The organism is Caulobacter sp. LjRoot300 (assembly GCF_964253875.1).
In the GTDB taxonomy this organism is placed as follows: Bacteria; Pseudomonadota; Alphaproteobacteria; order Caulobacterales; family Caulobacteraceae; genus Caulobacter.
In genome coordinates, this window is the sequence record NZ_CAXUSA020000001.1 from 221,688 (window position 1) to 279,358 (window position 57,671).

Consider the following 57,671-nt stretch of genomic DNA (forward strand, 5'->3'; position numbering starts at 1 on the left):
CGGCCACGATGGCTTCGTAGACCCGCTTGTGCGCTTCGTGGGTCGCCCGCACGTGATCGACGTTCAGCCGTCCGCTATAGCTGTAGGTCTTCACGGCCTTGCTCTGGATGCTGTCGATGATCGCCTTGCTCAGGCGGTCGCCGGACATCCGCATGATGATGTCGTGGAACAGGACGTCCTCGTGGACATAGGCCGCCGGCGTGTCGATCAGCCCTTCCAGCTTCTCGATTTGCCGGCCCAGCTGGGCGGCGGCTTCGGGGGTGATGTTGCGCGCGGCCTTGCCGGCCATGCTGGCCTCCAGCGAAGCGCGGATCTCCGACAGGTTGTCCAGATAGCTCAGCCCGTCCTCGCGCCGGAAAAGCGCGCTGAGGATCATCGGGTCCAGCAGGTTCCAGGACGACGGATCCTGGATGATCGTACCCCGCCCCTGCTGCGACACCACCAGACCCTTCTCCGTCAGGGCCGTCGTCGCCTCGCGCACCACCGTGCGGCTGACCTCGTACATGTCGCACAGGACGTTTTCCGGCGGCAGGGCCGAACCGGACGGATAGATTTCGGTGACGATCGCGTTGACCAGGTCCTCGACCACCGCGGCGGCCAGCCGAGGGCGACGCGCGGTTCTCGGGCCCGGAACGTTCGTCGAAACTGTCATGACCACCGCTTATCCCGCTGCCCTGTCCTAGGTCGCTATCGTATCACAAGACGAGATTCGAGACGCGCCCCCGCCTCTCGTGAGCCCGCCGCGAACCCTCAGTCAAGGGTTGCAATGCGAGAATTCATCATACATATTATGTGATCAAGGGGCCCAGGCCCAGACCGATGGGCCAAGAGACCACCCCATGAAGATTACCGGCCACCGCAGCCTGACGACGATCCACGATTGGGGGCGGCCCGTGGGCGACGTCAACGGCGTGGTCGAAGCCGGCGTGACGGAAGTGCCGATCCTGCTGCTCGAGACCGACGGCGGCCTGACCGGGGTGGGCCTGGGACAGCACGCCGACATCGACCGCGTCTTCCCCGCCGTGGAGGGCGAGGATCCGCGCGCGGTAACCGCCCTCTACGACCGCATGCTGGCCCATGTGTTCAAGAGCGGCCACGCCGGATCGACCTACGGGGCCATCGCCGCGGTGGACATGGCGCTGTGGGACCTGAAGGCCAAGATGGCCGACGAGCCGCTGTGGCGTACGCTGGGCGCGCGCAGCCGCTTCGTTCCCGGCTACGCCTCGGGCCTGTGCTACGGCCTGGAGGACGACGCGTTCCAGGCGCACTACGCCCTGTGGGCCGAGCGCGGCTTCACCGGCGCCAAGATCAAGGGCGGCCGCGACGTCGAGCGCGACGTTCGCCGCCTGACGATGGCCCGCGACATCCTCCGCCGCAACACCGAGCGCCCGGCCATGATGCTGGACGTCAACGAGTGCTGGAGCCGCAAGCAGGCCGTGCGCCACATCAGCGAAATCGAGGCGCGCGTCGACCTGACCTGGGTGGAGGAGCCCCTGCGCCGCTGGGACGCGGAAGGCCACGCCATCGTCAGCCGGGCGGTCAGGGCGGCCATCGCGACCGGCGAGAACCTGACGGGCCTCGACCAGTTCACGCCCCTGTTCGAGGCCAGGGCGGTCGACATCGTCCAGACGGGCAGCGTCTGGGGCGTCACCCATTTCAATCGCGTCGCCATGGCGGCCCACGCCCACAACCTGCCGGTCTCGCCGGTCGGCTACGACGCCAATCCGATCGCCCATGCGGCGGCGGCGGCGCCGAACATGGTCGGCATCGAGATCCAGGACTTCAACTTCCCTCTCGGCCTGGACGTGGACCAGCAGATCATGGACGGCGGCCTGGTCCTGGGCGACCGCCCGGGCCTGGGCGTGGAGGTGGACGAAGCGGCCATCGCCGCCAACCGCCTGAGCGGGACATGGTCCAGGCCGGGAGGCCCCCATGTCCGGCCCAGACGCGCCGGCCTGGGCCTGGTGCCCAACGGCCGCGCCGCCACAGAACGATAAGACGTCGCAAGACGCGATCGAGGAACGAACGGGATGATCAGCAACAGGCTCGGCGCGGAAGGGCCGCGCGTCTCGGTCCTGGCCCTGGGCGGGGCCTCGCTGGGCGGCGTCTATCACGCGGTGTCCCAGGCCCAGGCGAACCTGGTGGTGGCCGCGGCGCTGGAGGCCGGGGTCAACCTGATCGACGTGGCGCCCTATTACGGGGCGACGCGGGCCGAGACCGCGCTGGGCGCGGCCCTGCGCGGCGTCCCGCGCGACGACTTCGTGCTGATGACCAAGGTCGGTCGCCAGGGCGACAAGTCATGGGACTTCTCGCGCGAGGCCGTCCTGCGCGGCCTGGACGAAAGCCGCCGGCGGCTGGGCGTGGACCGGATCGACGTCCTGCAATGCCATGACATCGAATACGGCGACCACCGGCAATTGCTGGACGAGGCCCTGCCCGCCCTTCGCGAGCTCAAGGCCCAGGGCGTGATCGGGCGGATCGGCGTCACCGGCTACGACCTGGCCCTGCTGGAAGAGATTGCTCTCGCCGAGGCGGTCGACACGGTGATGGCCTATTGCACCTACACCCTTCAGGACCAGCGCCTGGCGCCGGTCGCCCGACGCCTGGCGGCGCGGGGCGTGGCGGTGTTCAACGCCTCGCCGCTGGGCATGGGGCTGCTGACAGCCGACGGACCGCCCGACTGGCACCCGGCCCACGACCGCGTCCGGGACGCGGCGATGGCGGCGGCGCGGCGCTGCCGGGCGCTGGGCGCGGACCTGTCGTTCGTCGCCCTGCAGTTCGCGCTGCGGACGGCGGCGGAAGCCGGCGTCGTCTCGACCGTGGTCGGCATGTCCAGGCCCGAGAACCTCCGCCAGAACATCGCCGCCCTGACGACGCCGATCGACCCCGAGGCCCTGGCCGCCGTCCAGGACGTCCTGGCGCCGGTGCAGGATCTCGGCTGGGATCTACTGCCCGGCCATGGCGGCAAGGCGGGCGCATGATCGACGCCCATCTGCATCTGTGGGATCCCGTCCTCCTGGACTACGGCTGGCTGCAACACGTCCCCTCCATCGCGGGCCCGCGAGGCCCGCGGGACTGGGCGGCGCAACGAACCGGCGTGCGCCAGGCCGTCTTCGTCCAGGCCGACTGCGCGCCCGGCCAGGCGCTGGACGAGATCGACTGGGTCGCGGGCCTGGCCCATCCCGACCTGGAAATCCTCGGCATCGTCGCCTTCGCGCCGCTCGAGCTGGGCGAGGCGGTCGCGCCGCATCTCGGCGCCTTGCGCCAGCGCCCGAAGGTTCGCGGCGTGCGGCGCTCGGTGCAGAACGAGACCGACGCCTTCATCGCTGATCGGCGCCACCTCGACGGCCTGATCGCCGCCGCCCGCCAGGGCCTGACGATCGACCTCTGCGCCCGCGACCGTCAGCTGCCGCTGCTGGTCGACCTGCTCGGGAGACTGTTTGAGCGCCAGCCCGACGCCCGCGTGGCGCTCGACCATCTGGGCAAGCCCGACATCGCCGCTCACGCCGGCGATATCGACGGCGCTGGTTGGGCCGACAGCCTGCGGGTCCTGGCCGGCTTTCCGAACCTGTCGGCCAAGATCTCGGGCCTGACGACCCAGGACCATTGGTCCGGCGGGCGGGACGAGACCCTGCGCCCCTATATCGACCACGCCCTGGCCTGTTTCGGCCCTGAGCGCCTGATGTTCGGCGGCGACTGGCCGGTCGTCGACCTGGCCGGCGGCTACGCCCGCTGGCGCGCCGTTTTCGAGGCGGCGACCGCCGCCCTTTCCCCGTGCGACCGGCTTCGGATCGACTCCGAAACCGCCTCCGCCTTCTATGCCCTGGCGCCGGAGCGCCCGCAGGAGACGCTCCCATGACCCTCGACACCGCCGTACCCGTCGCGACCAAGGCCGGCGTCGGCCGCAGGCGCCTGCAGCTGTCGCTGATGGTCAACTTCTTCCTGCTGATGGCGCTCTACAGCGGCGTGCTGGGGGTGCTGCTGCCCAACCAGATCGCCGCCCTGAACCCCGGCCAGAAGGCCAACAACCTGGCCCTGATGTTCGCCGTCACCTCGGTGTTCTCGACCCTGACCACGCCGATCGCCGGGGCCTTGTCGGACCGCACTCGCACCCGCTGGGGCCGGCGTTCGCCCTGGATCGCGATCGCCTCCCTGGTCGGATCGCTGTGCCTGTTCGGCGTCTCGTGGCAGACCAGCTTCTGGTCGCTGATGGTCCTGTGGGTGATGGCGACCGTGGCCTACAATTCGATGCAGCCGGCCATGACAACGGTGATCGCCGACCGCTTCGCCCCGGAGACGCGCGGCGTGGTGTCGGGCGTCGTCGGCGCGGGCATGACCGCGGGCCTGACCGCCGGCACGGTGGTCGCCGGCTACCTGGCCGGGGCGCGGGTGCTGGCCTATGGACTGTTCGCCGTGGCCATCGCCGTGTCGTGCCTGGCCTTCGTGCTGATCAACCGCGAGCCCTCCAGCGCCGGCGCCCCCGCCCGCCCGTTCTCCTGGAAAGCCTTCGCCGCCAGCTTCTGGATCAGCCCCAAGGACCATCCGGACTTCGCCTGGGCCTTCGCCGGACGCTTCACGGTCTATATGGGCTACCAGGCGGTGGCGGCCTATCTGCTGTACATCCTGCGCGACTATATCGGCCTGTCGGACGCCGGCTCCAACATAGCCATCGCCAACCTGGCGATCCTGACCCTGGTCTGCCTGATCGTCTCGTCCCTGGCCTCGGGCTTCCTTTCCGACCGTCTGCAGCGGCGCAAGCCGTTCGTCGTGGCCGCGAGCCTGATCATGGGCTGCGCCATGGTCGCGCCGCTGGCGCTGCCGACCATGACCGGCATGTGGATCTACGCCGGCGCGATCGGCGTGGGCTACGGCATGTTCATGTCGATCGACATGGCCCTGATGACCCAGGTGCTGCCCAAGTCCGCGGTCGGCGACGAGGGCAAGGACCTGGGGGTGCTGACCACGGCGGTGAATATCCCGCAGATCATCAGCCCGGTGATGGCCGCCGTGCTGCTGCACCTGTTCAACAACAACTACGCCGCCATCTTCATCGCCGCGATCCTGTTCGTCTTCAGCTCGGCCTTCCTGGTTGCCCCGATCAAGTCGGTGCGCTGATCTGAAAATTCATAAGATGTATGATGATAATTTGACATACGTCTTATCCAGAATTAGCGTCGAGATAAGGCCGGTAAACCGGCCATCGGGGTAGAAACGACAGGATCCGAGGATGTCCACCAAGACCACCATGCTGGCCGCCACCGCGCTGGGCCTGATCGGCGCCTGGGCGCTTCCCGCGACGGCCGGGGCGCAGGACGCCCCGCCCGGTTCCGCCCCGAGCGCCGACACCGTGGAGGCGGTCGTCGTCACCGGCATCCGCGCCAGTCAGCAGCAATCGATCGACATCAAGCGCCAGGCCGTCGGGGTCGTGGACTCCATCGCCTCGGAGGACCTGGGCAAGCTGCCCGACCAGAACGTCGCCGAGTCGCTGCAGCGCATCGCCGGCGTGACCATCGAGCGCAATCGGGGCGAAGGCCGCTACGTCTCGGTGCGCGGCTTCGGCCCGAAGTTCAACGCCGTCACCGTCAACGGCCGCACCCTGGCCACCGACAACAACGGCCGCGAGTTCTCGTTCGACGTGCTGCCGTCCGAGATCATCTCCGGCGCCGACGTCTACAAGTCACCGCAGGCCAACATCAACGGCGCCTCGATCGGCGCGACCATCGACGTGCGCACCCTGCGCCCGCTCGAACAGCGCAAGCCCTTCAGCCTCGCCGGCTCGGTCGGCTCGACTTGGGCCGAACTGCGCGACACCAACAATCCCGAGGCCTCGGGCGTGGTCAGCTGGCGCAACGCGGATCGCACCCTGGGCGCGGCCCTGTCGGTCTCCTATTCGAAACAGAAGGTGCGCGACGACGAATTCACGATCGGCGCGGGCCACGTGCATCGCTCGAGCACGGACTCCTACTACAATCTGGCCGGCGTTCCCGGCGGCCGCCTCGGCCCGGGCGTCGCGCCGTTCAGCAACGTCTCGATGCCGTCCAACCTGTCGCCGTTCTTCTTCGAGCGCGACAAGAAGATGACCGGCCTGAACGGCGTGGTGCAATACAAGCCGACCGACCGCCTGACCGTCAGCCTCGACGCCCTGTACGCCAAGGCCGACATCATCGAACAGCAGACCGGCCTGGCCTACGACTTCGCCGGCGGATCGCTGGTCGAGCAGGACGTCCAGGGCGGCGAAGCGGTCTTCCAGCGCTACCAGGGCGGCTTCGTCGACCAGATCATCCAGTACGACCACCGCAAGGTCACCACCGACCAGCTGGGCCTGAACGTCAAGTGGCAGGCCACCGACGACCTGACGATCGCGTTCGACGCCTCGACCTCCAAGGCCGAACGGCGCGGCAAGGAAGACAGCGACTTCACCACCATCCGGCGCAAGAACGTCGACACCTGGTTCGACCGCCGCGGCGGCAGCCCGATGTATTCCTACGGCTTCACCAGCCCGACCTACGCCGACGCGGCGACCAACCCGCAGGGCGTCACGGCCCACTACTACATCTGGGGCGGTGGTTCCGACGTCGACGACGAGATCGAGGAATACAAGGTCGACGCCGCGTGGAAGCCGCCGGGGGCGGTGTCGGTCAGCGCGGGCTTCTCGGCCCAGAACCGCACCAAGACCATCACCTCCAACGAGATGCCGTTCGGCGAGCAGTGCGCCTATTGCGACTCCAACCAGCTCCTGCCGACGTCGCTGTTCCAGCCGACGAACCGCAATTTCTTCAACGGCCAGTACGGCGACAAGATCATCCACGACTGGCTGATCTACGATCCCCGCGCGCTGATCCTGCAGGTCAAGGAGTACGCCACCCGCGACGGCAAGGCGTTCAACCAGGCCGTCTACTCCCCGTCGGGCTCGTCGGTGGTCGATGAGAAGGTGCTGCTGGGCTACCTGATGACCGACATCAAGACGGACCTGGGCTCCATGCCCCTGGCCATCAACCTGGGCGTCCGGATCGAGGACACCGACTACACCTCGTCAGGCGCCTCGCGCACGGTGACCAGCGCCAAGCCGAACGGGGCTGGCCAGAACATCATCACCGTCTCGCCCGTGGTCCCGGTCAGCTTCGACGGCCACTACACCGACATCCTGCCGTCGGTGAACGCCCGCCTGAACCTGACCGACGACCTGATCCTGCGCCTGGCCGCCTCGCGCGTGATGACCCGTCCGACCCTGTCGGACCTGTCGCCGCGCCAGTCCATCCAGACCAATCCCGGCAACGAGACGATCAAGCGCGGCAACCCCGACCTGCAGCCGTTCCGCGCCACCCAGATCGAGGGCGGCCTGGAATGGTACTTCGACGACCTGTCGCTGCTGTCGGTCGCGGCCTTCTACAAGAACATCGACTCGTTCGTGACCCTGGTCACCACGCCCCAGAAGGTCGACCAGGTGACCTTCCAGGTCACCGTGCCCGACAACGGCGACGGCGCGGTGGTGAAGGGCTTCGAGCTGGGCTACCGCCAGGTGTTCGGCCAGCTGCCCGCGCCATTCGACGGCCTGGGCGTGCAGACCAGCTTCACCTACGCCGAGTCCAACGCCAACTACACCAACACCGTCGCCAACGTGTCGTACGGCTTGGAGGGGCTGTCGAAGTACTCCTACAGCCTGGTCGGCTTCTACGAGAAGGGTCCCATCCAGGCCCGCGTGGCCTATACCTGGCGCGACAAGTTCCTGCAGGTCGCCTCGGGCCGTAACGGCGAGCCGGAATATTTCGACAGCTACGGCCAGCTGGACGTCGGGGCGTCCTACAACGTCACCGACCACTTCACGGTGTTCATCGACGGCCTGAACCTGACCGACGAAGACGAGTTCATCTATTCGGTCACGCCCGACCGCACCAAGGAGTTCCGCACCACTGGCCGGCGCGTCGCCGGCGGGGTCCGCGTGCGCTTCTAGATCCCCTTCCCTCCTGCCGATCAAGGCCGCCGCACCCCGCTCGTCGTGGTGCGGTTTTTCTTTTAGCGGACTGGCGGACGGCCTTGACGCACACGCCTCCGGCCACTAGCAAACATAATACGTCTTATGTTTCAGGATGGATCGATGAGGCTCGCGGGGAAGACGGCGCTGGTGACGGCGGCGGCGCAAGGGATCGGCCGGGCGACGGCGGAGGCGTTCCAGCGCGAGGGCGCGACCGTGATCGCCGCCGACATCCGCATCGAGCCCCTGGCCGACGCCGAGGACCTGATCGTGCGCCGGCTGGACGTCACTGACCGCGAGGCGATCCGGGCGATCGCCGAGGAGTTCCCGCAGGTGGACGTGCTCTACAATTGCGCTGGCTTCGTCCACGCCGGCACGATCCTGGACTGCGACGAGGACGACTGGGCGTTTTCCAACGGCCTGAACGTTACCGCCCAGTACCGTATGATCCGCGCCTTCCTGCCGGGCATGATCCGCAACGGCGGCGGATCGATCATCAACATGTCGTCGATCGCCTCGTCGATCAAAGGCGTGCCCAACCGCTTCGCCTACGGCGCGACCAAGGCCGCGGTGATCGGCCTGACCAAGTCGGTGGCCGCCGACTTCGTGGCCAAGGGCGTGCGCTGCAACGCCATCTGTCCCGGCACCGTCGAGACCCCGTCCCTGCTGCAGCGCCTGCGCGACACCGGCGACTTCGACAAGGCCTATGCCGAGTTCACCGCCCGCCAGGCCATGGGTCGCTTCGGCCGCGTCGAGGAGCTGGCCGCCCTCGCCGTCTACCTGGCCTCGGACGAGTCCGCCTTTACAACAGGTACCGCTAACGTCATCGACGGCGGCTGGGTCAACTAGGCCCGGACAAAAGGAACACACCCATGAAACTGCTCCGCTTCGGCACGGCCGGCCAGGAAAAGCCCGGCGTTCTGGATTCCCAGGGCCGGGTGCGCGACCTCAGCGGCGTGGTGGCCGATATCGACGGCGCGGCCTTGTCCGACGAGTCGCTGGCCCGTCTTCGCGCCCTAGACCTGGACGCCCTGCCCCTCGCGCCCGAAGGCGTGCGCTACGGCCCTTGCGTGGGCAAGGTCGGCAAGTTCCTGTGCATCGGCCTGAACTACGCCGACCATGCCGCCGAATCCGGCCTGCCGATCCCGGACGAGCCGGTGCTGTTCACCAAGGCCATCTCGGCGATCACCGGCCCCAACGACACGGTACTGAAGCCGCGCGGCTCGACCAAGCTGGACTGGGAGGTCGAGCTGGGCGTCGTCATCGGCAAGACCGCCAGCTATGTCGAGGAAGCGGACGCCGAAGCGCATATCGCCGGCTATTGCGTGATCAACGACGTTTCCGAGCGCGCCTTCCAGATCGAGCGCGGCGGCACCTGGGACAAGGGCAAGGGCTGCGACACCTTCGGTCCTATCGGCCCCTGGCTGGTGACGCGCGACGAGATCGCCGATCCGGCGAGCCTGAAGATGTGGCTGACCGTCAACGGCAAGACGTTCCAGAACGGCTCCACCGCCACGATGATCTTCAAGCCGGCCTTCATCGTCGCCTATGTCTCGCAGTTCATGACCCTTCACCCCGGCGACGTCATCTCCACCGGCACGCCCCCGGGCGTGGGGCTGGGACAACGGCCGGAGGTCTATCTGGACGTCGGCGACGTGATGGAGCTGGGCATCGACGGCCTGGGCCAGCAACGACAGGTCGTCGGCCAGGCCTGACGGAACGCGGGCCGAGGCGGCCCGCATCGACGAAGCCGGCCCAAGAGCCGGCTCGTCACGGAGGACGCATTGGGGAGCTTGATGGTCAGAACCTTCATCGTTCGCGGCGCGGCGGCGACCCTGATCGCGGCCACCACCGGCGCCTGGGTCGCCGCAGCCGCGGCCCAGGCGCCGGTGGTCCTGCACGTCTCCCCCAAGGGCGACGACCGCAATCGGGGCAGCGCCGACCGCCCCGTCCGCAGCCTGACCCGCGCCCAGGCCCTGGTCAGGGCCAGCAATCTCAAGGCCGACGTTACGGTCGAGATCGCCGCCGGCGAGTATCGGCTGGACCATCCCCTGGTCTTCACCGCCGCCGACGGCGGTCAGGGCGGCCATCGGGTGATCTGGCGCGGCGGCGCCGGGACCCGTCCCCTGATCTCCGGCGGCTTCGAGGTGACGGGCTTCCAGCTGTTCGACGCGAAACTGCGCCTCTATGTCGCCGACATCCCCAAGGGGCTGGACACCCGTCAGGTCTGGGTCGACGACACCCTGGCCGAACGTCCCTGGCTGGAGATCAAGCCCTCGGACGTCCGGTTCAACGCCACCGGCTTCGAAATCGTCAATCCGGACCTGGCCTTCCTGTCGACCCTGGAGCATCCGGACCGGCTGGAATTGGAGGCGACCGGCTTCTTCACCGACCGCGTCTCGCCCGTGGCCTCGATCGACGACGGCCGAGTGACGATGCGCCAGCCCGCCTGGGACAACAACACCTGGGGTTACGACACCCTGTCCCAGCCGATCTTCCCCGAGGATTCGCGCCTGTTCCTGGTCAACGCCCCGGAGCTGATCGGCAAGACCAATGACTGGCACGCCAAGTCCTATCAGTGGTTCGTCGATCCCGACGCCGGCAAGCTCTACCTGCGCATCGCCGAGGACGACGACATCGCCAGGCTGCGCGTCACGGTCCCCGCCCTGCCCGCCCTGGCCTCGATCAGCGGCACGCCGCAGGCGCCGGTGCGCAACCTGACCTTCCAGGGCCTGCGCTTCTCGTACACCTCGTGGATGGGGCCGTCGGAGCCGACCGGCTACGCCAACCAGCAGAGCGGGGCCTTCCTGAAGGACTCCTCGCCGATCCGCCCCGCCGACGCCTGGGCCAAGTGCGGCTGGGGCTGTCCCGAGTTCGAATCCATGCGCCAGAAGTGGAGCCAGATCCCCGCCGCGGTCCAGGTGGCGGCGGCGCGGGACATCGTCTTCGAGGACAACCAGTTCTCGCAGCTGGGCCAGGTCGCCTTGGGCGTCGGCAACGACCCCAACGCCAACCTCAGCGGCGCGGGCCTGGCCACGCGCGGCGTTCGCGTCAGGCGCAACCTGTTCGCCGTCCTGTCGGGCGGAGCGATCATGGCCGGCGGCGTGCGCGAGGACGCCCACCACCCATCCACTCCGGACCTGGTCAATGCCGACCTGGAGATCGCCGACAACACTGTCGCCACCGTCAGCCAGGACTACAAGGACAACGCCGCCATCCTGACCACCTATGTCGACGGCGCGCGCATCCTGCACAACGAGATCTCGGACGCGCCCTATGACGGCGTCGCGGTCGGCTGGGGCTGGGGCTACAACGACGCCGGCGGCAATCCGAACTACGACGAGAACCAGAAGGGCTACCTGCACAACACCCGCTACGCGACGCCGACGACGCTGCGGAAAACCCTGGTCGAGGGCAATCGGATCCACGGGGTGAAGACGTGGTACATGGACGGCGGGGCCATCTACAACCTATCGGCCAATCCCGGCGCGGTGATCCGCGGCAACCACGTCTTCGACATCGGCGACCGGATCGGCGTCTATCTTGACGAGGGCTCCAAGCACTTCCGGGTGACCGGCAACGTGATCGACACCCGGGGCAAGTGGCTGAACGTCAACACCGCCGGCAAGATGTACCGACGCCGGATCTCGACCGACAATGTGGCGACCGGCAACTGGCATAACTCGCCGCGCACCGGCGGTCGCTGGCTGGCCGAGAGCGGCAACATCGCGGAGGGCAACATGCTGGTTCCCACCCGCGACTGGCCGGCCCAGGCCCGCGCCGTCATCGACAAGGCCGGGCCTCGTCCCGCATCTGAGGCAAGCCAATGACGATCTCCCGCCGTGGACTGATGAAGGGCGCGGGCCTGGCCGGCGTCGTGGCTTCGACGCCGACGCTCGCGGCCCAGGCCCTGCAATCGGCGGGCCTGGAGGTCGTCGACCTGAAGGCCGGCTCGATGACCGCGCCGCTGGGCGTCGACGACCAGGCCGTGCGGCTGTCCTGGCGTCTGGTCAGCCCCGATCCCGACGTCCGCCAGACCCGCTACGAGGTCCAGGCCGCCAGCACGCGCGCCCTGCTCGAGGCGGGAACGCCCGACCTGTGGCACGCCGGCGAGGTGCTGACCGACCAGAGTATGGACATCTCCTGGCTGGGCAGCCCGCTGAAGTCGCGCCAGATCGTCTGGTGGCGCGTCCTGGTGCGCGACAACAAGGGCCGCCGCGCCGCCAGCGCCGTCGCCAGCTTCGAGACCGGCCTGCTGGAGCCGGCCGACTGGCGCGCCAAGTGGATCGCCGCCGAGACCGAGCTGGCCCGCGCCGACCGCCAGGCCGGCCTGCTCTGGATGCGCGGCGACCGCCCGGCCGACCGCTCCGCCCGCGCTTTCCGCCTGGCCTTCGACCTGCCGGCGGCTGCGTCCGTGACCCTGTTCTCGATCGCTAACGAAAAATCCGAGCTCTGGCTGGACGGCCGGCCCGTCCAGCGGCCGCCGCACTCGCCCATCGCCTACGGCGTCGCGCCGATCGCCGAGACGCGCCACGACTTGGCCGCCGGCCGCCACGTGATCGCGATGCGGGTCAAGGATCCCTCGGGGTTCAACGAGCCCAAGCTGCACGAGATCGCCACCGCCGTGATGGTCCGCGCCGACCTGGCCGGCGGCAAGGTGCTGCGGATCACCTCGCGCGGCATGAAGACGGCCCTGCACGCGCCCGACGGCTGGACGGCTCTCGACTTCGACGACGCCCGCTGGGTCCCGGCCGAAGTCTCGAAGACCCAGACCCAGGCCTGGCCGGGCCACGGCGCCTTCCTGCTGCGCAAGGCCTTCGCGGTCGACCGCCCCGTGGCCCGCGCCCGCCTCTACGCCACGGCCCTGGGCGCCTACGAGGCCCAGATCAACGGCCGGCGGGTCGGCGACGCCCTGCTGACACCGGAAAGCACCGACTTCCGCAAGACCGCGCTCTATCGCGCCTATGACGTCACCGACCTGCTGGTTGCCGGCGACAACGCGATCGGCGCGATGGTCGGCGACGGCTGGTACGGCAGCTACGTCGCCCCGGCCGGCCGCTATGCGTTCGACGACGCGCCCCTGCGCTTCCTGGGGCAGCTGGAGATCACCTATGCCGACGGGACGCGCGAGACGATCGTCAGCGACGAGTCCTGGCGCCTGGCCCCGGCTCCGGTGACCCGCGGCGAAATCTACTATGGCGAAGACTACGACGCCCGGCTGGAGCAGGCCGGCTGGTCGACGGCGGGCTTCGACGCCGCCGCCTGGCGCGCGGTCGACATCGCCCCCACCCCGCCCTGCGTCCTGAAGGCCCAGATCAGTCCGCCGATCCGCCGGATCGAGACACTGCGCGCGGTGTCGGTGACGGCGGTTGGCTCGCGCCATGTCTTCGACTTCGGCCAGAACTTCGCCGGCTGGGCCCGGCTGAAGGTGTGCGGCCGCGCGGGCCAGGTGGTGACCCTGCGCTTCGCCGAGGTGCTGGCCGCCGACGGCCGGGCCGACCAGTCCAACCTGCGCGCCGCCCGGGCGGCCCTGGTCTACACCCTGAAGGGCGATCCGGCTGGCGAGACCTACGAGCCGCGCTTCACCTATTTCGGCTTCCGCTATGTCGAGGTCGAGGGTCTGGCCGAGGCCCTGGGTCGAGCGCCGACGGCCGACGACGTCGGAGGCGTCGTCGTCTCCTCGAACCTGGCCGAGACCGGCCACCTGCGCATCGCCAATCCGGTGATCCAGCAGCTGTGGCGCAACAGCCTGTGGAGCCAGAGGTCCAACTTCTTCGGCCTGCCCACCGACTGCCCCCAGCGCGACGAGCGCCTGGGCTGGACCGGCGACGCCAACGTCTTCTGGGACGCCGCGGCCTTCAACATGGACGTGGCGGCCTTCACCGAGCGGTTCGGCCGCGATATCCGCGACGCCCAGGGACCGCGCGGCGAATTCCCCGACTATGCGCCGGCCGGTTGGGCGGACCTGGGCCTGGGCGCCTCGCCCGGCTGGGCCGACGCCGGCGTGATCCTGCCCTGGACGGTGTGGAAGCGCTACAACGACACCGCGATCGTCGACCAGAACTGGGCGGCGATGACCCGCTACCTGGATTTCATCGCCAGGAACAATCCGGACCGGATCTGGCGCAAGGAACGCGGCTACGACTTCGGCGACTGGGTGGCCCTGGACGCCAAGAGCCCCGGCGACGAGACCACGCCCAAGGCCCTGATCGGCACCGCCATGTGGAAACGGTCGGTGGAGGCGATGGCCGAGATGGCGACGGGTTCCGGCCGCCGGCCCGACGCGGTCCGCTACCGCGATCTGGCCGCCCGCATCACCGCGGCCTTCCAGCACGAATTCATCCGGCCCGACGGCTCGATGGGCAACGGCTCGCAGGCTGGCTACATCCTGGCCCTGCGCTTCGGACTGGTTCCCGAGCCCCTGCGCGCCGCCGCCACCGCTCACCTGGTCGCCGACATCCGCCGGCGCGGCACGCTGCTGTCGACCGGCTTCCTGGGCACGCCGTTCAGCCTCGACGCTCTGGCCGACAACGACCAGCAGGCCCTGGTCTACGACCTGCTGCTGCGAACCGAGTTCCCGTCCTGGGGCTACATGATCCGCAAGAACGCCACCACCATCTGGGAGCGGTGGAACGGCGACGTCGGCGACGTGTCAATGAATTCGTACAACCACTACGCCCTGGGCGCGGTGACCGGCTTCATCTTCCGCCGCGTGGCCGGGATCGAGCCGATCCGGCCGGGCTTCCTGTCGTTCCGCTTCGATCCGGTGCTGGACCCGCGCGTGCCCCGGGGCGGCGGCGACTATGACAGCGTGCTGGGCCGGATCAGCACTGATTGGGCCTTGAAGCCGGACGGCGGTTTCGAGCTACATCTGGTGGCCCCCGCCAACAGCCGGGCGGAGGTCCACATCCCCGCCCGCGCCCCCGAGGCCGTGCGCGTCAACGGCGTCGCCGCCAGCCAGGCGCCGGGTGTGACGGTCAAGGGCATGGAGCGTGGCCGACTGGTGCTGGAGATCGGCTCGGGCGACCACCGCTTCGAGGCGCGCGGTCAGGCCTAGCGAGACCGCGACGCTTGGCCTGTAAGATCCTCCCCCTCTGGGGGAGGTGGCCCAGAGGGCCGGAGGGGGCAGCGCGGCACTGGCCCCGATCGCAGCAAGCTTGCTTGCACCAGCGCCGCCCCCGTCAGTCGCTTCGCGACAGCTCCCCCAGAGGGGGAGCATCAAAAGTCCACGCCATCTACGGCTTGGTCCCGTACGTCCACCGCACGCTGTCCGTCAGCGTCTTGCCGCCCACCTCGACCTCCGCCTCCACCAGGTTCTCGCCCTCCGCCAGGTCGATCTCCCACAGCGCGACATGGTCCTGGACCGGCACGGTGGTCCAGTCGCCGCCATTCAGGCGCAGCCGCACCGACGGCTGATTGGAATAGGCCTTCACCTTCACGTGCTTCGTCCGCTTGACGAGGTCGCGGCGGCTGGCGAGGTGCAGCATCGGAACCTCGGACCAGTTGGCCTGGTACCAGTAGTAGGCGTCCTTGCGCGTCAGCCGGTCTTCAGTGACCAGGCCCTTGTCGTTGATCGCCGGCCGGTCGCCCTCGTTGCGCTTGAACGACGGGAAGTCGAAACCGACCCAGATGAAGGTCGACCACAGGAACGGCCGCTGGCGCAGTTCGCGCCAGTGGGTCTCGTGGAAGGCCGTCTGCCATTGCTCGGGATGCCAGTAGCCGTCGGCCACGGGGCGGCGCAGCACGGGGTCCTCCTGGTGCAGGATGCTGGCCCCGGCCCCGTATTCGCTGACCCCGATCGGCCGCTTCGGCAGCCGGGCGTGCAGGTCGTCGGCCCAGGGGCCGATGTCCCTGGCCTCGGTCCAGTACCAGCCGAAATAGCGGTTGTAGGACACCGTATCGCTGTGCTGGGCGATCGGGTCGTCGTCCTTCAGACAGCAATGGGCGTAGGTCGTGGGTCGCGTCGGATCCATGGCCTTGGCCGTCGATTGCAGCGCCGCCAGCAGCCGGTTGGCCGGCTCGCCCGAGGTTCGCAGCTCGTTGCCGATGCCCCACAGGGCCACGGACGGATGATTGACGTTCTGGGCGATCAGCTCGCGCATCTGCTGGACCAGGTTGTCGCGGAACGCGTCGGACGGATCCAGGTCGTCGATCAGCGGCACTTCCGTCGTCAAAAGGATGCCCAGCCGGTCGGCCTGGTCATAGACCCGCTGCGGATGCTGCATGTGGGCCAGCCGCAGGGCCGTGACGCCCATCTCGGCCATGATCCGCATGTCCTCGTCGATCTCGGCGTCGCTGACGACCGGACCCTTGCCGAAGCGGGTCGGCAGCTGGATGTTCGCGCCGTACAGGGCGTAAGGCTTGCCGTTCAGCAGGAACCGTCCCTTCCCGTCCAGGCTCACCGTGCGCACGCCCAGCGGGACCTCGGCGGTGTCGACCAGGTTGCCCTGGACCCGCACCTCGGTGCGAAGGCGGTAGAGGTAGGGCGAGCGCCGCCCCTCCCACAGCCGGGGCTTCTTCAGGACCAGGGTCTGTTCGATCGGCCGCGTCTGGCCGGCGGCGACGCTGGCGGCGCCCTTGGCCTCGCCCGCCACCGCGCCGTCCGCGTCGAGGATCCGAGTCACCACCTGGACGCTCGCCGCCGCTCCGCGATCGTTGCGGACCAGGACCTTGACCCCGATCGTCGCCCGATCAGCCGCCAGGGCCTGGGTGCGGGCATAGACGCCCGGGCCACCCCAGTCGACCAGGTCGACATGGACATCCGAGGTCTCGACCAGCTTGACCGCGCGATAGAGGCCGCCGAACACGTTGAAGTCGCCGTTCAGCGGCGCGAACCGGGTGTTGCGCGCATTGTCAACCCGGACCGCCAGCAGGTTCCGGCCTGGTTCGAGCGCCGACGTGACGTCATAGCGGAAGGCGGCGTAACCGCCTTCGTGCGCGCCCACCCGTCGCCCGTTCAGGAAGACCTCGGCCTTCAGCGCCGCGCCGTCGAACTGCAGGAAGTAGCGCCGCCCGGCGCGCGGCGCGTGGTCCAGCGATAGCCGATACCAGGCCGGGCCTCGGTAATAGACGCCTTCCGGCTCACCCCGCGCCTTGGCCCCGCCGATGCCGGAGTCGGCGGCGTTGTAGGTGTGCGGCGTCGACACCGTGGCCCAGCCGGAATCGTCGAACGCCGGGACTTCGGCGCCGGGTGCGTCGGCGCGGACGAAGCGCCAGCCGTCGCGCAGCGGTGTCACCTCGGCGGCCTGGGCCGCGCCGAACGCCCAGACGGCCAGGCCAAGCGCCAGGCAGGCTCGCAGCAGCCGAAACGGTCGGGCTTTCATGGCGTCTCTCCGTCCTTTCCGAGGCGTCACGTGGGTCAGGCCAGGCGCTGAATGTCGCGGGCGTGGACGTCGCGACTGCGCGCCGTGCGGAGCGCCGCGCCGGGGGAGAGGCTGGAGCGCACGCCGTCGATCGCCGCGCCCTGCACGTCGTCCAGCACGATGGCGGGCCGGGCGTCGGGCCTTTCCACCGAAAAGCTGACGTCGCGGATGCTGATGTTGCGGGCGTGGCGCACCCACAGACCGTGGGCCGGGAACGCGCCCATGAAGCTGGGCTCCAGCGACGACTGAGGCCGCTCCTCGATGTCCCGCGCGGCGTCCTCCCGCGAGCCGCCGCCGGCCGAGCGCACCTGGATGTCCGAGAAGCTGACATCCTCGATGATCCCGCCAGGCAGCCCAACCACGCCGCTGGCGTAGGGCCCCGGCGCGCCCGAGACGTTGATGTTGGAGAAGCTCACCCGCCGCACCTGGGACGGGCCATTGCCTTGCGGCGCGCGGTTGCGCCCCGACAGGCGCACGAAGATCGGATGGTTGACCGGATTGCGCAGCAGGATGTTGGAGAAGGTCACGTCCTCCAGCACCCCGCCGTCGATCGCGCCCAGTTGCAGGCCTCGGGTGTTCTCGCAGATGCAGTCCGACACCAGGATGTTGCGGAAGCCGGCGACGGAATCTGTGCCCAGCTTGATCCGGCCCAGCACGCCGATGTCGTCCACCGACCTGTAGGGCGAGGGCTGGTAGGTCCCGTCGACCACCGTGCCCAGCAGGTAGCCGCTGGTCTTGCAGCCGATCACGCTGACGTCCTCGCAGAAGCGCGGCGCCTTCAGGGCCATGCTGCTCTTCAGGACGATGGCGTCGTCCTTGGGGGCGTTGACCAGGCAGTTGGTGACCTTCACGTCGCGGCAGGCGTCGATGTCGATGCCGTCGCGGTCGGTGTCGACGGTCAGGCCGTCGATCCGCACATTGGTCGAGCCCAGCACGTAGCAGGCGAAGTGGCCACCCTGCAGGATGGTGAAGTCGCGCAGCAGGACGTTGCGGCAGCCGGTCAGGCCGATGGCCTTGTTGCCCCGGCCCTCATAGGCCATCTCGCGCGGGATCGCCCGGCGGGCGGCGTCGGGGGTCAGCCCCTGCTCGGCCGGCGACGTCCAGCCGGCCATGCCATGCCAGCGCGGCGTGGGCCCTTCGCGATCCAGGCCCAGGCCGTGGATCAGGCCCTTGCCGATGATGGCGACGTCGTTGACCCCGTCGCCGTAGATCAGGCTGTTGTGGAAATGGCTGACGCCGTAATCCTGATACTGCTCGTCGTAGACGTTCTCGGGCAGGTCGTAGCGGCCGGCGTGCTTGCGAGGATCGGCCGCTTCGATCACCGAGCCGTTCATCAGCACCAGAGTGACGAAGCTCTTCAGCCGGATCGAGAAGCACAGGTAGTGGCCGGCGCGGATCACCACCGTGCCGCCTCCCGCCGCCGAGGCGGCCTCGATGGCGCGATTGACGGCCCCTGAGTCGATGGCGATCCCGTCGCCCACCGCCCCGTAGTCGCGCACGTCGTGGAAGCCCGTCAGCGACCCCGTGGCCCGCACTAGCGACGGGCTGGCGGCCATGGCCGCGCCCAGGCCCAGGGTTACGAAGCGGCGGCTGAACTCGGCCTTCTCGCTGATCGCGCTCCGCACCATGCGCCCTGCTCCCGCTTCTTCGAACGGCGCACATGTTGTATGACGTATTACCTTATATCAACCCCTTGGGCGACGAGATCTCAAGCGACCCGGTCGAGCGGCGGCTTGCCGTCGAAGAAGCGGTCCAGGTTGTCGGCCGCGCGCAGGCCCATGGCGGTGCGGGTCTCCAGGGTGGCGCTGCCCAGGTGCGGCAGCAGCACGGTGTTGGGCGCGGCCAGCAGAACCGGACTGACCTCCGGCTCGCCCTGGTAGACGTCCAGACCCGCGCCGGCGATCGTCCCGTCGACCAGGGCCTGGGCCAGGTCGGCCTCGGCCACCACCGAGCCGCGCGCCGTGTTGATCAGGATCGCCGTCGGCTTCATCCGCGCCAGCAGGGCCGCGTCGACCAGGTGACGGGTCTCGGGACCGCCCGGGGTGTGCAGCGACAGCACGTCGGCCGCCGCCGCCAGGCTCTCCAGCGTCTCGTGATAGGTCGCGCCGTCCTCGTCGTCCGCGCGTCGGCGGCTGTGATAGGCGATCTCCATGCCCAGGGCGGCCCGCGCCCGCCGGGCGGTGGCCCGGGCGATGCGGCCGTAGCCGACCAGGCCCAGGGTCTTGCCCGCCAGGGACTGGCCCAACATGTGGACGGGCCGCCAGCCGGTCCATCGGCCGGCCCGCAGCTCCCGTTCGCCCTCGCCGGCCCGGCGGCTGGTCATCAGCATCAGCAGCACCGCCAGTTCGGCGGTGGCGTCGGTCAGCACGTCGGGCGTGTTGGTCACCACCACCCCGGCCGCCCTGGCCGCCGCCAGGTCGATGTGCTCGTAGCCCGCGCCGTAATTGGCGATGATCCTGACCCGCGCGTCGGGCGCGGCCAGGACCTCGGCCGTGACGCGATCCGAGACCGTCGGACACAAGGCGTCGTAGGCGGCCATCGCCGCGCGCAACTGCTCGACGCCCAGCGGCGAGTCGGCCTCGTTCAGCGTCACGTCATAGCGCTGGCGCAGCCGGGCCTCGACGACTTCAGGCCAGCGGCGGCTGATCAGGATCCTGGGCTTCATGTCCTCTCCGCATCGGTGGTCGGCGACGCCGAACGCCTTTCGTAGCCATCCTGGGCCGGCGCGAACAGGTGGTTGCGGTCAGCGCCGACGGAACACGGGCGCGCGTTTCTCGGCGAAGGCCGCCCGTCCCTCGGTCGCGTCCTGGGTGGCGAAGCAGATGGTCTGCAGGTCGCGCTCGTACTCGACCGCCTTTTCATAGGGCATGGCGTGGGCCGCCTTGAGGTTCAGCTTGGCGGTCTCGGCGGCGATCGGCGCGCGCGAGGCGATCACCTCGGCGATCGCCCGGGCCCGGGCCAGCAGCTCGCCGGGCGCCACCACCTCGCTGACCAGGCCCCATTGCCGGGAGGTCTCGGCGTCGACCGCGTCGCCGGTCAGGATCATCAGGGCGGCGTTCGAGGCGCCGATCGAATGGACCAGGCCGGCCGCCATGCCGCCGCCGCCGATCCAGCCCAGCTTGATCTCTGGGGCGGCGAACCGGGCGTTGGTCGAGGCGATGCGGATGTCGCAGCTCATCGCCGTCTCCAGCCCGCCGCCCAGGGCGTAGCCGTTGACCGCCGCGATCGTCGGCTTGCGGCACAGGCGCACGGCGTCGCAATAGTCGCCCCGGTTCCGGAAGTCCCAGGGCGTCTCGTACTGGTCCAGGGTCGAGATGTCCGACCCGGCGCAGAAGGCCTTCTCCCCCGCCCCGATGATCACCACGCAGCGGATGGTGTCGGAAGCGTCGACCTCCGCGATCGCCGCCTCGACAGCCTTGGCCATGGCCGGGGTCACGGCGTTCAGCTTATGCGGCCGGTTCAGGGTGATGACGGCGACGTGGCCCGTCACCTCGAACAGAAGCTCGTCGTCCTGGCTCATCGCCTGCTCCTCAAATCTCAGCGCCGGCTGGGCAGTGGCGCACGAACAGCGCCTGCAGGTCATCCAGCACCCGATCCGCGCCGTCGCCGGCGTCGAGACCGGCGCGGATGCGACGCGACGCCGCCGTCTGGAAGGCGATGGCGCCGTCGTGCCGGGGCCTGAGGCTGGCGCCGTCCAGGGTGGCGTAGGTGTTGGCGTAGAAGTCGCCCCATCGCACGTTGACGGCCGGGTCGCGCCAGGCGCTGCTCAGGGCGGGCTGCCCCGCGTGCTCGGGGATAAAGCCGCGCTGCGTCGCGTCGGCCATCAGCCAGCGCAGATGGTCCAGCAGTTGTGGGGTCACCACGCAACGCCGCGACACCCCGATCCCGGTCCCGCCAAGGATCGAGCCCACGGGCCCGTCCGGGGTCACGCGCGGCGCGTCCGCGAAGCCCAGGGCGCCGTCGGGGGCGTAGTTCACGTAGCCGTAGACCAGAGGGCAGAGGGCCACATCGTCATGGGCGCTCATGTGCTCCAGCAAGCCGATCGGGTTCAGCGGCCGCAAGGCTGGCGGGCTGTGCGCCGCCAGCCGCGACAGCAGGTTCCAGGCGGCGCGGCCGGCGGTGGGCTCCATGAAGGTTTCGCCGTCCGCCGCTGGCGGCGCGCCATGGGCGGCGCAGATCGCCTGGAAGGTCAGGGCCGCGTGCGGGCCCGACAGCGACAACGCCACGCCGCCGGTCTGAGACAGCCGCACGACCTCGTCCCATAGGGTCGGCGGCGCGTCGAGCCGGTCCTTGCGCCAGGTCATGACCTGGGTCGCGGCGTCCAGCGGCAAGGCCCAGTGGCGACCGGCATAGCGGTAGCTGTCCAGGCAGCGCCCCATGACCGCGGCTCGCCAGGCGGCGATCTCCCCGGGATCGAACAGGTCCTCCAGCGGGACCAGGCAGTCGGCGGCCAAGGCCTCGCCGACGTGCGGATGGTCCAGGACCACCAGGTCGTACAGGGCGCACTGCTCGCCGATCGGCCGTTCCTCGAAGCCTTCCAGCGAATGACGGTCCCAGGTCAGGGCCAGGCCGTCCCGGTCCGGATCCAGCCGCGCGGCGGCGGCCTCCAGCGCCCGGTATCCTCGCGGGTGATCCCAGGTCAGGCCGCGATAGAAGGGCGCGGTCACGCGGCGCGCACCACGCCCGAGCGGATCAGGGCGTCGATCTGGTCCGGATCGCGGCCGGTCTCGGCCAGGATCTCGCGCGTGTGCTCCCCGACCAGCGGCGCGCCGCGTTCGATGGTCGAGGGCGTCTTGGAGAAGCGGATCGGGAAACCCGGCGCCTTCACCCGGCCCTCGGTCGGATGGTCGTATTCGACGAAGGTGCCGTTGTGCTGGATCTGCGGATCCTCGACGAGGTCGGCATAGCCGTAGACCGGGCCGCACCAGATGTCGTTGTCGCGGAACAGGGCCAGCCACTCAGCGCTGTCGCGATGGACCAGCCGCTGGCGAACGCACGCATAGATCCTGTCGCGATGGGTCCAGCTGTCGGTCTCGTCATCCAGGTCGGCGAAGAACGGCTCGTCGATCAGTCGGCCCAAGGTCTTCAGAGAGGCCATGGCGATCGAGATGTAGCCGTCGCGGGTCTGGAACACGCCGTAGGGCGCGCGGATATAGCTGTGGGCGTGGGGCTCGGCCGAGCGGGTCTGGGGCTTGCCGCCGATGGTGAAGACCGACAGCTCCTGCATCTGGATGGTGGCGATGGCGTCCAGCATGTTGACCTGCACCAGCTGGCCCTCGCCGGTCCGCTCGCGATGGAACAGGGCCGCCAGCGCGCCCTCGAAGGCGGTGTAGGCGGTGATCGCGTCGACCAGATATTGGCCGGCCGGCTGGGGCGGCTGGTCGGCCGCCCCCGACGACATCATCGCCCCCGACATGGCCTGCAGCAGCAGGTCTTGCCCCGGATAGTTCCGGTACGGACCATCCTCGCCATAGCCCGACATCGACACGTAGATCAGCCGCGGATTGATCTTCGACAGGGTCTCGTAGTCGACGCCCAGCCGCTGGGCGACGCCGGGCCGGTAGTTCTGCAGGAAGACATCGGCGGTCTTGACCATCTCCAGCAGCAGGGCCTTGCCCTCGGCCGTCTTCAGGTCGACGGCCAGGGAGCGCTTATTGCGGTTCAACGACAGGAACGAGACGTTGATCTGGTTGCCGCGCGCCCCGCCGGCCGCGACGTGGCGCTGCCACTCGCCGGTGGTCGGCTCGACCTTGATCACGTCGGCGCCCATGTCGCCCAGGCGCTGGGCGGCGAACGGGCCGGCCATGGCGATCGAACAGTCGAGGACGCGGATTCCGCTGAGAATACCCATTTCAGAACAAACCTTTGACTGGTTCAGCTCATCACCCAGCCGCCGTTCACGTGCAGCGTCTGGCCGGTGATGAAGCCCGCCTCGTCGGCGGCGAAGAATGCGATGGCGTGGGCGATGTCGCCGACGTGGCCCCGGCGCTTGACGGCCTGGCGGTCGAGCACGTGGCGGGCGTAGCCGTCCGGATCGGGATGGATCTTCTCGGCGTCGGTCGGGAAGGCGCCGGGGGCGATGGCGTTGACGGTGATCCCGTAGGGACCGAACTCGCGCGCCCAGGCGCGGGTCAGGCCGACCAGCGCGCCCTTCGAGGCGACGTACGGCGACAGGTTGGCCCACCCGCCCGACAGGGTGATGCTGGAGATGTTGATGATCCGGCCAAAGCCCCGCTCGCGCATGGCCGGCAGGGCCGCCTGAACGGCGACGATCGCTGCGTCGACATTGACCCGCTGGACGGCCTGGTGGTCCTCGATCGAATAGTCTTCGAACGGGCGCGACGGATAGATGGCGGCGTTGTTGATCACCACGTCGAAGGCGCCGACCCGGCCCAACAGGTCGTCCAGCACGGCCCGGAAGCCCGCGAGGTCGGAAAGGTCGGCGGTCGAGAGGACCAGGCGTCCCAGCCCCACCTTGGCCGCCCCGACCCTGGCGGCCTCGGCCTCCAGCGCCGCGACCTTGGTCGGGTCATTGTCGACGGCCACGACGGTGGCGCCGCGCGCCATCAGCTGCAGGGTCGTCTGCAGCCCCAGCCCGCCCGCCGCGCCCGTATAGAGGACGACCCGGCCCTCAAGGTCCCGAAGAGCCGCCATCTCAACGCCCTTCAATGACCGGATAGACGCCCGAGGGGACGGGATAGTCCTCGGCCGGCTGCCGGGCCACGGCCTCGATCCGGCCGATCGCCTGGGCCACCGCGTCCGCGTCGGGCAGGATGCGGAAGACGCTGTCGTAGCGACGCTCCTCGCCGTGCTCCAGCTGGATCAGTTCGCCGCGGTCGCGGGCGAAGTCCTTGCCCAGCACGTGGTTGGTCGAGGGCTCGATTCCCAGGGCGTAATGGCCGGCGTGCAGGTTCTGCCACTCGTACAGGGCCGGGAACTGCGACTTCAGGATCTGGACCTCGAAGCCGAAGCCGATCGCCTCGTTGACCAGGGCGACATTGACCCGCCCGTCGGCGTTCGGCGCCATGTCGTGCTGCCAGACCTGTTCGTGGAAATTGCGGATCGGAGCCGGCAAGGTCCGGTAGCCGACGCCTTGCTTGCGGTAGTCGTCACCAGCGTGGGATGCCCACACCACGTCGCGGATTGGCGCCACGTAGCGCGACCCCTCGTCCAGGACCGGATAGCCGACATTGATGTGGTAGCAGTACATGTGCGGCGTCTTGTAGAAGCCGTGATTGACCACGCGGTCGTGCAGGCGGATCTCGTCGGTCCCGACGCTCGCCTCGATCCGCCGGACCAGGTGCAGGTCCTCGCCGAACACCGTCGACTGCTGCACCACGCCCTCGGCCCACAGCACGCAGTCGTCGCCGTCCCAGCGTTCGCCATAGCCGGTCAGCCGCGCCGGGATCGTGCCGATCCGCCCGTGCAGCGACGAACTGACCGTCTTGCGGGGGCCATAGACGTAGTGGTCGGCCGGGTCGTCGTGCATGAACAGCACGTGGTCCAGGCCGCAGGTGACCATCAGGCCCGAGAACGACCGGAACCAGGACAGGCCGCCCTCCCCCTCGTACTCGTGCAGCGCGGGATTGCGGAAGCCGGACGGCGAATGCCAGCCGACCGCGCGGCCGTTGTGCTCGCACTCGGCGATGTCCATCGCCCGGTCGACCAGCACCGTGAAGCGCAGGCCCGAGCCGGTGCGGAACTCCAGCTGCCGCACGCCGCGCTCGACGCCGTCGCCCAGGGTCGACAGGCGCACGCCGGCGAACTGCGACAGGGCGCCGGTGCGCTCGGCCAGGGCGCGGCGGCTCAACGTCCGTCCATACAGCTGGGTCACCTCTTGCCTCCCCGCACCCGGCCCAATAAGGTAATACGTATGATGTTTATAGAGCCCGTCGGGCTCTCGTCAACGCCCTTGTCGAGGCCGCCATGAACGGGACGACGCGCCGCTGCTTCGCGGTCGATCTGCACGACGACGCCGACCGGATCGCCCGTTACCGCGCCTGGCACAGGGCGGGAGGACCGCCCGTCGCGGTGACGGCCGCGATCCGCGCCGACGACGTGCGCGAGCTCGATATCTGGCTCGTCGGCGACCGGATGTTCATGATCCTGGAGCAGGGAGACGGCCATGACGCGCAGGTCAAGGCGGCGCGCGACGCCGCCGATCCCGACGTGCGGGCCTGGGACGCGCTGATGCGGACTTTCCAAAAGCCGCTGCCGTTCGCTCCCGACCGGACCTGGGTAGAGATGGAGAGGATCTACGCCCTGTCCGAGCAGCCTGGCTCGAATGGCGAGGCGTCACAAGCTGATCAGGACGGCGCGCCTGCGTCGCCCTGACCACGTCGGCGGGTATTGGAGAACCTCGACGACGCTGAACGCGGCCCGCCGTCGGCCTATCGCGTCGCCCAGCCCCGGCCGAGTTCGGCCAGCGGCACGCAGCCGTGATAGGCGCCGGGGACGGGATCGTACCGCAACGCCACCGTCGCGCCCGGCTCGGAGGTGAAGTAACCCACCGTCACCAGGTCCTCCAGCAGCGGGAAGAAGTGGGGCTCGCCCGCCACCTGGCCCTGAGCGGCCGCGGCCTCGCGGTCGTAGCCGGCCAGGAGTTCGACCTGCTGTTGCGGCGTCAGGGCCACGAACACGTCGCCATGGGCGGCTCGGGCGTCGGCGTCCATGCGCGCCAGCCCGGCCCGAAGGCGCTCGGCCTGGGCCTTGTTGTAGTAGTCGGCCAGCGCCCGATCGACGAACTGCGGCACGCCGGCTTCGCGCGCGCCCGGCGTGTCGGTCTTGGGGATGATCAGTTCGGCGACCACGTCGACCAGCCTGGCCTCGTCCGGGGTGAGGGCCGTGGGGGTCCAGGCCAGGGCCGTCGTCGCCGCCACGGCCCGTCCGGCGAGCCCCGTCGCCGCGACCCCGAAGGTGAAGGTCAGGCCACGTATCGCGGCGCGTCGGCTCAGCAGCATCACAGATCTCCCCGCTTGCGCGCCTTGACCGCATGGTCGGCGGCCCGGGCGGTCAGCGCCATGTAGGTCAGGGACGGGTTGACGCACGACGCCGAGGTCATCGCCGCCCCGTCGGTGACATAGACGTTCTTGCACTCGTGGACCTGGTTGTTGGCGTTGAGCACCGAGGTCTTCGGGTCCCGGCCCATGCGGGCGGTGCCCATCTCGTGAATGCCCAGCCCCGGCGCGTAGCCGCCGTCGCGGCCCTCGACGTTCTTGAAGCCGGCCGCCTCCAGCATCTCTGCGGCGGCGGTCTGCATGTCGCGGCGCATGGCCAGCTCGTTCTCGCGGATCGTGACGTTCATCGACAGGGTCGGCAGGCCGAACTCGTCGGTCTTGTCGCGGTTCAGGGTGATCCGGTTGTCCTCGTAGGGCAGGATTTCGCCGAAGCCGCCCAATCCGATGGTCCACGGCCCCGGCTGGCTGAGCGCGGCCTTGCGCGCCGCCCCGAAGCCCCGCGGACCGGAGGGGTCCTGTCCAGGTCGGGTCAGGTCGCGATCCCATCCCGGCCGCGACGCGCCGCCCTGGTAGCCGAAGCCGCGCAGGTAGTCGCTCCGCTTGGTGGCCGCGTCGCCCAGGTTGCGGAAGCGCGGCACATAGATCCCGTTCGGCCGGCGGCCCGAATAGTACATGTCGGCGAACTCGGGCGCCTCGCCGCTGGCCCCGACCCCCAGGTGGTGGTCCATGACGTTGCGGCCCAGCTGGTCGCTGCCGTTGCCGAAGCCGTTCGGGAACCGCGAGCTGGTCGAGTTCATCATGATCCACGCCGAGTTGAAGGCCGAGGCGCACAGGAACACGACGTCGGCGTAGAACTCCTCCTCCTGGCGCGTCGGCGCGTCGAGGATGCGCACCCCGGTCGCCTTGCCGGCCTTCTCGTCATAGATCAGCGAGGTGACGATCGAGCCGGGGCGGATGACCAGGTTGCCGGTACGCTCTGCCGCCACCAATCCTCCGGAATTGGAGCTGTAGTAGCCGCCGAACGGGCAGCCGCGGATGCACATGTTGCGGTACTGGCACTTGGTCCGGCCCAGCGCGAGCTGTTCCTCGGTCGGGTCGGTCAGGTGCGCGGTCCGGCCCATGGTGATCCGCCGTTCGGGGAACCGCGCCTCGGACTTGGCCTTGAAGGCCTTCTCGACGCAGTTCATCTCCATCGGCGGCTGGTACTGGCCGTCCGGCAGGTGCGGCAGGCCCTCGGCCTGGCCCGAGACGCCGATGAAGCGCTCGACATGGTCGTACCAGGGCGCGAGCTCCTCGTAGCGGATCGGCCAGTCGACGCCGATTCCCTCGCGGGCGTTGGCCTCGAAGTCGATCGGGCTGTGGCGATAGCTCTGGCGGCCCCAGGTCAGCGACCGCCCGCCGACGTGATAGCCGCGGATCCAGTCGTAGCGGCTTTCCTCGGTATAGGGGTTCTGGTCGTCGCGGACGAAGAAGTGCTTGGTGTACTCCGTCATGGTGTAGCCGGTGCGGCGCTGCACGGCGTAGTGGGCGGCCAGCTCGTCCGACGGCAGCTGCCCTTGCGGGTACTTCGTCTGCCAGGGGTCCAGGGTGGCGGTCGGATAGTCCTCCAGGTGGCGGACCATCGGCCCGCGCTCCAGCACCAGGGTCTTGAGACCCTTCTGGGTCAGCTCCTTGGCCGCCCAGCCGCCGGTGATACCGCTGCCCACGACAATGGCGTCGTAGGTGTTCTCCTGGCGTGCGCGACCGTTGAGATTGGCCATGTTTGCTCCCCGCTTGGCGCGCCTGACGGAATCACGTCCGCTGCCCCGCAGCTCGACGCGCCGCCTTCGGCGAACCCTTGATTGTTGCCTGGAGGCTTCCATGAAATGGGTTACATTGCAAGAAAGGTCGCGGTTTCATGCGAAAACCGCCGAACCCGTGGGAGGAAGAAGAAGGCCATGATGACATCGAGCCAGTTCGTTCGGAAGCGCCGCGAGTCGGCGCCGGGTCTCGCCATGGGGGCGCTGCTCGGCTGCCTGGCGCTCTGCGGCGGCGCCCAGGCCAGCGCCCAGGAGGTCAAGGCCGGACCGTGGCGTCCGCTGTTCGACGGGCGGACCCTGGACGGCTGGACCCCGAAGGTCGCCAAGCATCCGTTGGGCGAGAACTACCACCAGACCTTCGTCGTCGACCATGGCGTGATCCGCGTCTCCTACGCCGGCTACGACAAGCTGGACGGGCAGTTCGGCCACCTGTTCTACAAGACGCCGTTCAAGGCCTATCGCCTGCGCCTGACCTACCGCTTCCTCACGGACGGCGGCCTGCCGGACACGCCCGCCTGGGCGCGTAGCAACAGCGGGATCATGTTCGACAGCCAGAGTCCGGAGAGCATGACCGTCGAGCAGCCCTTCCCGGTCTCGATCGAGTTCCAGCTGCTGGGCAAGGAGGGCGACGCGCCCCGGCCCACCGGCGCGGTCTGCACGCCCGGAACCAACATCACCTTCGACGGCGTCACGGCCAAGGATCACTGCACGCCGCCGACCAACGCCCCGACGGTCCCCAACGGAACCTGGGTCAAGGCGGAGCTGGAAGTGCTGCCCAACGGCGAGATCTCCCAGAAGATCAACGGCGTGGTCGTTCATCACTATGCGGACGTCACCCTGGACCCCGACGACACGGTCGCAGGCGGGGCCAAGCCCTACATCCTCGCCCGGGGCGCCCAGCGGCTGACCGAGGGCTACATCGCCCTGCAGAGCGAGGGCCACCCGATCGAGTTCAAGGACATCGAGATCCAGGAACTGACGGCGCCCTGACCTAGCCAGCCCTGAGGCTCCCTCGGGACTACTTCTTGAGGGAGCCCAGGTACTGGATCACGGCGGCGCGCTGTTCGGCGTCCGGCGCGCCCAGCAGCATCTTTGTGCCGGGCACCGTCTTGCCCGGCGCCTTGATGAAGGCGTCCAGCTGGTCGGGGGTCCAGGTGATGTTCGAGGTTTTCAGCGCATTGCTGTAGGCGTAGCCGGGAGCCGTGCCCGCCTTGCGGCCGGCCACCCCGGCCAGCGGCGGCCCCATCTTGCCGGGCGCCGGCTGGAGCGAATGGCAGACCGAGCAGCGCTGCTCGAACACGGCCTGCCCCGTGGGCGGAGCCGCGACGGCGCTGGTGGCGAGGGCGCTCAGGGCCGCGGCAAGCATAAGCGGAAACTTCATTCGGTGGACTCCGTCTAAATCTTTGCGTCGCCTCTAGAGGCCCAATAGGCGTCGATTGCGGCCGGCGTCGGGCGCGCTGCCGGCGAAGTCGTCGAACGCCTTGTCCGTCACCCGGATGATGTGGTCGCGGATGAACGGCGCGCCCTCGCGGGCTCCCTGCTCGGGATGCTTCAGGGCGCACTCCCACTCCAGCACCGCCCAGCCGGCATAGTCGTACTGGGCCAGCTTGGAGAAGATCGCCTTGAAGTCCACCTGGCCGTCGCCCAGCGAGCGGAAGCGGCCCGGCCGCTCCAGCCAGCCCTGGTAGCCGCCATAGACGCCGGACCGGGCCGACGGCCGGAACTCGGCGTCCTTGACGTGGAAGGCTTTGATCCGTTCGTGATAGCGATCGACGTAGCCCAGATAGTCCAGCTGCTGCAGCACGAAGTGGCTGGGGTCGTAGAGGATGTTGGCGCGCGGGTGGCCGCCCACCTCGTCCAGGAAGCGCTCGAAGGTGGCCCCGTCGTGCAGGTCCTCGCCCGGATGGATCTCGTAACAGACGTTGACTCCCTCGTCTTCGAAGGCGTCCAGGATCGGCTTCCAGCGTCGGCCCAGCTCTGCGAAGGCCTCCTCGATCAGGCCCGCCGGCCGCTGCGGCCAGGGATAGAAGTACGGCCAGGCCAGGGCGCCGGAGAAGGTGGCGTGGGCGTTCAGACCCAAGCGTCGGCTGGCGACCGCGGCGGCCTTCAGTTGCCCCACTGCCCAGGCTTGGCGCTCCTTGGGCTTGCCGCGCAGTTCGGGCGGCGCGAAGCCGTCGAACAGCTCGTCATAGGCCGGGTGCACCGCGACCAGCTGGCCCTGCAGGTGGGTCGACAGCTCGGTGATCACCAGGCCGTGGCTGGCCAGCAGGCCGGCGATGTCGTCGCAATAGGTCTGGCTTTCCGCGGCCAGCGCCAGGTCGAAGAACGAGTCCGCCCCGCCGGTCGGCATCTGCACGCCGACATAGCCGAGGTCGGCGACCCAGGCGGCCATGGTCTCAAGCTTATTGAACGGCGGCTCGGCGCCGATGAACTGGGCCAGGAAGATGCCGGGCCCCTTGAGCGTCTTCATCGCCCCTCTCCCTCTTGCTTGACCGCGTCCAGAGCCACCCAACCGGCGTCGGCGCGGCTGGCGGCCACGGCGCGCTCGACGAAGGCCATGCCGCGCACGCCCTCGGCGATGTCGGGCACCAGCCGGCCGTCGCCGCTTCCGGCGATCGCGTCGGCGAAGTCGCGATAGATGTTGGCGAAGGCCTCGATGAAGCCCTCGGGATGGCCGGTCGGCAGCCGCGTGACCGCCCGGGCGCTGGCGCCGAGATAGGCCGAGCCGGCGTGCAGCACCTGGCTGGGCCCGTCCAGCCAGTCCAGGACCAATTCGTTGGGGCGTTCATGCGACCAGGTCAGGCCGCCCGTCTCCCCATAGACGCTGATCTTCAGGCCGTTGCGCGCGCCCGCCGAGATCTGCGAGGCGATCAGCACGCCGCGTGCGCCGCCCTCGAACCGCAGCAGCACGTTGCAGTCGTCATCCAGGTTTCGGCCGGGCACCACGGTGGCGACGTCGGCGCACAGGCGCTCGACCCGGCTACCGGTGATGAACTCGGCGATGTTGAAGGCGTGGACGCCGATGTCGCCGATGCAGCCGCCGACACCGGACTGGGCCGGATCCGAACGCCAGCTGGCCTGCTTGTTGTCCTCGCGCTCCAGCGGCCGCGACAGCCAGCCTTGCGAATATTCGACCACGACCTTGCGCACCGCGCCCAGGTCGCTCCGCGCCACGATCTCGCGCGCCTCGCGGACCATCGGATAGCCGGTGTAGGTGTAGGTCAGGCCATAGCGCTTGCCGGACGCCGCGACGATCTCGGCCAGGTCCAGGGCCTGGGCCAGGTTCAGGGTCGCCGGCTTGTCGCTGATCACGTGCAGGCCGCCCTTCAGGGCGGCGGCGGCGACGTCGAAGTGCAGGTGGTTGGGCGTCACGACGGCGACCAGATCGACGCCGTCGGCCCGGGCGCGCTCGGCGGCGATCAGCGCATGGTGATCGGGATAAACCCGGTCGCGCGCCACGCCCCAGCCGTCGGCCGCCGTTGCGTTCTTGGCCGGATCGCGGCTGAACACCCCGGCCACCAGCCGGATGCGGCCGTCCAGCTCGGCGGCCATGCGGTGCACCGGCCCGATGAACGAGCCAGGACCGCCGCCGACCATGGCCAGCCGCAAAGGCGCCCGTCCGCTCATCAGGCCGTCACTTTCGCCAGGTAGTCGAAGCTGATCTTGGCCGACTCCAGCCGGCTGTGGGCGAACGGCGGCTCCTGCTCGACATAGAAGCCGCGCACCCCGGCCTCATAGGCGGCGGGCAGCAGCCTGGGCCACGGGATCATGCCGGCGCCGACCTCGGTCGGGTCCTGCTGCAGGACGAAGTTGGGCTTGGTGCTGGCCTTGATGTCCTTGACGTGCATCTGGGTGAAGCGGTGCGGATGCGCCTTCAGCAGGGCGAACGGATCCTGGCCGGCGGCCGTGACCCAGCCGACGTCCATCTCGAAGGTGACGAGGTTCGGATCCGTGCCCTTCAGCAGGATCTCCATGCCGGTCGTCTCCCTTAGCGGGGCGAACTCGAAATTGTGGTTGTGGTAGCCGCTGACGATGCCGGCCTTCTTCAGGACGGCCGCCTTCTCGTTCAGGAAGTCGGCGTTCCACTTCCAGTCGTCGGCGGTCATCTGCGCGCCCGCCTGGCGCAGGTCGGCGCCGCCCAGACGGTCGGGAATATAGAGGATCGGCATGATCGCCGCCTTCACGCCGATCACGTGCAGCTCGTCGGCCAGCTTGGCCAGATCGCCGCTGAAGCTGGGGCCGCTGGCGCCCTTGGGCGGGATGTGGGCGCTGGGGCAGACCAGGCCGGCCTTGTCGAAGGCGGCCCGCAGCTCGGCCGGGGTGCGGCCCAGATAGCCGGCCAGCTCCACCGACTTGAAGCCGATCTTGGCCACCGTGGCGAGCTGGGCGTCCAGGTCCTTCTGCAGGTCCGGACCCAGGGTGTAGAGCTGGATGCCGACCGGCAGGTCGCGGCGTTGGAAGAACGGCTTTTCCGCCGCGTTGGCGAGCCCGCCATAGGCCGCGCCCAAGGCGGCCGCGCCGGCGGCGAGCAGGCCACGCCGCGAAAGATCGACGGCCGAGGCCCGGGGGTCGCAAGCTGTTGAGCGCACGTGGCTTTCCTTGTTCTGGAGGAGCATGGCTAGGGCTGGGCCGGGCTGGCGGCCGCCAGCGGTGTGTCGTCGTCCGCCTCGGCGACCGGAGCCCGGGTCGGCGGCTTGAAGAACAGGGCCAGCAGCAGCACGGCCACCAGGGCCATGCCGGTGGGGACCAGGAACAGGCTGGTATAGTCGACGCTCGCCACCCCGTCGGCGCCGGCGTGGCTCAGGCGGCTGACCAGGGTCGGGAACAGGAAGCTGGCCACCACGTTGCCGACGCCCAGGATCAGCAGGTTGAACAGCCCCTGGGCGCTGGAGCGGACGTCCTTGGGGAACACCGCGTCGACGAAGATGTACACCGTGGCGAAGAAGAAGGCGTAGCAGATCCCGTGCAGCAGTTGCACGGCCACGATCACGGGGATGCTGTCGGCGAAGAAGGCGAAGACCGCGAAGCGCGCGGCGTGACCCAGGACGCCGATGATCATGGTGATCTTCCAGCCCAGCCGCGCCAGCACGCGGCCTAGCAGGAACATGGTCAGGATCTCGGCCACCTGGCCCAGGCTCAGCACCACCATGCTGAGATTGCCGGCGATCCCGACCCGGTTGGTCAGGAAGGCGTCGGCCATCACGAAGTAGCCGTTGTGGATCACCGAATCGATGAAGGTGACGAGGAACAGCACCAGCACGAACGGCGCGGCCAGCAGCTTCAAGGCGCGGCGCCAGGCCAGGTTGTCGATCCCCGGTGCGTCCTTGCGGGCCGGCGTGTGCGGCAGGGTCAGGGCGTAGCCGGCGAAGACGAACGACAGGATCGCCGCGACCAGGAAGATCCACCGCACCTGTTCGGCGCCGGCGTGGGCGCCCAGCAGGAAGACGAAGGGCCAGCTGACCAGCACCCAGCCGACCGTCCCGCCCATCCGCACCGCGCCGAAGTCCGCCGCCGGGTCGCGCAGATTGGCGAAGGCGATGGAATTGGTCACCGACAGGGTCGGCACATAGACCAGGCTGAAGATCAGGTAGCAGGCAAAGAACGGCCAGAAGCTGGTCGAGAGCGCCGTTCCCACCAGGGCCAGGCCGCCGATCAGGTGGCTGATCGCCAGGAAGCGCTCGGCGGCGAAATTGCGGTCGGCGAACTGGTTGGAGAAGAAGATGCCGACCACCGCGGCCACGCCCCACGAGCTGCCGACCAGCGACTGCTGCCAGGGCGCGAAGCCCAGCATGCCCATGTAGGGGAAGATCTTCGGCGCCCAGGCGCCCCAGATCGCCAGCTGAAGCACCATCATCAGGAAGAGCCGCAAGCTCGTCTTCATGGTTCCTGGCCTCCCCGACCAGCTTGGCGGCTTGAATTCGACCCGTTTGGGCCGCTCCGCGCTCATGTAATCGAAATCATCGATAACAGGGGTCCGTCAAGGCGGCAACTGTCCAGTCGCTTGGCCAAGCCGGGAGCTGCGCCTTGCCAAGGGCCTGGCTTGTCGCCAGTGTCGCGCCGATGGCCACCATTCAAGATGTCGCTCTGGACGCAGGAGTCTCGACCGCGACGGTTTCGCGGGTTTTCAGCGCGCCCGAACTGGTGCTGGAGACGACTCGCAAGAAGGTGATGGAGGCGGTCACCCGCCTCGGCTACGAGCCCAACTTCGCGGCCAAGAGCCTGCGGACCCTGCGGACCGAGAAGATCCTGGTCACCGTGCCGGACATCTGCAACCCGTTCTTCTCGCAGGTGATCCGCGGCGTCGAGGAAGCGGCGCTGGCGGCCGGCTATTCCGTGCTGCTGGGCGACACCCGCCACGAAGAGGCGCGCGAGGAGCAGTACGCGGCGATGTTCCGGCGCAAGGAGGCCGACGGCCTGATCTTCCTGGGCCATCGCCTGCCCGACGTCCTGGCCGAAATGGTCGCCGCCAAGGGGCCGCGCACCCCGATCGTCAACGGCTGCGAGTTCCGCCCTGGTCTGGCGGTGTCCAGCGCCCACATCGACAACGAAGGCGCGGCGGCGGAGGTCATGGAGCACCTCTACGCGCTGGGCCACACCCGGATCGGGGTGGTGACCGGTCCGCTGGTCAGCCCGATCAGCGGCGACCGCCTGGCCGGCGTGCTCGCGGCCGCCCAGCAGCGGGGCCGGGCCAGCGCGCTGCGCATGGCCATCGGCGACTTCTCGATCGAATCGGGCCTGCGCCAGGCCGGCGATCTGCTGGACCAGCCGAGTCCGCCCACCGCCATCTTCTGCTTCAGCGACGAGATGGCGATGGGCGCGATCGAGGCCATCCGCCGGCGCGGCCTGAGCTGTCCGCGCGACGTGTCGCTGGTCGGCTTCGACGACATCCGCTTCGCGCAATATCTCGATCCGCAGCTGACCACCGTCAGCCAGCCCATGGAGCAGATCGGCCACGAGGTGGTCCGGCTGCTGCTGGACATCCTGGCCGACCGCGCCAGCAGCCTGCAGAACGTCACCCTGCCCCACCGCCTGATCGTGCGGTCGAGCACGGGGCCGCCCTCGAGCTAGGGCTTTGGCGGCAGCTCGCGAACCCAGATGTTGCGGAAACTGATCGGCGCGCTGGGGTCGCCGTGGGCCTGCAGCTTGATCGGCGCCGAGGCGAAGGGCCGGGACGGCGGCTTGCCGATATAGACCGTCTCGCCCGCGAACGCGGCGTTGTCCTGCACCAGCACGCCGTTGTGCAGCACGGTCACGGTGGCTGGCGAGACCAGCGCCCCGTCGGGGCCGAACACCGGCGCCCGCCAGACCACGTCATAGACCTGCCACTCGCCCGGCTTGCGTCCGGCGTTCACCAGCGGCGGATGCTGCTTGTAGAGGCTGGCGGCCTGGCCGTTCACATAGGTCGGGTTCTGGTAGGGATCGAGGACCTGCAGCTCGTAGCCGCTATCGCCAGGGCCGGTGGAGGCCAGGAAGAGGCCGCTGTTGCCCCGGGCCTGGCCCGAACCCGCGATGTCGGCCGGGATCCGCCACTCCAGGTGCAGCTGGTAGTCCCGAAAGCTTCGCCGAGTCTCGATGTTGCCGCGGGTCTTGTCGACCGTCAGCACCCCGTCCGCCACCTTCCAGGCGGCCGGCGACTTGTCCTGGGTCGCGACCCATTCCTTCAGGTCGCCGCCGTCGAACAGCACGATGGCGTCGGACGGCGCGCCGCCGGCCTCCTTGGCCGGAGTGACCACCGCGGGTACAGGCTTCCAGACCTCGGTGTCCTCGGGCTTTGCTTGGGCCTGGACCTGGGCCATGGCGGGCGAACCGGCCAGCGGCCCGCCAAGGCCCAAGATCACGGCGGTGAGGATGAGAGGCTTAGGCGTCATTTCCGTTCGTCGCTCCACGGCAAAAGGCGCCGACACCATAGACGCCTCGACCGAGTCCGCCAGAGCCCGTCCCCCACCTTCCAGCGCCCCGCGCGTGGTAAGCCAAGCCTCACGGTCGCGCGTAGCGGTAGCGGCGACGCAACAGCATCGATTCGCCCCAGCCATGGCAGAGCTTGGCCATTGCGCTGCGATCGAGACCATGTTCGTGGATCGACTTCCTCATAATCGGGCGCCGGGCGTAAAAACGTGCCTTCCGCGCAGCAACTTGCGCCTCGATTTTCGCCGACAACGTTGTCATTGAAAACATTGGGCTTTTCCCACCAGTTCGTGACGCTATGGTGCGCGCCAAGGCGAGCGACAGTCTCGCCAGGCTTGCAGCAGGACGAAACATGCGGAACCAAGGGCTGGGCGCCAACGCGCCCTCGACGAAACACGCGCGTCTATTGGCCTGGGTCGACGAGGTCGCCGCCCTGACCAAGCCGAAGGCCGTTCACTGGTGCGACGGCTCCGAGGCGGAATGGGCCGCCCTGACCGACGAACTGGTCGCCGCCGGCACGCTCAGGCGCCTCGACCCCGCCCTCCGCCCCAACTCGTTCCACGCCGCCTCCGACCCGCGCGACGTCGCCCGCGTCGAGAGCCGCACCTTCATCTGCTCGCAGGACCCGGCCGACGCCGGCCCGACCAACAACTGGCGCGATCCGGTCGAGATGCGTGGGCTGCTGACCGGTCTGTTCGACGGCTGCATGCAGGGCCGCACGATGTATGTCGTGCCCTTCTCGATGGGTCCCGTCGGCTCGCCGATCAGCGCCCTGGGGGTCGAGATCACCGACAGCGCCTATGTCGCCGTCTCGATGCGGGTGATGACCCGGATGGGCCAGGCGGCGCTGGACGCCCTGAGCGATGACGGCTTCTTCGTGCCGGCCCTGCACACCCTGGGCGCGCCGCTCGTCGACGGCCAAGCGGACGTGGCCTGGCCGTGCAACGACGACAAGTACATCGTCCACTTCCCCGAAAGCCGCGAGATCTGGTCCTACGGCTCGGGCTACGGCGGCAACGCCCTGCTGGGCAAGAAGTGCTACGCCCTCCGCATCGCCTCGGTGATGGCCCGCGACGAAGGCTGGCTGGCCGAGCACATGCTGATCCTCAAGCTGACCTCGCCGGCCGGCAAGGTCCGCTACGTGGCCGCCGCCTTCCCCAGCGCCTGCGGCAAGACCAACATGGCCATGCTGCAGCCCACCCTGCCCGGCTGGAAGGCCGAGACGATCGGCGACGACATCTGCTGGATGCGCTTCGGCCCCGACGGCCGCCTGTACGCGATCAATCCCGAAGCCGGCTTCTTCGGCGTGGCGCCGGGCACCGGCGTCAAGACCAACCGCAACGCCGTCGACACCCTGCATGGCAACTGCATCTACACCAACGTGGCCCTCACCGCCGACGGCGACGTCTGGTGGGAAGGCCTGACCGAACACCCGCCGGAGAGCCTGACCGACTGGAAGGGTCGGCCGTGGACGCCCGCCCTGGGCGAGCCTGCCGCCCATCCCAACGCCCGCTTCGCCGTCCCCGCTGGCCAGTGCCCGGTGATCGCCGACGAATGGGAGGATCCGGCCGGCGTACCGATCTCGGCCATCCTGTTCGGCGGCCGCCGGGCCTCGGCCGTGCCCCTGGTCACCGAGGCCTTCGACTGGGAGCATGGCGTGTTCCTGGCCTCCAACGTCGCCTCGGAAGGCACCGCCGCGGCCGAGAACAGCATCGGCGAGCTGCGCCGCGATCCGTTCGCCATGCTGCCGTTCTGCGGCTACAACATGGGCGACTACTTCGGTCACTGGCTGAAGGTCGGGGCCGGCGCCGATCCGGCCAAGCTGCCGCGCATCTATTTCGTCAACTGGTTCCGCAAGGACGAGCGCGGCAGGTTCGTCTGGCCGGGCTATGGCGAGAACAGCCGCGTGCTCAAGTGGATCGTCGACCGCCTGGAGGGCGAGGCCGAGGCCGTCGACAGCCCGATCGGCCGCCTGCCCGCCCGCGATAGCCTGGACCTGACCGGCCTGGACCTGACAGAGGCGCAGCTGGACCTGCTGCTGACTGTCGATCCGGAGATCTGGCGGGCCGAAGCCGCCCTGATCCCCGACGCCTACGCCCGGTTCGGCGATCGCCTGCCTCCCGCCCTGTGGGCCCAGCTGGACGCCCTGGGCGAACGGCTGGCCCGCCAGGCGCATCCCGCCCAGGTGCTGGAGCAGGCCTGATCGCCAGACTGTCAGCCCCTTTTCAAGACACAGGCGCCAGCCGGCGCATGGAGACCGAATGCACGTCGCTATGGAAAAGCCCGCCCGCAAGTTCGTGGTCGGAAACTGGAAGATGCACGGCAGCCTGGCCGCCCTGCCGGTCCTCGGGGCCATCGACGCGGCGGCGCGCGAGACGCCCGCCGTGGATGTGGGCCTGGCGGTCCCCGCGACCCTGATCACCGCCGCCTGGCAGGCCGCCAACGCCATCCATGTCGGAGCCCAGGACATCCATGCGGCCGACAAGGGCGCCCATACCGGCTGCCTGTCGGCGCCGATGGTCAAGGACGCCGGGGCCGCCTTCACGATCGTCGGCCACAGCGAGTGCCGGGCGGGCCGCCGCGAGACCGACGCCGAGGTGCGCGGCAAGGCCGAGGCCGCGCGGCGCCACGGCCTGTCGGTGATCCTCTGCGTGGGCGAGCCGCTGGAGGTCCGCGAGGCGGGCCAGGCCGAGGCGGTGGTCCGCGCCCAGCTGGAAAACTGCCTGCCCACCGACGCCGACGGCGCGTGGCTGTCGGTGGCTTACGAGCCGATCTGGGCGATCGGCACGGGCCGCTCGGCCACCGGCGACGACATCGCCGCCATGCACGCTGTGCTGCGCGAGACCTGCCGCGGCGCCCTGGGCCCGGCCGGCGACCGGGTCCGGCTGCTGTACGGCGGCTCGGTGACTCCGGCCAACGCCGCCGAGATCCTGGCGACGCCGAACGTCGACGGCGTGCTGGTGGGCGGCGCCAGCCTGACGGCCGAGACCTTCCTGCCGATCATCGCCCACGCCTGAAGCGGGCTCGCCTCACGGGAGGGCCGGCCCGGCCGCCGGCGACGATCACGCGCGCGTCGGCGCGGACCGGAAAGCGGCGGCCACGGCCTCGCGCAGCGGCTTGGATCGGTAGTTGTCGTCATAGAGCGTCGGGCGCTGGGGCGCGCCGTCCTTGCGCGGCGTGAAGCCCTGCAGCCAGGAATATTTGTCGACCATGCCCCAGGCCAGCACCTCCTTGGTCTGGCGATAGTCCAGCATCAGGTCGAGATAGGCCTTGGCGACCGAGGCCGTCGCCGCGTCGCGGACGCCGACGTCGGCCGGCAGGTCGCGGTCGTTGACGTCGAACTCGGTGATCAGCAGGTCGTAGCCCATGCCGGTCGCCTCGTCGATGAAGGCGCGCCAGGCCTTTTCCTGGGGCTGGCCCAGGCTGCCGGGCGCGGCCGGGTCTTCGGTGCCGAGGTGGCTCTGCACGCCCAGGGCGTCGACCGGGGTCCCGCGCTTGCGGAAGCCTTCCAGCAGTTTCAGCACCCCGGCGCGGTGCGCCTCGTTGCCGGCCTCCCAGCCCATGTAGTCGTTATAGACCAGCCGGGCCTTGGGCGCGGCGGCGCGGGCGGCGTGGAAGGCGACGTCCAGGGTCTGGTCCTGGCCCATGGCGTCGGAGAAGACGGTGCGGCGGATCGAGCCGTCCTTAGGATCGACCGTCTCGTTGACCACGTCCCAGGAGTCGATCTGCGGATAGTGCGCCACGACCTTGTCGATGTGATCGACCAGCAAGGCCTTGGCGTTCTTGGCGGCGACCGAACCCGCGCCGAAGTCGTAGGCCGTGAGCCAGGCCGGGAACCACTTGGGATGGTGCCACAACAGGGTATGGCCGCGCAGGGCGATGTCGTGGGCCTTGGCGAAGGCGGCGATCCGGTCGGCCCGCTCGAAGGCGAAGGTCTTGGCGTCGGGCCGCAGGACGTACCACTTCAGCTCGTTCTCGGGGACCAGCACCCCGCATTCGTCGATCAGGACCTGGCAATAGCGGGGATCCTCGAACGCGCCCGTCAGCGAGCCGGCCGGGCCCGCCCCGACCGCGCTGCCGAACCGGACGCCCTTGGCCCGGGCCAGGGCGGCGAGCGACGGCCCGTTGAAGCGCTCGGCCGCCTGGGCCAGGCCGCAAACCGCGCCGGCGGCCGCCGCGGCGACGCCGGCGCCCATGAAGCCGCGCCTGGAAAACGGTGAAAGGCGGAACGTCACGGTCAAGTTCTCTCAAGAACGCCGCGCGACGTCGGGAACGTTGCGCGGCGAGTTTTTGGGGTAGAAGCCCTCGCCCGCGGACGGCCGAAGGGTATGCGCCCTGGGCGGCCCGACCGGACAAGGTCCGGCCGGGTCGCCCAAGGATCTAGAAGCTGGCGCGCAGCACGAATGTGTAGCGCCGGTCGTTCATGAACCACGACCGTCCAGCCTTGAGCAGATCGTTGTTCAGGACCTGGGTGGTCTTGGTGACCTCGTTGGTCAGGTTCACGCCCTGCACGCCGATCTTCACCTTCGGATTGAGGGTGTAGAAGATCGAGCCGTCCAGCTGGCCGGTGGCCTCGTTCATAATCGGCGCGTAGGGCACGATCACGTCGCGGACCGTCAGCAGGAAGTCCGAGCGCCAGTTGTAGGCCAGACGGGCCGAGATCGGGCCCTTCTCGTAGATGGCCGCGAAGTTGGCGTTGTGCTTGGACAGGCCCTGCAGCGGCAGCAGCGCGGTGTTGACTGTCGAGACGCGGCCGGCGGCCACGTCGGGGTCGGTGGCCGACAGCGTGCTTTGCGGCACGCCCTTGCTGTCGATGTAGCTGTAGTTGGCGTTGATGCCGAACCCGTCCAGCGGCTTGGGCAGGAAGTCGTAGAACTGCTGGTAGGCGACCTCGAAGCCCTTCACGTGGGCCTTCTGCTCGGAATTGCCGGGCGTGGTCACCACCACGTTGAAGGTCGCGCCGTTGTTGGTGAACGGGATGCGGGCGGTGGTGTTGGTGGCGACGTCCTTCAGTTCCTTCCAGAACAGGGCGAAGGTCAGCGAGCCCACCGGCGCGAAGTACCATTCCACCGAACCGTCGACGTTCAAGGCCTGGGTCGGCTTCAGATACGGGTTGCCGACGGTGACGTTACCGCTGAGGCTGTCGGCCGTGATCGGGTTGGAGATGCCCGTATCCGTCGTGTCCAGCTTGACGTCGTAATAGTTGCGGGTCAGGCCGACTTCCGGCGGCGTGATGGTCTTGGACGCGGCGAAGCGCAGCTGCAGCTTGTTCGGCAGGGCGACCTTCACATTGATGCTGGGCAGCCAGTACTCGAACTTGGCGTGGGCCGTATTGGCGGTCGTGGAGCCGTTGGCGAACAGCCGCGACGCGGCCCGGGTCTGCGCCGGAAGCGAGCAGAAGTCGGACGGCGCGAACGCGGGCTTCGGCTCGGGCAGGGCCGTCCATTTGGCCAGGGCGTCGGCGCACGACTCGTCGCTTGGCGGGACGGAGCTCGGGAACACCAGGTAGCCGGACGCCACGCGCTTGGTCTCGGTATATCGCAGGCCGACATTGCCGGTGACCCGCACGTCGCCGTCGAAGTCATGCTTGAAGCGCAGCATGCCATAGGCCGACTTGGTCTTTTCGTTGATCGGGTTGATCTCGCCCGGCAGGAACGGCGTGCCGGCCACGACGCCGCAGCGCTGGGCCAGCGGCACCCAGTTCTGCGGGCAGTTGTTGACGAGACGGGCCCGCCATTCGTCACCGACATTGAGGGCGAAAGCCGACATCGCCGCGTAGTCCTTGGCGGCGTTGCCATTGTAGAACGGCCGAGCGTCCAGGCCGGTCGGGACCGGAACCTGGCCGCGCATGAAGTCGGTGAACGGATAGAGTTCGGTGTGGCTCGCGCTGGTCGAACCGCCGGGGGTGGTCGGAGAGCCGTTGATCGGATCGTCGAACCACACGGGTCCGCCGCCGCCCCAGATCTCGCTCAACGCGCCCCAGTTATAGGTCGAGAACCGCGTGGTCTGGTCGCGCTCGGCCCAGCGCACGCCGACGCGCGCGGAGTCCAGCCAGCTGTTCTCGGCGAAGCGGTAGTCGACGTCGATCTTGGCGGCGTCTTCCTTGCCCTCGCTCTGCTCGATGTGGTCCATCGCCGAGCGCCAGAAGCTGTTGTACGGGTCCTGGAAGCTGTTGTGCGTCCCGGTGAAGTAGGTCGAGCAGCTTCCGCTGGGCGGCGAACAGGCGGGGATCGACGCGCCGCTGGCCGGCGGAATGAACGTGAACACCGGCATGTCCGAGCCGTTGAGCTTCAGGTCCAGGTTCTGGAAGGCCGAGCCCCAGATGCCGACGTCCAGGTTGTCGACCGTCGAGTCGACGTGCTGGTAGTCGAAGGCCGCGCTCCAGCGGTCGTTGGGCGTCCACTTGAAATTGAAGCCGTAGTCCGAGGTGACGTAGGTCTGCTCGACGCTGCGGCTGATGTTGTTGCTCTGCAGGCCGAAGCTGGGCGTGCGCGGATCGGTGGGGCTGTTCTGGTCGTCGCGCCAGCCCTGCGTGCCGGTGATGATCCCGTTGGTGAAGATGCCGTCGCTGTCGACGCCGAAGGTGGTGCCGTCGATCGGACGGGAGTCGCCGTTCGAGGTCACGTTATCAGTGGCGATCTCCATCGCGTGCTCGGTCCAGGACTGCGTCGATTCCGAGCGCAGGTACTGGAAGGTCGCCAGCATGGTGTCGTCGTTGCTGCGCCACTGGCCGGCCGCCGCGTAGCCGGTGCGGTCGCGCTCGGTCTCGGTGCTGCGGAAGGCCGCGCCGCGCGGGAACCACACGCCCTTGCCGCCCTGCGGGCAGGTCACGGCTTGCGGGTTGGCGGTCTGGGCGCTGGTGAAGCCGGTGCGGCAGCCGAAGTTCGACACCTGGGTGCCGTCGGCGCGGGTGAACAGCTTGGAATCGACCGCGCTCAGCAGCAGGCCGAACGTACCGGCCTCGGTGTCCCATTGGTCACTGTAGAGGGCCGTGAAGGTCGGGGCCCACTTCTTGGCGAAGTCGCCGTAGCTGGCTTCGGCGGAGAGCGAGAGCAGGCGCTTGGCGCTGTCGAACGGCAGGCGGGTGCGCAGGTTCACCGTGCCCGAGATGCCGCCCTCGATCATGTCGGCCGAGGGACTCTTGAACACGTCCACCCCGCCCATCAGTTCGGACGGCACGTCCGCGAAGCTGAGGGCGCGGCCGTTGTTGGCCGAGAAGGTGTCGCGGCCGTTCAGCTCGGAACGCACGAAGTTCAGGCCGCGCACGACCACGCCGCTGCCTTCGGTCGAGAAGTGGTCCGGGTCGACGCCGGCGGCGAAGCGGTTGATGGCCACGCCCGGGATGCGCTGCAGCGCCTCGGTCACCGAGCGGTCCGGCAGGGCGCCGATGTCCTCGGCGGTGATCGAGTCGCCGATGATCTCGGAGCTTTGCTTCAGCTGCTGCGAGCTCTTCAGGCTCTGGCGGATGCTGGTGACGACCACCTCGTCGACCGTCGCCGCATCGTCGGTCGGCTTGGTCTGAGCGAAAGCCGGCGCCGCGACCAGCATGGCCCCCAACGCCAGGGCCGAAGCCCCATACCTGAGTTTTGAAGTCGAAACCGCACCTGCGCGTGCGACCGCCCGTTGGACGTGGTCCATTTTGTTTGCCTCCCCAGTTGTTCTTCATGGCAGCTCGTTACCGCTACCATTGGCCTATTGCGTGGGCCATTGTGGTGGAATGATATGGCAAAGCCAGCCAGCGTCAAGGTAGCGCTACCTCACCCTCCCGGAAAGAAAGCAGACCCAACGAACCTTCTGATTTGTCGTAACAATTGAAAGGCGGCTGGACCGTCGCCCAAATACGGATAACACCGTTCCGAAATTCAGGAGACAACGTCGTCCGACAAATCCATCTGGACCTCCCGATCCCGGTAGGTCCAGGAGATGACCGCCCATAGAAGGCGGGGTATGATCGCGGCAGGGGGAACGCATGACGGATCGGGCCGTCCGGAACATTCTAATCGTCGGCGGCGGCACCGCCGGCTGGATGACGGCCGCGGCCCTGTCGGCCAAGCTGGCCGGCTTGCCAATCGCCATCCGCCTGGTCGAATCGGCCGAGATCGGCACGGTCGGCGTCGGCGAGGCGACCGTCCCGCACATCCGCCACTTCAACGCCGCCCTGGGCCTCGACGAGGCCGATTTCATGCGCAAGACCCAGGCGACCTACAAGCTGGGCATCGAGTTTCGCGGCTGGGGCAAGCCGGGCGACAGCTACATCCACCCGTTTGGGGCCTACGGCGCGGCGATCGCCGGCGTGGGCTTCCACCATCACTGGCTACGGGCCCGCCTGGGCGGCGACGCCACGCCGCTGGAGGCCTATTCCCTGCCCGTCATGGCCGCGCGCCAGGGACGCTTCGCCCCGCCCTCCCCCGATCCGCGCGCCCTGGCCTCGACCTATGCCTACGCCTACCAGTTCGACGCCGGGCTCTACGCGGCCTATCTGCGCGCCTACGCCGAGGCGCGCGGCGTGGTCCGCACCGAAGGCAAGGTGGCCGACGTCGCGCTGCGCGGCGGGGACGGCTTCATCGAGGCGGTCACGATGGAGAGCGGCGAGCGAATCGAAGCCGACCTGTTCATCGACTGCTCGGGCTTTCGCGGCCTGCTGATCGAACAGGCGCTGAAGGCCGGCTACGAGGACTGGACCCGCTGGCTGCCCTGCGACCGGGCCGCCGCCGTCCCCTGCGACACGGTCGAGGTCTCGACGCCCTATACGCGCTGCACGGCCGACACGGCCGGCTGGCGCTGGCGCATCCCGCTGCAGCATCGCGTCGGCAACGGCTACGTCTATTCCAGCGCCCACATCAGCGACGACGACGCCGCGGCCGCCCTGCTGGCCGGGCTGGAGGGCAAGGCCCAGGCCGAGCCGCGCTTCCTGCGGTTCGTCGCCGGCCATCGCAAGAAGCAGTGGAGCCGCAACTGCGTGGCCGTGGGCCTGGCCAGCGGCTTCCTGGAACCGCTGGAAAGCACCAGCATCCACCTGATCCAGGTGGCGATCACCACCCTGCTGGAACTGTTCCCGGACCGGGGCTGCGACCAGGCCGACCAGGACGAGTACAACCGCGTGATGACCCTGGAGTTCGAGCGCATCCGCGACTTTCTGGTCCTGCACTACCACGCCAACCAGCGGACCGGCTCGCCGTTCTGGGACGACCGCCGCAACCTGCCCATCCCCGACAGCCTGGCCTACAAGATGGACCTGTTCCGCGATCGCGGGGTGGTGGTGAAATACAAGGACGGCTTCTTCCTCGAGCCCAGCTGGCTGGCGGTCTATCTGGGCCAGAACATCGTGCCGCGAGCCTATGACCCGGTCAGCGACAGCGTGCCCGACGCCGTCCTGGCGCAGAGGCTGAAGGCGATCCGCGATTCCATTGCCGAGACGGTGCGGGCCATGCCGAGCCATGACGACTGGATCGCTCGGTTCTGCGCCGCCGGCCCCCCAAGCGGCTTCGGGGCGGCGGCTCAGGCCATGACGGCATGAGCCGCGCGCCCCTGACCAGCGTCGCCGTCCTGGGCGGCGGCGTCGCCGGCTGGATGACCGCCGCCGCCCTGGCGCGGGTCCTGCCCGCCGCCTGCGCGATCCGGGTGGTCGAGACCGCCGACGCCGCGCCCTGCGGAGCCCTGTCCACCCTGCCCGCCCTGCGCGGCTTCCATGGTCTGCTGGGCTTGGACGAGGCCGCCCTGATGCGAACCGCGCGCGGGACCTTCAAGCTGGGCGCGCGATACGGCGGCTGGACGGACCAGGACCCGGACCGGGACCATGTCGAAGGCTTCAGCGACGCCGGCGCCAATCTGGACGGCGTGGCGTTCCACCATCATTGGCTGCGGGCCGCTCGACGCGGCGAGGCCGGACGCTACGAGGACTACAGCCTGGCCGCCGTGGCCGGGCGCATGGGCCGGTTCGCCCCGCCCAGCGAAGACCCCCGGTCGGTGTTGTCGACCCTGTCCTACGGCCTGCACCTGGACGCCGCCGGCTATGTCGCGGCCCTGCGCGCGACGGCGCCCCGTGTGGCGACGCGGGCCGGCGAGATCGCCGACGTCGTCCTGGCCGACAACGGCGCCATCGCGGCCGTGGTCCTGGCCGACGGCGAACGAGTCGTCGCCGACCTGTTCGTCGACGCCACGCCGGACGGCCGCCTGATCGGCGCGACGCCCGGGGCGGCGTGGATCGACGAATCGGCCGCCCTGGCCTGCGACCGCCTGGCCCTGCGCGAGGTCGCGCCCCGCGCCGATCCGCCGCCGCTGACCGAGTTCGAAGCGATCCCGGAAGGGTGGCTGAGACGGGTCCCCCTGCGCGGCGGCGACGCGGTGACCCTGGCCTACGCCAGCGGTCTCACCGACGACGAGGCGGCCCGCGACATCCTGGGCGGCGAAGCGACGATCGTTCCCTTGCGCAACGGCCGGCGCCAGCGGGCCTGGTCGGGCAACTGCCTGGCCGTCGGCCCGGCGGCGGTCCAGCTGGAGCCGCTGAACGGCGACGACGCCCAGGCGATCCAGAGCGGCGTCGGCCGGCTGATCGCCCTGCTGCCCGCCGCCGACGGCTCGCCCCTGGCGGCGACCGAATACAACCGCCTGATGGCCGAGACGTTCGACCGGGCCCGCGACATGGCCGTCCTGCGCTACGTCGTCGCCACGCGGACCGACGCTCTGTGGACCCAGGCGCGGCAGGCCGAACCCTCGGCGACCCTGGCCTACAAGCAGGCCCAGTTCGAAAGCCGTGGGCGCGTGGTGCTGTACGACGAGGAGACCTTCGTCGAAGGCGCCTGGGTCGGGGCGTTCCTCGGTCACGGGATCACGCCCCGGCGTCATGACCGGCTGGCCGACCGCCTGCCCGCCGACCAGGCCGAGGCCACCCTGGCCAGGCTGCGCGGGATGATCCGCCAGGCCGCCCAGGCCATGCCGCCGCACGCCGAAGCGCTGAAAGACCAACCATGACCGATGCTGCGCTCCGCCCAGACCCGATCCGGAAAGTGCTGGTCTTGGGCGGCGGCACGGCCGGCTGGATGACGGCGGCGGCCCTGTCCAAGGTGCTGGGCGGCCAGGTCGAGGTGACGCTGGTCGAGTCCGAGCAGATCGGCACGGTCGGGGTCGGCGAGGCCACGATCCCGCCGATCCTGACCTTCAACGCCATGCTGGGGATCGACGAGCGCGACTTCATGCGGGCCACGCGGGCGACCTTCAAGCTGGGCATCGAGTTCCGCGACTGGACCCGCCTGGGCGACCGTTACATCCATCCGTTCGGGACCTTCGGCCTGGATATCGAGGCCATCAAGTTCCACCAGGTCTGGCGCAAGGTGCAGGGCCAGGTGGGGCCGATCGAGAACTTCAACCTGGCGGCCGTCGCCGCTCGCCAAAACCGCTTCGCCCTGCCCGACCCCGATCCGGCCAAGGTGCTATCCAGCCTGAAATACGCCTTCCACTTCGACGCCGGCCTCTACGCCAGGTTCCTGCGCGGCTTCGCCGAGGCGCGGGGCGCGAGGCGGATCGAGGGCAAGGTGGCCGACGTCGCCCTGCGCGGCGAGGACGGCTTCATCCAGTCGGTCACCCTGGAGGACGGCCGCGTCTTCGAGGCCGACCTGTTCATCGACTGCACGGGCTTTCGCGCCCTGCTGATCGGCCAGGCCCTGGGCGGGCGCTATATCGACTGGGGCCATTGGCTGCCCAACGACCGGGCCGTGGCCATTCCCTGCGACACCGGCGGTGACGGCCTGACGCCCTATACTCGCGCCACCGCCGACAAGGCCGGATGGCGCTGGCGCATCCCGCTGCAGCACCGCACCGGCAACGGCTATGTCTATTCCAGCGCCCATATCGGCGACGACGAGGCTCTGGCCGCCCTGACGGCGGGGCTGGACGGACCAGCCCGGGCCGACCCGAATGTCCTGCGCTTCCAGGCCGGTCGCCGCGATCGGGCGTGGATCAAGAATTGCGTCGCCATCGGCCTGTCGTCGGGCTTCCTGGAGCCGCTGGAAAGCACCAGCATCCACCTGATCCAGGCGGCGATCACCAAGCTCCTGGCCCTGTTCCCGGACAAGGGCTTCGATCCGCTGGAGATCGACGAATACAACCGCCTGATCGCCCAGCAGGTTGAGCTGGTCCGCGACTTCATCATCCTGCACTTCAAGGCCACGGAGCGGTCGGACACCGCCTATTGGAACGATCTTCGGACCATGGAGATTCCCGACAGCCTGCAGCGCAAGATCGACCTGTTCGCCGGGCGCGGGCGTTTGTTCCAGTCCGACTACGACCTGTTCGCCGAGGCCAGCTGGATCGCCGTGCTGCTGGGTCAGGGGATCGTGCCGCGCCAGTACGACGCCCTGGTCGACAGCCTGCCGGAAGCCGCCCTTGTCCAGCGCCTGCGACGGCTGTCGGCCCTGATCGGCCAGACCGCCCAGGCCATGCCCGACCACGCCGCCTTCATCACCCGCTATTGCGCTGCCGGAGTCCCCGCATGACCGACCAACGCCTACGCAAGATCGTCATCGTCGGCGGCGGCACCGCCGGCTGGATGACGGCCGCGGCGCTGGGCCGGTTCCTGAAGGACGGCCACACCGAGGTGACCCTGGTGGAGTCCGAAGAGATCGGCACGATCGGCGTGGGCGAATCCACGATCCCGCAGATCAACATCTTCAACCGCATGCTGGGCCTGGACGAGAACGAGTTCGTCCGCCGCACCATGGCGACCTTCAAGCTTGCCATCGACTTCGTTGACTGGAAAGAGATCGGCCATCGCTACTACCACCCGTTCGGCCCCTACGGCCTGGACATGGAGGGGGTCTCGTTCCACGCCTACTGGCTGCGGCTGCAGGCGATGGGCCAGGCCGCCGACCTGACCGAATATTCGCTGCAGGCCCTGGCCTCGGCCCAGAGCAAGTTCATGCGGGCCAACGGCCAGCGCAATTCGCCGCTGGGCACGCTGTCCCACGCCTACCACATCGATGCGGCGCTCTACGCCCGGATGCTGCGCGACTACGCCGAGGCGCGGGCCGTCCGGCGCCAGGAAGGCCGGATCGTCCAGGTCCACCAGCGGGCCGAGGACGGCTTCGTCGAGGCGGTGACCCTGGAGAGCGGCCAGCGGGTCGAGGGCGACCTGTTCATCGACTGCTCGGGCTTTCGCGGCCTGCTGATCGAGCAGACCCTGAAGACCGGCTTCGAGGACTGGTCCCACTGGCTGCTTAACGACCGGGCCGTGGCCGTGCCGTGCGAACTGGGCGGCTCGCGCCAGCCGGTGACCCGCGCCACCGCCCGCCCGGCCGGCTGGCAGTGGCGCATCCCGCTGCAGCACCGCCTGGGCAACGGCTACGCCTTTTCCAGCCAGCACATCAGCGAGGACGAGGCGACCGCCGACCTGCTGGCCGGCCTGGACGGCGCCCCGCTGCGCGACCCGTTCACCCTGCGCTTCACGGCCGGGCGGCGAAAGAAGAGCTGGAACAAGAACGTCGTGGCCATCGGCCTGTCGGCCGGCTTCATGGAGCCGCTGGAGAGCCAGAGCATCCACCTGATCCAGGTGGGCATATCGCGCCTGCTGGCCATGTTCCCCGACAAGCGGTTCGAGACCCCCGACATCGACCGCTACAACCGCGTGATGCGGTTCGAGTACGAGACGATCCGCGACTTTCTGATCCTGCACTTCCACGCCACCCGACGCAGCGACACCCCCTACTGGGATTATCTGCGGGAGATGCCGATCCCGGATTACCTGGCCGACAAGATCGCGGTGTTCAAAAGCCACGGCCGGGTGTTCCGCGAGAACGAGGAACTGTTCACCGACACCAGCTGGTTCGCGGTGATGGTCGGCCAGGGCCTGGAGCCGCGCGGCCACGACCCGATGGCCGACGTGATGTCCGACGACGAGCTGCGCGCCCGGATGGCCAACATCCACGCCGTGATCGCCAAGGCGGCCCAGGTCATGCCCGACCACATGCGGTTCATCGCCGACAACTGCGCGGCGGTTTAATGTTCGGCGGCTTTCAGCCCTCGACCGGGGACAGGTGCATGCGCCTGTCCCCAGCCCCCGCCAAGGGTTCCGGCGCGTAGACCTCGAAAAACGCCCTCACATCCCCGTTCTCAGTTCCCCGGCGCGTAGGGGAAGCTGAGCTTCTCGTAATAGTCCAGCGTATGGGCGGGCGGCGCTTCTCCGGCCGGCAGCGGGAGGCCCGAGAAGGTCTGGAAATAGGCGATCGAGGCGTCGCGCCACCACTCGGCCTCGTTGCGCTGGATGGCCAGGAAGTCGGCCACCTGGGCATGGCGCTCGGGATCGACATAGGGCGCCAGTCCCGCCCAAGTCCGGCCCATGCCGTCGACATAGGACACGCCGCGCGAATAGTGGGTCACCAGGCCGTCCCACAGGGTCTGGCCCGACTTCAGGCGGTAGGTCCACGGCAGGTGGTGAAACCACAGCAGGTCCTTCTCGTCGACGGTCTTCAGGTCCGAGAACCGCTGGGCGATCACGGGGGCGTACTGGGCGACAGCGTTGCTGCCCGTGGCTGTGCGGTCGAAGCCGATGCCGTCCTTGCCGGCCTTGGCGTAGTAGACGCTGGTCCAGTCGGCGCGCGGCCCGCCCGACACCCACGGTCCGGGGCCGTAGTGATGGCTGCGGCCCATCTGGTGGTGCAGGCCCAGCGGGGTCATGTAGTCGACGGCCGCCTCGCGCGAGCCCATCATCATCGCCACGGTGGGCGCGACGAAGCGCGGGTCGGTCGAGAAGGTCATCTTGGCCCAGTCGGCGGCGATGTCCTTGGTCGAGGCCTCCGGGTCCCAGGCCAGGCGGCCGAAGACGTACCAGTTGGCCTGGTCGAACTGCGAGCCGCTCCAGTTGCGGTCGCGGCCGATGTTGGAGACCCCGGCCATCAGGGTCTGGCGCCGGCCGTCCAGCGACCCGTCCACCACCTTGGCCACGGTCGAGCCCTGGCCCTTGGCCCAGGTGTCGGACTTCAGGGTCTCTTCGTAGAGCGGGCCCAGATAGACCAGGTGCGTGGCGAAGCCGAGATATTCCTTGGTGATCTGGAACTCCATGCCGAGATTGGTCTTCGGCATGGCCCCGAACAGCGGGTGGAACGGCTCGCGCGGCTGGAAGTCGATCGCCCCGTTCTTGACCTGGACGATGACGTTGTCGCGGAACTGGCCGTCGAACGGCTTGAACTCGCTGTAACCCTGCTTGGCGCGGTCGTCGGGCTGCTCGTGCGAATAGACGAAGGCCCGCCACATCACGATCCCGCCGTGCGGACCCACCGCGTCGGCCAGCATGTTGGCCCCGTCGACATGGGTGCGGCCATAGTCCTGCGGCCCCGGCTGGCCCTCGGAATTGGCCTTCACGAGAAAGCCGCCGAAGTCGGGAATGGCCTTGTAGATCTCGTCGGCCTTGGTCTTCCAGAAGGCGCGCACGGCCGGGTCCAGCGGGTCGGCGGTCTTCAGCCCGCCGATCTCGATCGGGGCCGAGAACCGCGCCGACAGATAGACCTTGATGCCGTAGGGCCGGAACACCTCGGCCAGGGCCGCGGCCTTGGCGATATAGGGCGCGGTCAGGCTGTCGGCCTTGGCGTTGACGTTGTTCAGCACCGCGCCGTTGATCCCGATCGAGGCGTTGGCGCGGGCATAGTCGATGTAGCGGGGATCCTTGTAGTCCGGCAGCTTCCACCAGTCCCACAGCGAGGCCCCGGCATAGCCGCGCTCGACGCTGCCATCCAGGTTGTCCCAGTGGTTCAGCAGGCGGTGGCTGACCTTCGGGGCCGACAGGATGTCCAGCTTGTCGACGCCCTGCCCGGTCTGGACCAGACGCAGATAGTGGAAGACGCCGTACAGCACGCCGATGTCGCTGTTGGCGGCGATCACCGTGGTCTTGCCTACGGTCCGGATGAGGTACCCCTCCTCGCCCGCGCCCTTCAGCGGCAGGTTCAGGGCCGCGACGGCGGGCGAGCCGGCGGGCGTGCCCAGCAGGATCGATGGGCCGTCCGTCGCCGGCGCGCCGCCAACCAGGCCGTCCAGCCCGCGTTGCAGCTCGGCGCGCGCGATCTTCAGCGTGGGGGTGTCGGCGCCGGGGGCGATCGTCCGGGGCTCCGGCCGCAGGGCCGCCGGCAGCGGCCGGTAGCGCAGCCACAGGTCATAGCCGTCCTCGGCCTGGGCCGCGGAGGCCCCCAAGGTCGCTGAAATCAGGCCGGCCGCCAGGCAGAACCCTCGCACGAAGGACATAAGACGCATGTTTTCTCCCGGGCGGCGCCCTGCCGCGCGACGCTTGAAAGCGCGAGGGTCTTGAGCCCGTGATACCGCTACCTTGAGCAAAGGTCGAGACACTATGTCATTATTGGTCAGACCAATAGATTGACAACGGCGACGCCTGATTTAGACCGATACCGCTACCATCCGCCGTCGCCGGGTCAACGAAAGCGTCCCATGCCGAAGATCACCGCCGCTCGCGTCATCGTCACCTGTCCGGGACGAAATTTCGTCACCCTGAAGATCGAGACCAGCGACGGCGTCCATGGCGTCGGCGACGCCACCCTGAACGGGCGTGAGCTGGCGGTGGCCAGCTACCTGACCGACCATGTTATCCCCTGCCTGATCGGCCGCGACGCCCACCAGATCGAGGACATCTGGCAGTACTTGTACAAGGGCGCCTACTGGCGGCGCGGCCCGGTGACCATGGCCGCGATCGCCGCCGTTGACACGGCCCTGTGGGACATCAAGGCCAAGATCGCCGGCCTGCCCCTGTACCAGCTGCTGGGCGGCGCCTGCCGCGAGGGCGCCATGGTCTACGGCCACGCCAACGGCGCGACGGTCGAGGAGACCCTGGAAAACGCGGCGATCTATGCGGCCCAGGGCTACAAGGCCATCCGCCTGCAGTCGGGGGTGCCCGGCCTGAAGGGCGTCTATGGCGTCTCCAAGGACAAGTTCTTCTACGAACCCGCCGACGGCGACCTGCCGACCGAAAGCCTGTGGTCGACCGAGAAGTACCTGCGCAGCGCGCCGGGCCTGTTCGAGGCGGCCCGCGACAAGCTGGGCTGGGACGTCCACCTGCTGCACGACGTCCACCACCGCCTGACCCCCATCGAAGCCGGCCGCCTGGGCAAGGACCTGGAACCCTACCGCCCCTTCTGGATGGAGGACGCCGTCCCGGCCGAGAACCAGGCCAGCTTCCGCATTATCCGCCAGCACACCACCACGCCCCTGGCCGTGGGCGAGGTGTTCAACGCGATCTGGGACTGCAAGCAGCTGATCGAGGAACAGCTGATCGACTACATCCGCGCCACCGTGGTCCACGCCGGCGGCATTACCCACCTGCGCCGCATCGCCAGTTTCGCCGACCTGCACCATGTGCGCACCGGCTGCCACGGCGCCACCGACCTGTCGCCGGTCTGCATGGCCGCGGCCCTGCACTTCGACCTGTCGATTCCCAATTTCGGCATCCAGGAATACATGCGCCACACCGAGGCGACCGACGCGGTGTTCCCCCACGCCTACAGCTTCGCGGGTGGCATGCTGCATCCGGGCGAGGCGATCGGCCTGGGCGTCGACATCGACGAGGTCGAAGCGGCCAAGCATCCGTACAAGCGCGCCTACCTGCCGATCGCCCGCCGCGAGGATGGGTCCATGCACGATTGGTGAGGCTGTCGCGCCCCAGTCGAGGCACAATCGTCAAGGCTTGGGTATCCGCGTCCAAAATAGCCCGCGCGGCCCAGGTCGGCTATGCTATCGCGAATTCCGAGGGCCTTCGGGGCCGCCGCCGAGAAACTGACGAAGACCCATGGCCGAGAACGTCAAGCTCTACCGCCGTATCGCCGACTCGATCGCCGACGCCATCGAGGGCGGCCAGTACAAGCTTGGCGACCGCCTGCCCACGGAACGCGAACTGGCCGAGCAGTTCGGGGTCAGCCGCCCAACCCTGCGCGAGGCGATGATCGCGCTGGAGATGCTGGGCATGATCGAGGCCCGCCACGGCCTGGGCATCTATGTCACCGGCGACGTGCGCCCCGTCACCCCGGCCAGCGCCGAGCCGGCCTTCGAGATCGGCGCCTTCGAGCTGATCGAGGCCCGCCGCCTGTTCGAGGGCGAGGCCGCCGCCCTGGCCGCCACCGCCATCACCGACGCCCAGATCCTTGAGCTTGAGGCGCTGATGGAGAGGATGGCCCGCGAGGAGGAGATCCAGGGCGAGGACGCCGACCGCGAGTTCCACATGGTCATCGCCCGCGCTTCGGGCAACGGCGCGATCATCGCCACGATCGAGAACCTGTGGGACTGGCGCAACCGCTCGCCCCTGGCTCGCAACATCCTGGCCCGCGCCCGCGGCATGGGCCTGCAGCCGCGCATCGTCGAGCACCGCCGGGTGTTCGAGGCCCTCAAGGCTCGCGACCCGGCCGCAGCCCGCCAGGCGATGCGCGACCACCTGGAGCGGGTGATCGACCACCTGCTGCACGCCACCGAGACCGAGGCCGTCGAGCGGGCCAGGCAGGAAACCGGCGCCCGGCGCTCGGCGATCGCCAAGCGCGTGGCGATCTAGACGCCGCTTCCCCCTCCGGCCCTCCGGGCCACCTCCCCCAAAGGGGGAGGATCTACGCCGAGCAGATGCTCCCCCTCTGGGGGAGCTGTCGCGGAGCGACTGAGGGGGTCCTTCGCCCCCTAGACGACCGTCAGCGTCGCCTTTTTGAGGTCCACCGAGTTCGGCCCCGCCAGCAGGGTGAACTGGCCCGGCTCGACCACGCGCTTCATCTCCAGGTTCCACAGCGACAGGTCCAGCGGCGAGACCTCGAAGGTCACGGTCTGCTTGGCGCCGGGGGCCAGGGTCACGCGCTTGAAGTGCTTCAGCTCCAGCAGCGGACGGGTCACCGAAGCGGCCTCGTCGTGGATGTAGAGCTGCACCACCTCGTCGCCGGCGACCTTGCCGGTGTTGGTCACGTCGACCTCGACCTTGACGCTCTCGCCGGCGCCGATCTGGGCCTTCAGCGGGCGCGGCGCCGAGATGTCGAAGGTGGTGTAGGACAGCCCGAAGCCGAACGGATAGAGCGGCGAGGTGTCGCCCAGCAGGTAACCCCGGCGGGCGGTGGGCTTGCGGTTGTAGTAGATCGGCAGCTGGCCGACGTCGCGGGCGATGCTGACCGGCAGCTTGCCGCCCGGATTGGCCCGGCCGAACAGGATGTCGGCGGCGGCGTTGCCGGTTTCCTGGCCCAGGTACCAGCCCTCGACCAGGGCGTCGGCCCGCTGCGCCAGCAGGTTCACCGACAGCGGACGGCCGTTCAGCAGGAACACCACGGTCGGCTTGCCCAGGTCGAAGATCGCCTTGGCCAGGTCGTTCTGCTGGCCGACCAGGTCCAGGCTCTCGCGGTCGCCCAGATGGGCGTCGGCCCAGGCCTCGCGGCTGGTCTGCTCGTTGTCGCCCAGCACCATGACGACCACGTCGGCCTTGCGGGCCACCTCGACCGCCTCGGCGATCAGCTTGGCGTTGACGGCCGGATCGACCAGCTTGACCTCGTCCTGGGCCCAGATCCGGGCTTCGGTGATCCGCACGGCCTCGGCGTAGTCCAGGGTGAAGCCGCTCTTCTTGGCTTCTGCCTCCAGGCCCTCGTAGATCGACACCACGTGGCGCGGCACGTCGCTGTAGCCGCCGATCGGGGTGTCCTTGGCGTGGGTGCCCAGCAGGGCCAGGCGCTTGAACTTTGAGGGATCCAGCGGCAGCAGGCCCTTGTCGTTCTTCAGCAGCACCACCGCCTTGCGCGCCGCCTCGCGGGCCAGGGCGATCGCGTCGGGCGCGGCGGTCTTGGCGTCGGCCGTCTTCTCGTCGGCATAGGGGTTTTCGAACAGGCCGCCCTCGAACTTGACGGCCAGGACGCGGGCCACGGCCTCGTCGACCGCCGCCTGCGACACACGGCCCGACTTCACCAGGTCCGGCAACAGGGCGTAGGCCTCGCCGTCGGGCAGCTCGACGTCGACCGTGGCGTTCATCGCCATCACGGCGGTGTCGGCCAGGCTGTCAGTCAGCTTGTGACGATCGCGCAGTTCCTTGATGGCGAAATAGTCGCTCATCGTCACGCCCTTGAAGCCCCACTCGCCGCGCAGCACGTCGTGCAGCAGCCAGCGGTTGGCGTGCGAGGGCACCCCGTCGATCTCGTTGTACGACGGCATGACCGAGCGCACCGGCAGCTCCTTCACCGCCCGTTCGAACGGCGGGAAGAAGTTCTCGCGCAGGGTCCGCTCGGCGATCTGGGCGGGGCCGACATTGGTGCCGTTCTCGGGCTGGCCGTGGCCGGTCATGTGCTTGAGGGTGACGAACACCTTGTCCCTGGCCAGCGGCAGGGTCTTGCCCTGGAAGCCGCGGATCGCCGCCAGGCCGATCTCGGCGCACAGGTGCGGATCCTCGCCGTAGGTCTCCTCGATGCGGCCCCAGCGCGGGTCGCGGGCCACGTCGACCACCGGGGCCAGGGCGATGTTCGAGCCGCGGGCCCGCATTTCGCGGGCGGCGACGGCGAAGCTCTTCTCGACGACTTCCGGGTCGAAGGTCGAGGCCAGGGCGATGGCCTGGGGGAAGCTGGTGGCGTCGCGCGCGACATAGCCGTGCAGGGCCTCGTCGTGCATCAGCATCGGAATGCCCAGGCGCGTCTGCTCCATCGCCCATTTCTGGGCGGCGTTGACGTAGCGGGCGGTCTCCTTGGCGTTGCGGTTGACCGAGCCGTCGTCGGCCCCGGCGGCGGCGTCGACCACCGCGGCGGGCTTGAGGCCCTTGCGGTCGGACGGCCGCGAGATCTGGCCCAGGCCGTTGGGGAAGTTCTTGCTGGCGTCCTGCGGCGAGAACTCGCCCTCGGGAGTCTGGATCTTGGCCTTGGTCAGCCAGATGCCGACCAGCTGGGCGGCCTTCTCCTCCAGCGTCATGCGCGAGAGCAGGTCACGGACCCGCAGTTCGACCGACTGGGTCGGGTCCTTGTACAGCGGCTTGCCGCCGGCGGGCGCGGCGGCGCGGGCGAGGGTCGAGGACGCGGCGGCCAGGGCGGCCAGGCTGACGCCGAGCGTGCGGCGGGTGACGGTCTGGCTCATGATCTCTTTCGTTTCCCCACGATGGAACGGACCGTCGAACGGACGGTGGCGGCGTTGCTCGCCGACGTTGAATGACAGTATGGAAGCAGAGATCTGACCACTCAAGTTTTTTATGGTACCGGTCTCATTTCATCGCCTAGGATCGCGGGCGAACAAGCAAGATCCCTCGTCGGAGGGGCTGGAGGAAGCCTTGGATATCGCAAGACGCACCCTGGTTGGACTGGTGGCCGCGCTGTCGGTGGCCGCTTCTCCCCTCGCTCTGGCCCAGGCCGCGCCCGGCAAGGCGGCGAGGACGGAACGCTGGGTGGCCTCCTGGGCCTCGGCCCAGATGGTTCCGGCGGCCAAGGACGCCCTGCCCGCGGCCGAGGTCGCCGACGGCACGCTGCGCCAGACCCTGCGGCTCAGCACCGGCGGCGGCAAGATCCGCGTGCGGCTGTCCAACGCGTTCGGGACCGAGCCGCTGAAGCTGTCGGGCGTCCACGTCGCCCTGGCCGCCGCCCCCGGTTCGGCCCGCATCGACCCGGCCAGCGACCGCGCCCTGGCCTTTTCCGGCCGCCCGGAGGTGGTCATCCCCGCCGGCGCCGAATACCTGTCCGACCCGATCGACTTTCCGGCCAAGCCG

42 protein-coding genes (2 of these 42 cut by a window edge) are annotated in these 57,671 nt (G+C 69.1%); 21 read left to right on the forward strand and 21 right to left on the reverse strand.

Features of this window, described 5'->3' with window-relative positions:
• Window positions 1-652 carry the 5' portion of a FadR/GntR family transcriptional regulator gene (locus ACSQ2G_RS01115; protein ID WP_436027572.1) on the reverse strand. 95 nt of this gene lie to the left of the window's left edge, so only the first 652 of its 747 coding nucleotides appear in the window; the start codon lies at window positions 650-652; the stop codon falls past the left edge of the window.
• Window positions 653-839: 187 nt separating this feature from the next.
• Between ACSQ2G_RS01115 and ACSQ2G_RS01120 the strand changes: the two genes are divergently transcribed.
• From ACSQ2G_RS01120 to ACSQ2G_RS01160, 9 genes are all read left to right on the forward strand, one after another.
• On the forward strand, window positions 840-1,997 hold the full coding sequence (locus ACSQ2G_RS01120; protein ID WP_436027574.1) for a mandelate racemase/muconate lactonizing enzyme family protein: 1,158 nt from the start codon (window positions 840-842) through the stop codon (window positions 1,995-1,997).
• 33 nt (window positions 1,998-2,030) lie between these two features.
• A complete protein-coding gene (locus tag ACSQ2G_RS01125; protein WP_436027576.1) occupies window positions 2,031-2,981 on the forward strand; it encodes an aldo/keto reductase in 951 nt (316 codons plus the stop codon).
• Window positions 2,978-3,859 carry an amidohydrolase family protein gene (locus tag ACSQ2G_RS01130; RefSeq protein WP_436027577.1) on the forward strand — a complete coding sequence of 294 codons (882 nt, stop codon included), beginning with the start codon at window positions 2,978-2,980 and terminating at the stop codon, window positions 3,857-3,859. The genes ACSQ2G_RS01125 and ACSQ2G_RS01130 overlap by 4 nt, the downstream gene beginning before the upstream one ends.
• Entirely contained in the window at window positions 3,856-5,115 is a 1,260-nt protein-coding gene (locus ACSQ2G_RS01135) for an MFS transporter (protein ID WP_436027579.1), read from the forward strand. Before ACSQ2G_RS01130 ends, ACSQ2G_RS01135 begins: the two co-directional genes overlap by 4 nt.
• 112 nt (window positions 5,116-5,227) lie before the next feature.
• Window positions 5,228-7,951, forward strand: coding sequence for a TonB-dependent receptor (locus ACSQ2G_RS01140; protein ID WP_436027580.1), 2,724 nt, complete (start codon window positions 5,228-5,230; stop codon window positions 7,949-7,951).
• A gap of 144 nt (window positions 7,952-8,095) precedes the next feature.
• On the forward strand, window positions 8,096-8,821 hold the full coding sequence (locus ACSQ2G_RS01145; RefSeq protein WP_436027582.1) for an SDR family oxidoreductase: 726 nt from the start codon (window positions 8,096-8,098) through the stop codon (window positions 8,819-8,821).
• A 23-nt stretch (window positions 8,822-8,844) separates the two neighbouring features.
• Entirely contained in the window at window positions 8,845-9,687 is an 843-nt protein-coding gene (locus tag ACSQ2G_RS01150; RefSeq protein WP_436027584.1) for a fumarylacetoacetate hydrolase family protein, read from the forward strand.
• Window positions 9,688-9,768: 81 nt separating this feature from the next.
• Complete coding sequence (locus ACSQ2G_RS01155) at window positions 9,769-11,802, forward strand: right-handed parallel beta-helix repeat-containing protein (RefSeq protein ID WP_436027586.1); 2,034 nt, start codon at window positions 9,769-9,771, stop codon at window positions 11,800-11,802.
• Window positions 11,799-15,029 carry a family 78 glycoside hydrolase catalytic domain gene (locus ACSQ2G_RS01160; RefSeq protein WP_436027588.1) on the forward strand — a complete coding sequence of 1,077 codons (3,231 nt, stop codon included), beginning with the start codon at window positions 11,799-11,801 and terminating at the stop codon, window positions 15,027-15,029. Before ACSQ2G_RS01155 ends, ACSQ2G_RS01160 begins: the two co-directional genes overlap by 4 nt.
• Window positions 15,030-15,207: 178 nt before the next feature.
• On the opposite strand, the gene ACSQ2G_RS01165 is transcribed toward ACSQ2G_RS01160, so the two are convergent.
• The 8 genes from ACSQ2G_RS01165 to ACSQ2G_RS01200 form a co-directional block, all read right to left on the reverse strand.
• Window positions 15,208-17,295: a glycoside hydrolase family 2 protein gene (locus ACSQ2G_RS01165; protein ID WP_436027590.1), complete on the reverse strand. Its 2,088-nt coding sequence runs from the start codon at window positions 17,293-17,295 to the stop codon at window positions 15,208-15,210.
• Window positions 17,296-17,330: 35 nt separating this feature from the next.
• Window positions 17,331-18,962, reverse strand: a complete 1,632-nt coding sequence (locus ACSQ2G_RS01170) for a rhamnogalacturonidase (RefSeq protein ID WP_436027592.1) — start codon at window positions 18,960-18,962, stop codon at window positions 17,331-17,333.
• 80 nt (window positions 18,963-19,042) lie between these two features.
• Window positions 19,043-19,999, reverse strand: coding sequence for a 2-hydroxyacid dehydrogenase (locus ACSQ2G_RS01175; RefSeq protein ID WP_436027594.1), 957 nt, complete (start codon window positions 19,997-19,999; stop codon window positions 19,043-19,045).
• Window positions 20,000-20,077: 78 nt separating this feature from the next.
• Window positions 20,078-20,854: an enoyl-CoA hydratase/isomerase family protein gene (locus ACSQ2G_RS01180; RefSeq protein ID WP_436027596.1), complete on the reverse strand. Its 777-nt coding sequence runs from the start codon at window positions 20,852-20,854 to the stop codon at window positions 20,078-20,080.
• A gap of 10 nt (window positions 20,855-20,864) precedes the next feature.
• Window positions 20,865-22,001, reverse strand: coding sequence for an extracellular solute-binding protein (locus tag ACSQ2G_RS01185; protein ID WP_436027598.1), 1,137 nt, complete (start codon window positions 21,999-22,001; stop codon window positions 20,865-20,867).
• Window positions 21,998-23,185, reverse strand: a complete 1,188-nt coding sequence (locus ACSQ2G_RS01190; protein ID WP_436027600.1) for a CaiB/BaiF CoA transferase family protein — start codon at window positions 23,183-23,185, stop codon at window positions 21,998-22,000. Before ACSQ2G_RS01190 ends, ACSQ2G_RS01185 begins: the two co-directional genes overlap by 4 nt.
• A 23-nt stretch (window positions 23,186-23,208) precedes the next feature.
• On the reverse strand, window positions 23,209-23,988 hold the full coding sequence (locus ACSQ2G_RS01195; RefSeq protein WP_436027602.1) for an SDR family NAD(P)-dependent oxidoreductase: 780 nt from the start codon (window positions 23,986-23,988) through the stop codon (window positions 23,209-23,211).
• Between the two features lies 1 nt (window position 23,989).
• Window positions 23,990-25,168, reverse strand: a complete 1,179-nt coding sequence (locus ACSQ2G_RS01200; RefSeq protein ID WP_436027604.1) for an aldose 1-epimerase family protein — start codon at window positions 25,166-25,168, stop codon at window positions 23,990-23,992.
• 92 nt (window positions 25,169-25,260) lie between these two features.
• On the opposite strand from ACSQ2G_RS01200, the gene ACSQ2G_RS01205 reads away from it, so the two are divergent.
• On the forward strand, window positions 25,261-25,668 hold the full coding sequence (locus ACSQ2G_RS01205; protein ID WP_436027606.1) for an L-rhamnose mutarotase: 408 nt from the start codon (window positions 25,261-25,263) through the stop codon (window positions 25,666-25,668).
• Window positions 25,669-25,724: 56 nt separating this feature from the next.
• On the opposite strand, the gene ACSQ2G_RS01210 is transcribed toward ACSQ2G_RS01205, so the two are convergent.
• Entirely contained in the window at window positions 25,725-26,291 is a 567-nt protein-coding gene (locus ACSQ2G_RS01210; RefSeq protein WP_436028898.1) for a gluconate 2-dehydrogenase subunit 3 family protein, read from the reverse strand.
• 2 nt (window positions 26,292-26,293) lie between these two features.
• Entirely contained in the window at window positions 26,294-28,051 is a 1,758-nt protein-coding gene (locus ACSQ2G_RS01215; protein ID WP_436027608.1) for a GMC oxidoreductase, read from the reverse strand.
• A gap of 177 nt (window positions 28,052-28,228) precedes the next feature.
• Between ACSQ2G_RS01215 and ACSQ2G_RS01220 the strand changes: the two genes are divergently transcribed.
• Window positions 28,229-29,080 carry a 3-keto-disaccharide hydrolase gene (locus tag ACSQ2G_RS01220; RefSeq protein WP_436027610.1) on the forward strand — a complete coding sequence of 284 codons (852 nt, stop codon included), beginning with the start codon at window positions 28,229-28,231 and terminating at the stop codon, window positions 29,078-29,080.
• Between the two features lie 28 nt (window positions 29,081-29,108).
• On the opposite strand, the gene ACSQ2G_RS01225 is transcribed toward ACSQ2G_RS01220, so the two are convergent.
• The 5 genes from ACSQ2G_RS01225 to ACSQ2G_RS01245 are packed head-to-tail and all read right to left on the reverse strand — an operon-like array spanning window position 29,109 to window position 33,971.
• Window positions 29,109-29,471 carry a c-type cytochrome gene (locus ACSQ2G_RS01225; RefSeq protein ID WP_028037757.1) on the reverse strand — a complete coding sequence of 121 codons (363 nt, stop codon included), beginning with the start codon at window positions 29,469-29,471 and terminating at the stop codon, window positions 29,109-29,111.
• A gap of 33 nt (window positions 29,472-29,504) precedes the next feature.
• Window positions 29,505-30,560: a sugar phosphate isomerase/epimerase family protein gene (locus ACSQ2G_RS01230; RefSeq protein WP_436027612.1), complete on the reverse strand. Its 1,056-nt coding sequence runs from the start codon at window positions 30,558-30,560 to the stop codon at window positions 29,505-29,507.
• On the reverse strand, window positions 30,557-31,717 hold the full coding sequence (locus ACSQ2G_RS01235) for a Gfo/Idh/MocA family protein (protein ID WP_436027614.1): 1,161 nt from the start codon (window positions 31,715-31,717) through the stop codon (window positions 30,557-30,559). The genes ACSQ2G_RS01230 and ACSQ2G_RS01235 overlap by 4 nt, the downstream gene beginning before the upstream one ends.
• A complete protein-coding gene (locus ACSQ2G_RS01240; protein WP_436027616.1) occupies window positions 31,717-32,706 on the reverse strand; it encodes a sugar phosphate isomerase/epimerase family protein in 990 nt (329 codons plus the stop codon). Before ACSQ2G_RS01240 ends, ACSQ2G_RS01235 begins: the two co-directional genes overlap by 1 nt.
• A 2-nt stretch (window positions 32,707-32,708) precedes the next feature.
• Window positions 32,709-33,971: an MFS transporter gene (locus ACSQ2G_RS01245; protein ID WP_436027618.1), complete on the reverse strand. Its 1,263-nt coding sequence runs from the start codon at window positions 33,969-33,971 to the stop codon at window positions 32,709-32,711.
• Window positions 33,972-34,150: 179 nt separating this feature from the next.
• On the opposite strand from ACSQ2G_RS01245, the gene ACSQ2G_RS01250 reads away from it, so the two are divergent.
• Window positions 34,151-35,158: a LacI family DNA-binding transcriptional regulator gene (locus tag ACSQ2G_RS01250; RefSeq protein ID WP_436027620.1), complete on the forward strand. Its 1,008-nt coding sequence runs from the start codon at window positions 34,151-34,153 to the stop codon at window positions 35,156-35,158.
• Here the strand turns inward: ACSQ2G_RS01250 and ACSQ2G_RS01255 are convergent.
• A complete protein-coding gene (locus tag ACSQ2G_RS01255) occupies window positions 35,155-35,886 on the reverse strand; it encodes a 3-keto-disaccharide hydrolase (protein ID WP_436028900.1) in 732 nt (243 codons plus the stop codon). The two genes, ACSQ2G_RS01250 and ACSQ2G_RS01255, sit on opposite strands and share 4 nt — an antisense overlap.
• 461 nt (window positions 35,887-36,347) lie before the next feature.
• Between ACSQ2G_RS01255 and ACSQ2G_RS01260 the strand changes: the two genes are divergently transcribed.
• On the forward strand, window positions 36,348-38,198 hold the full coding sequence (locus tag ACSQ2G_RS01260; protein ID WP_436027621.1) for a phosphoenolpyruvate carboxykinase (GTP): 1,851 nt from the start codon (window positions 36,348-36,350) through the stop codon (window positions 38,196-38,198).
• 58 nt (window positions 38,199-38,256) lie between these two features.
• Window positions 38,257-39,012, forward strand: a complete 756-nt coding sequence (gene tpiA, locus ACSQ2G_RS01265; RefSeq protein ID WP_436027622.1) for a triose-phosphate isomerase — start codon at window positions 38,257-38,259, stop codon at window positions 39,010-39,012.
• A 45-nt stretch (window positions 39,013-39,057) separates the two neighbouring features.
• On the opposite strand, the gene ACSQ2G_RS01270 is transcribed toward tpiA, so the two are convergent.
• The gene (locus ACSQ2G_RS01270; protein ID WP_436027623.1) at window positions 39,058-40,191 is read right to left on the reverse strand and encodes an endo-1,4-beta-xylanase; all 1,134 of its coding nucleotides are present in this window, start codon (window positions 40,189-40,191) and stop codon (window positions 39,058-39,060) included.
• A gap of 184 nt (window positions 40,192-40,375) precedes the next feature.
• Complete coding sequence (locus ACSQ2G_RS01275; protein WP_436027625.1) at window positions 40,376-43,543, reverse strand: TonB-dependent receptor; 3,168 nt, start codon at window positions 43,541-43,543, stop codon at window positions 40,376-40,378.
• Between the two features lie 421 nt (window positions 43,544-43,964).
• On the opposite strand from ACSQ2G_RS01275, the gene ACSQ2G_RS01280 reads away from it, so the two are divergent.
• The 4 genes from ACSQ2G_RS01280 to ACSQ2G_RS01295 are packed head-to-tail and all read left to right on the forward strand — an operon-like array spanning window position 43,965 to window position 49,988.
• The gene (locus ACSQ2G_RS01280) at window positions 43,965-45,512 is read left to right on the forward strand and encodes a tryptophan halogenase family protein (RefSeq protein ID WP_436027627.1); all 1,548 of its coding nucleotides are present in this window, start codon (window positions 43,965-43,967) and stop codon (window positions 45,510-45,512) included.
• Window positions 45,509-46,966: a tryptophan halogenase family protein gene (locus ACSQ2G_RS01285; RefSeq protein ID WP_436027629.1), complete on the forward strand. Its 1,458-nt coding sequence runs from the start codon at window positions 45,509-45,511 to the stop codon at window positions 46,964-46,966. The genes ACSQ2G_RS01280 and ACSQ2G_RS01285 overlap by 4 nt, the downstream gene beginning before the upstream one ends.
• Window positions 46,963-48,486, forward strand: coding sequence for a tryptophan halogenase family protein (locus ACSQ2G_RS01290; RefSeq protein ID WP_436027631.1), 1,524 nt, complete (start codon window positions 46,963-46,965; stop codon window positions 48,484-48,486). The genes ACSQ2G_RS01285 and ACSQ2G_RS01290 overlap by 4 nt, the downstream gene beginning before the upstream one ends.
• A complete protein-coding gene (locus ACSQ2G_RS01295) occupies window positions 48,483-49,988 on the forward strand; it encodes a tryptophan halogenase family protein (RefSeq protein ID WP_436027633.1) in 1,506 nt (501 codons plus the stop codon). Before ACSQ2G_RS01290 ends, ACSQ2G_RS01295 begins: the two co-directional genes overlap by 4 nt.
• 110 nt (window positions 49,989-50,098) lie before the next feature.
• Here ACSQ2G_RS01295 and ACSQ2G_RS01300 read toward each other — a convergent pair whose 3' ends face one another.
• Entirely contained in the window at window positions 50,099-52,219 is a 2,121-nt protein-coding gene (locus tag ACSQ2G_RS01300) for an alpha-glucuronidase family glycosyl hydrolase (RefSeq protein WP_436028902.1), read from the reverse strand.
• A gap of 201 nt (window positions 52,220-52,420) precedes the next feature.
• On the opposite strand from ACSQ2G_RS01300, the gene manD reads away from it, so the two are divergent.
• Both manD and ACSQ2G_RS01310 read left to right on the forward strand, forming a co-directional pair.
• Window positions 52,421-53,632: a mannonate dehydratase gene (gene manD / locus ACSQ2G_RS01305; RefSeq protein ID WP_436027635.1), complete on the forward strand. Its 1,212-nt coding sequence runs from the start codon at window positions 52,421-52,423 to the stop codon at window positions 53,630-53,632.
• A gap of 139 nt (window positions 53,633-53,771) precedes the next feature.
• Window positions 53,772-54,524: a FadR/GntR family transcriptional regulator gene (locus tag ACSQ2G_RS01310; protein ID WP_436027637.1), complete on the forward strand. Its 753-nt coding sequence runs from the start codon at window positions 53,772-53,774 to the stop codon at window positions 54,522-54,524.
• A 119-nt stretch (window positions 54,525-54,643) separates the two neighbouring features.
• Here ACSQ2G_RS01310 and ACSQ2G_RS01315 read toward each other — a convergent pair whose 3' ends face one another.
• Window positions 54,644-57,049 (reverse strand): glycoside hydrolase family 3 N-terminal domain-containing protein, encoded by a 2,406-nt coding sequence (locus ACSQ2G_RS01315; protein ID WP_436027639.1) that lies wholly within the window; start codon window positions 57,047-57,049, stop codon window positions 54,644-54,646.
• Window positions 57,050-57,239: 190 nt separating this feature from the next.
• Here ACSQ2G_RS01315 and ACSQ2G_RS01320 point away from each other — a divergent pair, with 190 nt between their 5' ends.
• Window positions 57,240-57,671 carry the beginning of an SGNH/GDSL hydrolase family protein gene (locus ACSQ2G_RS01320; RefSeq protein WP_436027641.1) on the forward strand. Its footprint extends 834 nt past the window's final position, so 432 of the gene's 1,266 nt are visible here — the first part of the coding sequence; its start codon is at window positions 57,240-57,242; the stop codon falls past the right edge of the window.

Excerpts from the sequence above, each read along its gene's own strand:
- ACSQ2G_RS01220 (WP_436027610.1), top strand. The coding sequence starts at position 28,229 with ATGATGACATCGAGCCAGTTCGTTCGGAAGCGCCGCGAGTCGGCGCCG.
- ACSQ2G_RS01135 (WP_436027579.1), top strand. The coding sequence starts at position 3,856 with ATGACCCTCGACACCGCCGTACCCGTCGCGACCAAGGCCGGCGTCGGC.
- ACSQ2G_RS01195 (WP_436027602.1), bottom strand. The coding sequence starts at position 23,988 with ATGGCGGCTCTTCGGGACCTTGAGGGCCGGGTCGTCCTCTATACGGGC.
- ACSQ2G_RS01255 (WP_436028900.1), bottom strand. The coding sequence starts at position 35,886 with ATGGCCCAGGTCCAGGCCCAAGCAAAGCCCGAGGACACCGAGGTCTGG.
- ACSQ2G_RS01225 (WP_028037757.1), bottom strand. The coding sequence starts at position 29,471 with ATGAAGTTTCCGCTTATGCTTGCCGCGGCCCTGAGCGCCCTCGCCACC.
- ACSQ2G_RS01205 (WP_436027606.1), top strand. The coding sequence starts at position 25,261 with ATGAACGGGACGACGCGCCGCTGCTTCGCGGTCGATCTGCACGACGAC.
- ACSQ2G_RS01310 (WP_436027637.1), top strand. The coding sequence starts at position 53,772 with ATGGCCGAGAACGTCAAGCTCTACCGCCGTATCGCCGACTCGATCGCC.
- ACSQ2G_RS01120 (WP_436027574.1), top strand. The coding sequence starts at position 840 with ATGAAGATTACCGGCCACCGCAGCCTGACGACGATCCACGATTGGGGG.
- ACSQ2G_RS01170 (WP_436027592.1), bottom strand. The coding sequence starts at position 18,962 with ATGGTGCGGAGCGCGATCAGCGAGAAGGCCGAGTTCAGCCGCCGCTTC.
- ACSQ2G_RS01295 (WP_436027633.1), top strand. The coding sequence starts at position 48,483 with ATGACCGACCAACGCCTACGCAAGATCGTCATCGTCGGCGGCGGCACC.
- ACSQ2G_RS01260 (WP_436027621.1), top strand. The coding sequence starts at position 36,348 with ATGCGGAACCAAGGGCTGGGCGCCAACGCGCCCTCGACGAAACACGCG.
- tpiA (WP_436027622.1), top strand. The coding sequence starts at position 38,257 with ATGCACGTCGCTATGGAAAAGCCCGCCCGCAAGTTCGTGGTCGGAAAC.
- ACSQ2G_RS01165 (WP_436027590.1), bottom strand. The coding sequence starts at position 17,295 with ATGAAAGCCCGACCGTTTCGGCTGCTGCGAGCCTGCCTGGCGCTTGGC.
- ACSQ2G_RS01175 (WP_436027594.1), bottom strand. The coding sequence starts at position 19,999 with ATGAAGCCCAGGATCCTGATCAGCCGCCGCTGGCCTGAAGTCGTCGAG.
- ACSQ2G_RS01300 (WP_436028902.1), bottom strand. The coding sequence starts at position 52,219 with ATGTCCTTCGTGCGAGGGTTCTGCCTGGCGGCCGGCCTGATTTCAGCG.
- ACSQ2G_RS01285 (WP_436027629.1), top strand. The coding sequence starts at position 45,509 with ATGAGCCGCGCGCCCCTGACCAGCGTCGCCGTCCTGGGCGGCGGCGTC.
- ACSQ2G_RS01140 (WP_436027580.1), top strand. The coding sequence starts at position 5,228 with ATGTCCACCAAGACCACCATGCTGGCCGCCACCGCGCTGGGCCTGATC.
- ACSQ2G_RS01290 (WP_436027631.1), top strand. The coding sequence starts at position 46,963 with ATGACCGATGCTGCGCTCCGCCCAGACCCGATCCGGAAAGTGCTGGTC.
- ACSQ2G_RS01160 (WP_436027588.1), top strand. The coding sequence starts at position 11,799 with ATGACGATCTCCCGCCGTGGACTGATGAAGGGCGCGGGCCTGGCCGGC.
- ACSQ2G_RS01215 (WP_436027608.1), bottom strand. The coding sequence starts at position 28,051 with ATGGCCAATCTCAACGGTCGCGCACGCCAGGAGAACACCTACGACGCC.
- ACSQ2G_RS01240 (WP_436027616.1), bottom strand. The coding sequence starts at position 32,706 with ATGCTCCTCCAGAACAAGGAAAGCCACGTGCGCTCAACAGCTTGCGAC.
- ACSQ2G_RS01150 (WP_436027584.1), top strand. The coding sequence starts at position 8,845 with ATGAAACTGCTCCGCTTCGGCACGGCCGGCCAGGAAAAGCCCGGCGTT.
- ACSQ2G_RS01315 (WP_436027639.1), bottom strand. The coding sequence starts at position 57,049 with ATGAGCCAGACCGTCACCCGCCGCACGCTCGGCGTCAGCCTGGCCGCC.
- ACSQ2G_RS01145 (WP_436027582.1), top strand. The coding sequence starts at position 8,096 with ATGAGGCTCGCGGGGAAGACGGCGCTGGTGACGGCGGCGGCGCAAGGG.
- ACSQ2G_RS01155 (WP_436027586.1), top strand. The coding sequence starts at position 9,769 with ATGGTCAGAACCTTCATCGTTCGCGGCGCGGCGGCGACCCTGATCGCG.
- manD (WP_436027635.1), top strand. The coding sequence starts at position 52,421 with ATGCCGAAGATCACCGCCGCTCGCGTCATCGTCACCTGTCCGGGACGA.
- ACSQ2G_RS01230 (WP_436027612.1), bottom strand. The coding sequence starts at position 30,560 with ATGAAGACGCTCAAGGGGCCCGGCATCTTCCTGGCCCAGTTCATCGGC.
- ACSQ2G_RS01180 (WP_436027596.1), bottom strand. The coding sequence starts at position 20,854 with ATGAGCCAGGACGACGAGCTTCTGTTCGAGGTGACGGGCCACGTCGCC.
- ACSQ2G_RS01275 (WP_436027625.1), bottom strand. The coding sequence starts at position 43,543 with ATGCTGGTCGCGGCGCCGGCTTTCGCTCAGACCAAGCCGACCGACGAT.
- ACSQ2G_RS01130 (WP_436027577.1), top strand. The coding sequence starts at position 2,978 with ATGATCGACGCCCATCTGCATCTGTGGGATCCCGTCCTCCTGGACTAC.
- ACSQ2G_RS01250 (WP_436027620.1), top strand. The coding sequence starts at position 34,151 with ATGGCCACCATTCAAGATGTCGCTCTGGACGCAGGAGTCTCGACCGCG.
- ACSQ2G_RS01235 (WP_436027614.1), bottom strand. The coding sequence starts at position 31,717 with ATGAGCGGACGGGCGCCTTTGCGGCTGGCCATGGTCGGCGGCGGTCCT.
- ACSQ2G_RS01190 (WP_436027600.1), bottom strand. The coding sequence starts at position 23,185 with ATGGGTATTCTCAGCGGAATCCGCGTCCTCGACTGTTCGATCGCCATG.
- ACSQ2G_RS01245 (WP_436027618.1), bottom strand. The coding sequence starts at position 33,971 with ATGAAGACGAGCTTGCGGCTCTTCCTGATGATGGTGCTTCAGCTGGCG.
- ACSQ2G_RS01280 (WP_436027627.1), top strand. The coding sequence starts at position 43,965 with ATGACGGATCGGGCCGTCCGGAACATTCTAATCGTCGGCGGCGGCACC.
- ACSQ2G_RS01270 (WP_436027623.1), bottom strand. The coding sequence starts at position 40,191 with ATGGGCGCCGGCGTCGCCGCGGCGGCCGCCGGCGCGGTTTGCGGCCTG.
- ACSQ2G_RS01125 (WP_436027576.1), top strand. The coding sequence starts at position 2,031 with ATGATCAGCAACAGGCTCGGCGCGGAAGGGCCGCGCGTCTCGGTCCTG.